Source organism: Acidimicrobiia bacterium (assembly GCA_041676705.1).
In the GTDB taxonomy this organism is placed as follows: Bacteria; Actinomycetota; Acidimicrobiia; order Acidimicrobiales; family SKKL01; genus Actinomarinicola.
This window is the reverse complement of the sequence record JBAYRL010000001.1, coordinates 288,358-346,028: the sequence shown is the minus strand read 5'-3', so window position 1 is coordinate 346,028 and position 57,671 is coordinate 288,358. Positions and strand designations below refer to the sequence as shown.

Here is a 57,671-nt window from a genome sequence, read left to right as displayed (position 1 = left end):
CGTTGCGGCGTCCATCGAATTTCAACCTCGGTCGGAACTGAGTTCGGCTCGATCCACCAGCCCATTCCCCACAGATCATGCTGTTGTGGTTCACCGAGGCTCTCGCCGTTCACGCTGGCGTGCCAACCCTTGTTCCAGCTTTCATCAATTACCAGCCAAACCGGCTCCTCCCATGCTCCCACCGAAACATCGAACGATGAAGACGAGCTCCGGTTCCACTTAACTTCCGGCACAGCTTGGTGCTCTGTTATTGGGGAAACCTCGTTAGCTAAAACCAACTGGTCAATATTGAATCCGCTTTCACGACCTGGGGCAGACCGAATTATGTCTTCAACACCCGTCGTGGAAAACGTTTCTTCACAAAGGTTTACCTGAAATGGCTGCCCAGCCAACGCCTGGGTAGTTTCACCTTGAACCTTTACGCCAATAGGCTGCCCATTTAACGAAACTAAATCGTATCGACAACTCTCGTCTAACTGGGCAGGGTATGTAATTCCATCATGACCCGGTATCTCTATTTCCACCACGCCCACCGGTAATGCAATTTGTTGGCCAGAGTACCAATCGGTGGTGGTACGTTGGCTGACTTCGCTAAAGACAAATTTGAAATCATGCCCAACCAGGGGTCTGTCTAGTTCCAGATCAAAGTTGCTGGTGGCACCGACTGTGCCGGGATCAGCTGGATCCGGTAATTCGATCTCATCTTGATATTGACCGTCCACTTCAATAGCTACCTTGGTAGGAACGCTGTGGTGACCGTCGTTTACAAGAGTGATATTAAAGGTTTCTAGAGTAATTTCATCAGTAGAAACCACTTGTAGCCAGCTATTGGTCGGCTGGCCGAACACTGAGGTCCAAGCAGTGTCGGTATGGCCGTCGAAGGCCGCGGCAGCCCGGCTTTCCAAGCTGCTTGCTAAATGTGCGCTCGAGCGGAACACGAAGCCACCAGCTTCCAAGGTTGGAATTCCAACCAAACGGTCAATTAGTTCTTCAGGGGCCTGTGGCGATAATCGTGCCTCACCAGCCAAGGTCAAATCTATGGGTTCGGTGAACCCTAAGACCCGGCTAATTCGTTCTTCCGGATCGGCTCGAACAACATCCGAAGGATCAACCCACAAGCGATTAAGCACCACCCGAAGGGGATGCGAATATAGTTCAGTATCAAGTGCTGCTATTAGGTCGGTCGGTAGGTGAACTAGTTCTTCAACCACGACACCAGGAATTGTTATTTCGCTGAACCCAACCCGACCCGAACCTGGTTCTGCGGAAAGTACCTGCAGTTCAAATGTTGTGAAATCCTGGCCGTCTAATTCTATCAATTGGCCCTGGCCGCTTAACGATGTTTCATCTAAATCAACCCGTAGTGTGCGAGAGTTATCGAAAGTGAGTTCAACTTGATGGATACGGCGCCAGCCCGGGTTGTTGGTCTCTTGACGTAACCAAATTTGCGACGGAGCTAAAGGCTTATCAAGCTCTATTCCAATAATCGATGGGTCGTTGGTAACGCCGTGCGACATCATCCAAGCGGTATTAAAATCGCCGTCGAAGGCGTTAACGGCACGATACTCGGGGGTCAGCGTTATGGGGTTTCCATAGCCGGTAGCCCAAACATTCTTGGCGCCCCGAAATTCTCCAATTGATAAGGAGCGCTCGGAAGTCGGCTCAACCGGTAACAAGCGGGCATCACTCTCATCGTTCGGAATAGCCGGATTACCTGGTATTTCAATGGCTCCAACGTTGTCTTTGAGTGAGAACCAGTGCTGGCCACGCAGACGGTTCGAGTCGGTAATGATCAGCGTGGTGGTGTTATCCCGAATAGCCTCGTTCAATGTACGTTCACTTGAAGTGACCTCGGCGGCGTAACGGATTGGGCCCTTCATGTCGTCCAGTAATCCCGCGGCGGCGGCTGCCACTACACCGTCGCCCGAACCTGCAATTACAGTTCCACCAAAGCTAGATACGGCGCGAACAGGTTGGGGAGTGTTAACGACCGGGAAAACCGCCACAGCAGGCGGACTTGAAGCCTGCGGATCGAGTGCCAGCTCTAGCTCGTCGATCATCGGCAAGCGTTCGGGGGCACGGTTTGAGTAGCCTTCACCAAAAGTTGAAGGGTTGGCCAGGCCTTTCGGAACGTCACGAAACCATTCCCACACCCGTTGCGGACGCATGGTCCGGTAACGTTCGTATTCCAAATCGCTTCGCAGCACAACCTCGCTAACCCCAAGTAGCCTTGCCACCGGGGCCAAGGCAGCGGGTTGAAATGTGCCGTCTTGGATCGTGCGATCCAAAGCACCCACCAAATCCGCCGCGGCTGGTGATCCAGAAGGAATCAACTCACGCCAAAGACCTGGTCTGTTGGTCAGTCCGGCGAGCACCGGGTCGAGCGTGTGCCCCCAGCGGTAAGAAGCAAAATCGATACCCGGAAGTTCCCAGTAGCGCCCGCTACCAGCATCGAGAGCGGCTGCTGTTTCGTGCCAATATCTGGGTACTTCATTGCCCCGATGAAATCGCTCACCTACTAAACCAGTGATCCAAAAAGAGGGGAACGACACCGCCAGCGCCGCCACCATGGCCCCCGCCACGACACGTTGTACGTTGACGTTATAGGAACGAACCACCACCTTTGACAATGCGTGCAACGCCGCGGTCAATATTCCTGCCAGTCCCAGCAGCAACAGGGGAGTGGCCCGCTGCGTATTTCGCAAGCTCATTACCAACGGCGACAAATCAGCCAGGTTGTAGAAAGCAGCACCATAAGGTGAACGACCACTAGCGTTATAAGCACCTACCGACACCGTTAGGCCCACCACCGTTAACAACACAAAAAAGAGGCGCTCTTTAAACCGCACAAAGGGTGCCACCAAGATGGTCGCTATCGGAGCGAGAAAACTTACCGCCAGGAAGATCAGGTTGGTGGTGTGAAGGGGAGCAATATTATTTAGCCAAGGTCCGTCACGATCGGAGCCGTAGAAAAACCAATAGCCAAGACCCCTCAGGATTTCTGGTGCGGTGGTGGTGGCTGAAGTGACCTCAATAGTTTCGGTCATGGCCAAAATTGGGAGCCCGTAAGCTCCGCCTACCTGATACGCCACCAACCACCACAACTGGGTTACCAACGTCAGCACCCCAGCGCGAGCTACGGCACCAACAGCGTTCCGCCACGATATTTCCGGGGTGGAGGCAACCAACATCGGGGCCCAAAGAACGGCACCCAGAACCACAAAAAAAACTGAGCTGCCATTCAAGGAACCAGCGGTCGTGACCACCAATGCAAATGCTGCGGGCCAACGCCAACCGCCTCGCCGAACCGCTAAGCCCATAAAGGCCACCAGATAGGGGAATGCGCTAAAAGGTAAGAGCAACGCCGATTGACCGGTGACGTGCCCCAACACGTAGGGACTGAAACCATAAAGAACTGCCCCGACCACATTCACCCAACGTTTGGGAAATACCTGGTCAAGCAAATACAAGGCACCGGCGGCGGCCGTGAAGATAATCGATCCGATCCAAAAGCGCTGCGCCACCCAATCGGGGATACCAAGACGTTCGAAGAACCAAAAGAACGGGCCCATGGGCCACAGGTAGCCAATGGTCTGATGGGTAACGCTTCCACCGCCCACACTTTGATCCCACAGCGAAAGAGCGCGCTGCATGAGATCGGCAGGGTTGAGGTAAAGAAACTGCTTAGTGTCGGCCCCAACTTTGTTAGGGGCGGCCACCAGCAACGGTAAGTATGAGAACACCGCCAGTAGCAAATAGCGCTGGGCAGATTCCCACCTAGTTTGAAAGCCGGTCACGATCGTTTGAGCCGGGACACTAAGTTGGCCCGAATTCGCGCCATTGGAGTGTTCTTTTTGGCCAGTGCATCAACACAAAGGGCATCCAATATTGAGGCGGCACAACTGGCCCAGCTGAACTCACTGGCCCAGGCCAAAGCGCCTTCGCCCATCTCTTGGCGCAGTTCATCATCGCTCAGTAGCGCCACAAGATGATCGGTGAATTCTTGATCATCCTCAGCAAGCAAGCCGCTTTGGCCCTCACTTACGGCGTCGGTGTGACCCGATATTCGCGTGGCGACTACAGGGGTACCGCAAGCGGCAGCTTCCGTTAAGGTGAGACCGAACCCTTCACGATGTGACGCCGAAGCCACCACCCAAGCTTGTTGATAATACCGAACCAACTCGGCTGCACTGACTCGACCAGCGAAATGCAACCAATCATCAGCCCCGAGGCGTGAGCGCAGCGCTTCCAGCTCGCCACGTTGTGGGCCGTCTCCCACCACCACCGCGGTAAGCGTTGGCACCAACTTTTTAACCGATGCCAGAATCTTTAATAGATCGGCCACCCCTTTTTGGGGCATCAATCGCGCAACCCCCACTACCAGAGGCGTCTCTGACTTAGTGGCACCAGGAACAAAGTGACCTTCAATGCCAGGTCGAGCCACGGTAATTTGCGAGGCCGGAATTTTATAGCTGCGCGTGATTTCTTCTTGGGTGGACGGTGCCAAGGTGGCTACTTGAGCTCTTCGGTACAACAACGGAACCAGGTAACGTTCGATTAAGTCACCTAGGCGGTCGAGGGGAGGGGTAATGAGGTGGTGCCAAGTCCCAAGGTGAACGTGATGAATTACCGCCACCCGGGGACCACGTGACCAGAGCGGTGCGAAAAGAGGTAACCCATGAAAAACTTCGATCAAGCCGTCTCGTTTACCCATCTTTCCGCGCAAAGAATCAATAGCGGTAGCGAAAAACACACCGAAGCGGCCACCGCGTCGCACAACACGTACGCCATTACGTTCACTCTCGTGCGGAGCACCAGGCACGGCCCCAGTGTGATGAACGACTTTTAGGCCAGCCGCCACCAAATGTGCCGAAATTTGGGCAGCATGTTCTTCCGAACCACCAGCCTCCGGGTCATCCAAGTCGCGCCAGGTGACCAGATGAACGTGCTTAATGCCAGCACTTTCAGCACGTTTCGCCATGGCACTATGCAAAATATGGGAACTATCGCTCAAAGGTGAAGACCTATTTTCTAAGAACACGATTTCCGAAGCACATGTTTTGGCCTTTGCGGCCGAAGTGGTATTCCCGTACTATACGCGGCTATGACACGGGGCTTTAGCCACCGAGGTGAAAGGATACCGGAGGCTGAATGACACCGTTAGATCAACCAACCCGACAGTACGAACGCTCCCTTGTAATACCCATGTACAACGAGGTTCAACGAATTGGTTCTTCGTTGAAAACAATCGCCGCTTCGAACCTGGCTGCCCCCAACTGTGAAATAATTCTGGTCGATGACGGCAGCCAAGACGGTTCAGCCGATTTAGCAGAAAAGATTGCTGCCAATCTGGGGCTAGTCCATCTGCGTGTTCTTCGTCTCGCTATAAATCGAGGTAAAGGGGCCGCCACCAAAGCTGGCATGCTGGCCGCCACCGGGCTTTATCGGGCCTTTGCCGACGCTGACCTTTCGGTAGGCGTCGACGACATTGAAGAATGTTTCCGCCGATTAGAAACCGGTGAAGCTGACGTTGTTTATGCTAGCCGTGCCCACGTTGACAGCGAGATTGGTAATTCACAACCAGGTTTCCGGGTGCTAAGTGGTCGCACCTTTAATTTCATTTTGCGACGTTTGGCTTTAACCGATGAGCTCGACACCCAATGTGGGCTCAAAGGATTTAGTGCGGAAGCCGCTGACTTGCTGTTCTCCACCTTGACCACGCATGGTTTTGCCTTTGATGTTGAACTTCTCGCGCTGGCCGGGCGCGCCAATTTGCGGGTGAAGGCCATGCCGATCCATTGGTCTCACGTTGAAGCCAGTCGAGTCCGAGCAATACGAGACGGGGCAAACATGTTTCGCGACGTTCTCGCCCTGCGTCGAGCCTTAGGGGCCAAACCGGCAGAACCGGTTGCTTCGGCGGGCCAGATGGGTATTGAGAAGTTCGAAATAATGGAACGCCTCGAAGACCAACATTGGTGGTTCCGTGCCAAACGTGTGTTAGTGAGCGAGCAAATAAGGCGTTTTTACCACGGCCAGGGCCACGGTCTAGACGTTGGCTGTGGAACTGGGGGAGTGCTGAAAGTTCTTGAACAACAACTCACCTCGGTGACCGGTGCCGAATATGACCCGTTCGCGGCCGTGGTCGCTAACAACCGCACTCGGGTCACAACAGCCATTGTGCAATCACGAGCCGAAGCCCTGCCCTTTAGCGACGGTTCATACCAAGTATTGACCAGCCTCGATGTGATTGAACACCTGGATGATGACATAGAAGCCTTAACAGAATATCGTCGGGTTCTGGCTAATGAAGGCGTGCTAATTATTGCGGTTCCGGCATATCAATGGGCTTGGAGCCGTCACGATGAGGCTTTAGGACATCGACGGCGTTATACCCAAAAAAGTCTTCGCAAAGCAGTAGAGGCAGCCGGTTTCGAGGTACGCCGAGTCACCTATTTTCACAGTTGGTTAGCTCCGATAGCAGCCGTGCTGCGTTTAACACCGTTGCGATTTGTGCTTCGGGGAAATGAAGAAGAAGTTAGCTATGTGAACCCAGCGATAAATAAGCTTCTTTACTTTGTCGCTTCGATAGAGCGCCAGCTCATGCGATACACAAATTTGCCCTTTGGCTTATCGGTGCTCTTAATTGCTAGCAAACCAACCGAGCAGCAATAGCGATTAAATCTAATTCTTACTTAATAGTTCTTCTATTTCTGGCAATATAGTATCGACTATCCACCGCGCTCCTTGCGGTGAAAAATGCACCCCATCTGGCCGAGGGTCGGCAACATCGCCAAATTCGTCTAAGTAGACACCCCCGGGGCAGACCAACGCATCCAGATCATACAAAGTCAGGCTCGGGAATTGGGTGGCCAATTCTGTTAACACCAGTCGCTGCGGAGCGCGGCGCTCTGGTTGGAAGACAGCTTGTTCGGCTACCTCGCGCGGATGGACGCATGGCATGTTGAACCAGAGAATCGGCGCGCCACCAGCCGTCAAAACTTCCACGGCTTCGGCATAGTCACGTCGCATCAGGTCGAGGTAATAGGGGTCGTCGGGCGTCACGTAGTCGTTCCGCCCTGCAAATCGTCGACGCTTGGAATCCCATGGACCCGCGTGCACCACCACCAAATCCGGAGCAAAGTCACGCACATAAGCGGCGAAATCGGTGGCCCATCGCACACAGCCCTCAGGCATTTCACCACGATCGCGCAGTTCACCCTCTCGGATTAAGGCACATCCGGGACGGGCAACATTCCAAACAGCGGCCCGCGAGCTTTCTTCAGCCCATTCTGTAAAACCCCACCCCAATGACTGAGCAATAGAATCACCCACAATCATAATTCGCCAGGTGCCAACCTGGGTTCGGATACCAGTGGAGAGCTGTTTGGCCACTGCGTCCAAGCCTTCAATCAAGGCAGCGTCGTGCAGAGGATAAGCCTTCATCACCCGTTCAGGGGGATAACCCTCGGGTGGAGGTTCCAACTGGCGGGCAAGGTCGACTATTTGGTCGTCGAAATGTTGTGCCAAGGCAGCTATCTGGGCCCGATGATAATCGAGTTCGAGCATCGAAGTAGGGGGCACCAACACCGCTTCTGTAGCTTCTGGGGACTCTAGCGTCGGCGGATGGGTGACCCAGGTAACTTTCACCGAGGGTGGCAACCAAGCGCGCATTGCACCCAGGTATTCAATGTCTTGTCCAAAGGGATCATTGGGACCGATCAATATCACCAGGTTTTCCGCCCCACGGCTGCCTTGCAACCAACGCCATGCCACCCCTAAGCAAGATGACCGTGCATTAGCAGAACATGATCTATCCGACAGGTTGCGAATCTCCAGGGTTTTATCGCTGTCAGGTTGTTCCGACAGCTGAGTGCTTAACTGCGCTGCTAACTCGCCACCCCATATCGCCATCGTCGGCGGACCAGCGGTCGCTACAGGGACCACTGGTGTTGACTCATCGAAACGAAGTAGTGGTGCCGGTGCAGCTTGGGTGACCAGCACGGCACCCACACCTAACAAGGCCATGGGCATTGGAATTATGCTTCGCTGCCACCAGGTTGTGAATGGCACTTGCCGTAGAGGGCGCTCCACGAAACGGAACGAGAGGTCGGCCAGTAATACGCTAAGCGACAAGCGCAGCATAAATAGTGGCCAGCCCTCGAGGCCCACTCGCAGGGGGCTTAACCACAGAAACACTGGCCAGTGATAGAGATACAAGCCATAGGATCGAAGACCCAACCAGCGCAACGGCCACCAAGCCATGGCACGAGCCAGCATTCCGGTGCCCAAGAGTGACCACACCAACACCGCCGAGGTGGCGCCAACCGCTACCAATCCACCCCGATATAGCCAGCGAGACTCTAATGCCGTAGCCATAACCAAGTAGGTCAGAAAACCAGCCGCAACAACGCCTGCGACCCGGGAAACTTGTGCTAGGACACCTTTAATGGCTGGCGACAGCGAACGTTGAAGATAAAAATGCCGATACAAGAGCGCTAGAATTGACCCGCTTAATAACTCGGTGGCTCGAGTATCAGTACCAAAATAAATGCGATCATCGGTAGCACCGGCTAAGCCCAATGTCGCCGCCATCGAAATCAGCCATAACGATACAACTAGAATTGTAATCGACGCGATCCGCCGCGTGGTCAGTTTAGTGACAGCCCAAATCAACGCTGGGAATATCACATAAAATTGGCCTTCAATAGCCAAAGACCAAAAATGAATTAGCGGCGAAGGTGCTCCAAAGATGTCGCCATAGCCAATATCTTGGATTATGTAGCGCCAGTTCGACATATAGGTGAGAGCCGCCCAAACATCACCCGCAAGATGTCGTTGCTGGCTATCGGTGGCCACGCTCAGGCCAAACACCACCGCCAGGGCCACGCCCACGAAAGCTGCGGGCAACAGCCTGCGAGCCCTCCGCGCCGCGAAGGCTCCATAACGCACAGTTCCGCTCTGGCTAATTTCAACTAGTAGCAGCGAAGTGATCAGATATCCCGAGAGCGTGAAAAAAACCGAAACGCCTAGATATCCGCCCTTTGCCCAGCCAAATTCTTGGTGATAGGCCAACACGGCAAAGGTGGCCACGCCACGCAGACCATCGAGAGCTGGAAAGTGTTGGCTTAACTGGGGCTTGGTCATGTTGTTCGGTACGGTGAGGGCCCCATTAACTTGGCCATGTTAGCTTGGGGTCTCTGTACGTTAGCCGTCGAACCAGAAGATTGATGATTCCAAAAGAACTTCGAAAAATCACGGCTGTGAGCGTAGCAATTTCGGTGCTCGTGTTCGCTTGGATTTTAACGGCTGGCCGTTTTGATGTCTTCGCCTGGCAGTTCCGAGCCGCCGATTTTTATGACGCGCAAGCCCACAGCTGGCTACGAGGCTCCTGGGCCATTGAACCAGGTGTTTTAGGCATTGAAGCCTTCGAGGTAAACGGTGCTGAATACACCTACTTTGGGGTTTTCCCGGTGCTATTGCGCCTGCCAGTGGCATTTTTCACCAATCGCCTCGACGGGCGGTTAACACAAATATCAATGTTGACGGCTTACATAATAATTTTAGTCACGCTCGCTCAGGCGAGCTGGTTAATTAGATGTTCATTACAACCGCGTACCGAACCTGAACGAGCCAAGCGCCTTAACAGCAGATACCTAGAAGAATCTATATCTTCGAGAGACAGAATTATCGCATTTTTGGTGCCTCTAGTTGGGGGTTTGAGTAGCACTTTATTGTATCTATCGAGTCGAGCTTGGGTGTATCACGAAGCAATTCTATGGGGGGTGGCATTGGCCCTCATATCACTCGTCGCCCTATTTCACTACTTGGGGAACAGCCGCTCGTCTTGGCTGGTGCTGGCCGGTGTTGCCGCCATTGGCTCGTTACACTCACGACCATCGGTAGGTCTCGGACCTCTCGTGGCGCTCGCACTTTTGGGTGGCTTGTCGTTGTGGCAAATAACGGCCACAAAAACTAATCGGAAATGGTGGTTAATAAGTATCCCGGCACCTAGACGCACCGCCGGCATCACCGCAGCCACTGGGGCCGCAGCGCTTATTAGCTATGCCTTCGTAAACGTTATGCGCTTCGGGGAGCTGTTTCGGTTACCTCTTGAGCTTCAGACCTACGCTTTGCAAAGCAGCGAACGCCAGGCGGTCCTCGCCGCCAACGGAGGAAGTTTCTTCGGTCTCCAGTTCCTGCCCACCACCTTGTTTGCCTATCTTCGACCCGACGGACTGAGCCTTTCACGGGTTTTTCCCTTTATCGGTTTCGCGCCTGATATTCGTGTCTTTGGGCAGGTCAGCTTCGACACCCTCGACCCGGTTGCCAGTCTGAGTGCGGCTATGCCCCTGTTATTGGTTGGTGCGGCGGCAGGCACGTTCTGGGTCTTACAGGCCTTCTGGAAACGCCAGGAGTTAGGCCGCTTCACAATTCCACTTCTCGGAGCCGCCGCAGGGGCTGGCACCACGTTGGTTTTTGGCTATATTGCAGCGCGTTACCAAGGCGATACTATGCCATTCCTGTTGTTGGCATCACTGGTGGCCGTACACCAATTTAGCCAGGTCACCGACACGATAACCTCGGTGGGTCTGCAACGAGCCATCTTGAGTGTGGCGGCCATGCTGGCTCTGTGGGGAGTCGCCACCAACGCCGCGCTAGCCATTGGCTATCAACAACAGGTGGCACCCGATGTTCGGCCTGAACTGCGTGGCAGATTGTTGGCATCACAACTGAATGTGGCCCGCTGGCTTCCCGGGGCCAGAAAACCTCATGTAGAACGCGGCGAAACATTACCCGCCCAACCGTCTTCCTCACCCACGGTCTTTGTGCTCGGTCAATGCCAAGCTGTCTATTTCGGGCCCGACGCTAATGGTCGTTGGAGCGGTGTTGAACGAACTCGCAGTGCCGGTTTCTACCAGCTTGAAGTCGTTTGGAACGACATTGCGCCTGGCGTAATACAACCAATTCTGGCTAACCATCAAAGTGACACCGGCCTCAACGCGCTGGTGGTTCGCGACGAAACAAATGGTCAAGTTCGTGTGGGCTACCTATGGAGTGATGAGACCGGCACTCACCACGAAGACTGGGGAAAGCCCTTCAGCCTAAATCGCCATCAAACCATTGATATGAAGCTGGTTTTTGACCCGAACAACGTCGAAATCAGCGTGGAGATCGATGGACGGTTACGCTTCGAAGGATTTCGCTTCTACCCAACACCGGGCGAAGAAATCGGTATCAGTTTCGCTGGCGGTCAAATCACGCCCGAGTTCTTAGGTTCCATCACGCTTCAAGCTCAACCTGAACTGAAGCTTTGCCCACGACTTTAGGGCTAAAACACAATTCAGCTCGACCCGAGCACCATGTCAGCCAAGCTTCTAGGGAACAAACCGTTGATTCAGCGGGGCGAATAGAAAGTTGTTGATGTAATCAGCGTGAAGCACCTCTTCGCCAAAGGCCAACTGGTCGCGCTCCACTCGAAAGGTGTTGAGTGGCTGCCACCGACCTTGTTTCAAATACCAACCCTCATAACCAAGACCAGCCAACGTTTCAAAGAGCTCAGTCACCGGATGATCTAAATGGCGTTGTTCAGCCTCCAGCATCAACCTCGGCTGGCCCTGTTCAATCACGCCGGTGGCACCGTCAATAACTTCGGCTTCGTGCCCTTCCACATCGATCTTCATAAAGGCCACCGGACCTAGATCGAAAGAGTCGAGTCGCAACACCTCGACTTCGTGGTGTACGAAATTCGAAACATCAACTCCCTTAGGATTAAGCGACGCCAAGGCATTCGAACCGTGTCTTGTGGAAGGTAGATAGAGCGGCAACACGCCTGGCGCATTCGACAATGCACACTCGTGCACCTGAACATTGCTTGGCACAACTCGCCGCAGGTAAGCAGCTAAATTAGGTTGTGGTTCGAACGTGTGGACCTGTTTCGACCAGCGAGCCAATTCACGGGTCCATGGGCCCAGCCAACCACCGATATCAACCACGGTGCGCCCGGCAGGGACGAATGTGCGTAATTTGGCTAACTCGGGCTCTTGGCGTCGATACAACCAAGGCGAAATTCGAAACACCACCGGATCAGGCAGCGCGTTGACCAAGGCTGCTTTGATCGAAGCGGCGTTAACCATCAGCCCTTTCTCCGCGGGATGATAGGAGCGTCACGGCCTGTACCTAAGTTTTTGCGGCCTTCCACCACTGGAGACTTGGCCACCTCGTGATAATCCTCCTCGACATTCACTTCCCACACGTCATGGTTAGTGCCATCGATAATGTTGGCCACGGTAAACATAGCAGTCAGCATCGAGTGGTCTTGGTTGTTGTAGCGATGCATACCGTTTCGACCAACCGGATGCACCTGAGGTGTGTTGGCATCAAGCCACTTGCGAAGCACGTTTACGTTGTTTTCATAAAACTCGTCGTAAACCGGATAGGCCTTTGGCATACGAACCACGTAACCCATCTCAACTTTGCCTTCATCCACCAGACCCAGCTTGGCCAGCTCACGCTTACCTAGCTCAATTAGATCGTCATCAGCGCTGGCCCAAAGTTCGTCATCTTCAAACACGAAATATTCGAGACCAAGACAAGTCCGTCCGTCTTTGACCATGTAAGGCGACCAGGAACCAAAGTTCTGAATACGACCAACTTTGACCTCGGGGGAGTGGATATAAATCCAGTTATCAGGAAAGGCGTATTCCTCAGGAACGACTAGAGCCACCGTTAGGAAATCGCGGAAATGCAGGTCGTTGGCAGCTTCCAAGACATCGGTTGGAATGGGCGGATCCATGGCTCGCAACAGCGAAGGCATCGGCATGGTGGAAATTACATGATCGGCCGGATAGGTATGTTCTTTACCATCGGCATCAACGGCCACAACCGCTTTTACCTGGCCGTCTTCATGAATCACCTTGCGGGCCTTGGTGTTCATGACCACTTCCGACCCGGCCGCCTCGACCTTGTCGCGACAGACCTCCCACATCATGCCCGGGCCAAATTTAGGATATTGGAACTCTTCGATTAGCGAAGTAATGTCAGTCTGGTTTCGGCTTGGCAGAATTGCGTTAATAACGGCATTGAAAAGCGACAGATTCTTGATTCGCTGCGCCGCCCAATCAGCCGAGATTTCGGTAGCGGGAACTCCCCAAACTTTTTCGTTGTAAGTCTTGAAAAAATGCTCGTAGAGACGACGACCAAACCGTGCGGAAATCCAACCTTCTAGATTGGATTGATCTTTCGGAGGCTTAACCCGTGCCACGCCGTAGGAAAGTACGCATCGGATAGCCTCAATAATGCCTAGATTACCTAAGGCATTAAGTGGTTTTAACGGATAATCATAATATTTGCCTTCATAAAATATCCGACTCATGCGAGGCCTCAACAAGAAATCCTCATCGGGCAAAATCTCATGCCAAAGGTCTTCGACTGGCTGGACCTTGGTAAAAAATCGGTGGCCACCAATATCAAATCGCCAGCCGTTGCGTTCAACAGTTCGGCTTATGCCACCAACCTGGTCGGTTCCTTCCAAAACCGTGCAGGTGACACCGCGGCGAGCAAGCTCGAAAGCAGCCGTCAGGCCAGCAGGCCCGGCACCAATTACCACAATCTGCGGCGCGTTATCAGGCGTCGTAGTTTCCGGTTCGGTCATTTACAGTTTCTCCACGGGGGTATTAAAGGCGCTAGCGTATCCGCTTCGTAGCACCATTTTTAATAGCAGCGAGGCAGTCAGCACCAAACGCGTATCTTCGTGAAGCCTGCACACTTTTATCAAACAATAGACGACGATGGACCCCACTAGCACGCAGCCTCAAAACACACCGCCCGTCAAGGCCTTAAGCCGAACCGAAAGCACCCTGATTGCACTAGCAATCGTGGTGGGTATTGGGCTCCGCTTTTATACCCGTTCCGCACTATGGCTTGATGAAGCCTTAAGCGTGAACATTGCGGCCGTGCCCATGGGTGATATTCCCGCGGCCTTGCGCCACGACGGCCATCCTCCCCTCTACTACTTTTTGCTGCACATCTGGATGAGCATCTTTGGAGAAGGCGACAATGTGGTACGGGCCCTCTCAGGGTTCATCTCCTTGGCCACATTGCCAGTGGTTTTCTTTATTACTAAAGCTAAACGCGGCCTTGCCACGGCCACTTTGGCCACCATGGCGTTGGCCCTTTTGCCTTATATGCTTCGATACTCAACCGAAGCCCGCATGTATTCATTAATAGTTTTCTTGGTGGCTCTTGGCTGGCTGTTCATTCTGCGCTTGATCGACCGGGCCAACCTGGCCAATGCCATTGGCTTGTCGCTAATTACAGCGGCGTTGCTTTATACCCATTATTGGTCCATCTGGCTATTAGCTACCGTTGGTTTGGGTGCCTTGTGGTTGGCGTGGAAGTCGATCGATCCGCAGCTGCGCCGAAGTGCTCGTTATGCCATAGCAGCATTGGTGGCAGGTGGTGTGCTGTTTTTACCGTGGTTACCATCTTTGGTGGATCAGCTGGCCCACACCGGAACGCCCTGGGGGACTAGACAGCGTCCCACGGCCACGTTAGCCATCACCCTGACCGATTTAGTAGGCGGGAATCTAGTGACCGAGGGCCTGTTCTCGGCGTTGGTGGTAGTGATCTTGCTACTGCTGTCGTTGACCGCTCACCCCGATGGCTCCAGTGGAATTGTCGTCCGTCTCGCCACGGTGGCAGGTATTCGCATCGAATTTGTGGTCGCTGCCGCTGCATTGGCGCTAGGGATGCTTATTACTTTCGCTACCGGAGGTGCCTACGCCAGCCGATATGCGGCCTTTATAGTGCCTGTTGTGGCGGTCGCATTGGCTTATGGACTCGTTGCATTTCCTGGCGGTTTACCTCGAACGCTGGCACTGTTCGTAACGGTGGTCGCCCTTGGCACTACCAGTGTGTTAGGAGTCGACGATCAGCGTACCCAGGCCCGCCAAGCAGCCAGCATCATCAATGATCAGGCCACTCCAAATGATGTTGTTCTGGTCTGCCCCGACCAGCTTGGTCCCGCTCTCACGCGCCAACTAAACCCTGGCCCCACGGTCTTGGCTTATCCAACTTTGGATTCACCAGAACGAATTGACTGGCGTGACTATGCCACTCGTAACCAAGCTGCCAACCCCGTCACTATCGTTGAAGAGCTGCAACAACAGGCCGGAGACCATGCAATTTGGTTAGTTTGGATGGGTGGCTACACCACTTTCGATGAGCAATGTGAAACTGTAAGGGCCCAGCTCATGGCCACTAGAGCCATCCAACCGTTGCTGGTACCAGCCCCGGAAGAGTTCTTCGAACCGATGGCACTAGATCGGTTCTTAGCTCCCTAAGGCTGTCTCTTTGGCCCAACGGTAATCGGCTTTACCTGCCGGTGAGCGAGGAATCTCACTATGACGAATGATGGCCTTGGGCAGTTTGTAGCGAGCGATGTAGCGAGCAGCAGTATCACGCAAATCATCATCGCTAACCGAGGCCTCTGGCCTTAGCGACACAATGGCTACTACCTCTTGGCCCCAGCGCGGTGACGACCGACCAACCACGATGGCATCAGTAACTTGAGGGTGTCGTTTGAGAGCATCTTCGACCTCTTCGGCGAAGATTTTTTCGCCACCTGAGTTAATAGTGGCCGAATCTCGACCATGCAGCTCGATGCTGCCGTCGGCCAAGTGGCGTGCTCGATCGCCAGGTACGGAATAACGCACACCTTCGATCACTGGAAAAGTAGCTGCCGTTTTGTCGGGGTCGCCCAAGTAGCCACGTGGAATACGTCCGCTTTGCGCCAACCATCCAATCTCATCGCCACCGGCCTCAAGCACTCGGGTTAAGTCGTCACTTAACACCACTGAGGTTTCTGAGGGCACAAACTTCCCAGTCGCAATAGCATCACCGGCCTTGGAGGAACGCGTTCCCATGCGTCCACTTTCAGATGATCCGAGTACGTCGACGATCGTGACGTCTGGTAAGTGGTCGACAAAGCGCTGTGCCAAATCAGGCCCTAACGCCGCGCCGCCAGTTAAAATGAACCGTAGAGAGCCAAGGTTGTAGTTGTTACGGTCGAGCTCATCGACGAGGGGACGGGCAAACGCGTCACCCACAATCAGCAATGACGACACATTTTCGTTTTCTATGGTTTGCCAAATATCAGTGGCATCTAAACGTGTCGTTTCGCTTTGGATAACCACGGTTCCACCCGCCACCCAGGCACTAATGGCGTTCCAGTGCGCCGCGCCGTGCATGAAAGGTGCTGAGGGAAGCGCACGTAGGCTTTGTCGTCGAGCGCGTTCCACAATGGGCTCTAACGATTCGTACTCGGTGCCGTTCTTGTGCCGAATACCAAGCGCCGCCACCAGGAAGTCGGCTTGGCGCCAACAAACACCTTTAGGCATTCCAGTGGTGCCACCCGTGTACAACAGATACAGATCGTCACCGCTCCAAGATTCAACCAACTGGGGCGACAATTCGTCGGACACTGCAGCTAAGAATGCTTCGTAGTCTATGGAGCCTGGCAGGGGAGCGTGGCCTGTTCCGTCGGCCACCCGCACTAGAAGCGAAACGCCTTCAAGCTCGGGCAGAACCTCGGCCAAGGTTGGAGTAAACGCCTCGTGATAAACAATGGCCCGGGCTTGGGCATCGTTTAGGAGATATTTAAGCTCTTCGGCCACATACTTATAGTTCAAGTTGATGGCCGCAGCCCCAGCCTTCATGGTGCCGAGCATCGCTTCTAGATACTCAACTCCATTGTGCAGATACAACGCCACGTGATCGTGGGGCGATTCCCAACCTTCCAGACTTGCCAGCGACCCCTGTCGACGGCCAAGGCCCGCCTGGTTTAGAGCATTTGCGAATCGGCGGGTACGGCTGGTGACCTCGGCCCAGCTCAAGTGTCGCCCAGCATGCACAATGCAGTCACGCTCGGGAATCACCTGGGCGATTGCCTCATGAATCTGGGCGAGGTTGAGTTCCAAAGAACTAATCTTTCGCAATCTCTTCAATGGTCAGCGAGTTCATTTTGTCGCCGATCTCAATGGACAGCGCAACGTCCATCCCTTCCACAACTTTGCCGAAGTAGTTGTAGGCCTTGTCGAGACGACCTTTAAGGTTATCGATGCAAATGAAGAACTGGGAACCATTGGTATTCGGACCAGCATTAGCCATGGCGACGGCACCCAGGTGGTAGTCACCTTTCACGGGTTCGTCTTCAAATTTGTAGCCGGGTCCACCGCGACCCGAACCCTCTGGACAGCCACCTTGGATAACAAAGCCTGGGACCACCCGATGGAAGGTGAGGCCATCGTAATAGCCATCTCGGGCCAGAGAGATAAAGTTGTTAACAGTTTTTGGGGCCAACTCTGGGTCAAGGTCGAGAAGCATGTCGCCGCGATCGGTAGCAATGGTTACGCGGTACAAGGTGTTGGTGTCAATAGTCATGGGAGGATAAGAAGCCATCCTCTCATGGTCGCGCACCACGGCCACGAAGGCACAACATTGCCTCAGATTAGGAAGCGGCTAGGGGTTCTTGAAGTCGTCAAACGATGGCACTGGTCGGTCTTGATAAGCAGCAATGCCCTCGGGCAGCAGGTGTGACATGCCTTTCCACGCCAAAAGCCCGACTAGATCAACCAGATCCTCGAATTCCAGTTGCTCATCCTCGTTTTCAAGGTGAGCCATCACTGCCGAATGCAACAAGCCCGACAGAGCACCTACTACCACCCGAACTTCCGGGGTGCCGCCCCAACGGGCCACAATCATCTCAATCCGTTCGGAACGAGCCTGCAAAACACTGGGGTGCTGATTGGCAGTAGCGGCCCCGATAATCGACCACGCTTCGGGGTAGTCGAAGGCAAATTGCAAATAACGCCTAATCCACGAACGTGCCTGTTGGCCTGGGGTTTGACCGCTGTCAAAAGCCGGAGCAATGGCGTTATCCAGCAATGAATAGCACTCAAGACAAACTGCCCCGACCAGACCGCTGCGATCACCAAAATAGTTGTACACCAGTGCCCGTGAAACCCCAGCCGCCTCGGCAATCTCCTCAAAGGTCACCGCCGATGGATCACGACCAGCAAACACCTTGACCGCCGCAGCAGTGATCTGTGCTCGACGGTCTTCAGGTGCTAAACGAGTTCTGGTGCGTGAGGGTGGATTCGACACGTCCATTTGGCTCAACCTTGCGAGTCAACTAGTTACTGGCTGGTCCTCGAGCACAGGAATTAATGGGAAATGGCATGCCACCCAATGGTCTTCACCAACCGCACGCATAACGGGCTCGGTTTGGGCACAGACATCTTGCGCTCTTGGGCAGCGAGTGCGGAAGCGACAGCCCGAAGGAGGATTAATCGGCGACGGAAGCTCGCCAGCTAAGGTGCCCCGCTCCTCAGGTTTAACCGTTGGGTCAGGAATCGGAATCGCTTCTAAGAGGAACTGAGTGTAGGGGTGCGCTGGTGCGGCGTAGAGATCGTCGGGGTTCGCAACCTCACAAAGCTTGCCCAGATACATAACTGCAACGCGATCGCTGATGTTCTTGACAACTGCCAAGTCGTGAGCGATGAAGATCAGGGTCAGCTGGTATTCAGCCTTCATGTCTTCGAGAAGGTTCAGAATTTGGGCCTGAACCGAAACATCAAGGGCCGATACGGGTTCGTCACAAATAATTACTTTGGGGTCAAGAACCAGCGAGCGAGCAATTGAAATACGTTGGCATTGTCCACCCGAGAACTCATGGGCCCTCTTCGTACGAGCCACAGCGGGGTCTAAACCCACCGATGCCAGCACTCGGTCAACGTGCGCATCGCGTTCTTCTTTGTTACCCCTGCCCCAAATAGCCAGAGGTTCGGCAACCAAGTCACCAATTTTGCGCCTCGGATTCAGCGATGAAATTGGGTCCTGGAAAATCATTTGCATTTCAGGACGCAGCCGCCGTAGCGCTTCACCGCTGAGTTTGGTGATATCGGTTCCTTTGAACACGATCGAGCCTGACGTCGGCTTTGGTAGCTGCATAATGGCGCGGCCAGTGGTGGATTTGCCACAACCAGATTCGCCCACCAGGCCAAGGGTTTCGCCTTCTAGGAGGTCGAGGCTAATGCCGCTTACAGCATGAACCTTGGCATCTTTACCAACAGGGAATTCCACCGTGAGATGTTCAACGGTGAGCAGCGGGTCTTTTTCTGGACGTAGATGAGCAGTCCCAGATCCGGCCATGTTCAGCTCTCCATTACGGCGCCCGCACCAGCGCCTTCAAGGGTGATCAAAGTTTGTGGGAGACCAGCTTCGAGGTTGCGTTCATAAGCGGCCTTGTTTTCGGGGGTGCCAACTGGATACCAGCAGGCAAACTGATGCCCTGGGGTTTCGGCGTCTTGCAGAGGTGGTTCCTCAACATGACATTTCTCTTGCGCATAGGGGCAGCGCGGCGAGAAGTTGCAACCCTTGGGCGGGTTGATCAGATCTGGTGGACGACCGCCGATCACTTTAAGTCGAGTGTGGCTCGGATCGTCGATCTTTGGAATCGATCGCAACAAGGCTTCGGTGTAGGGCATCTTCACGTTGCTAAATAGCACCGAAGTTGGGGCCTTTTCGACCACTTTGCCGCCGTACATAACCACGATCTCATCGGTTCGACCAGCAACTACGCCAAGGTCGTGGGTAACCAAGACCATGCCCATGTCACGTTCACGTTGTTGTTCTGCCAGCAGATTAAGAATCTGGGCCTGTACGGTCACATCAAGAGCCGTGGTGGGCTCATCAGCCATTAACAATTTAGGCCCGCAAGCCAAGGCAATTGCGATGGTGACCCGTTGGCGCATTCCGCCGGAAAGCTGGTGCGGATACTCTTTGAGACGCTTTTCAGGCTCGGGAATATTCACCGAACGTAACAAGGAAACCGCTGTTTTATTGGCGTCAGCAGCACTCAGATCGAGGTGGAATCGTAATGATTCAGTGATTTGACGACCAATACGCACCACTGGGTTAAGCGACGTCATGGGATCTTGGAACACCATGGCAATATCGATGCCCCAAATGTCGCGCATTTCTTTGTTCGACAGACCCGTTATGTCTTTTCCTTCGAACAAGACGGTTCCGTCACGCACCACGTTGTTACGGGGCAAAAGGTTCATAACCGAACGTGACAGAACGGTTTTACCAGAACCCGACTCGCCGACAATGCCAATGGTTTTCCCACGGTCCAGAGAAAAACTTACGCCGTCAACCGCACGAACCCGGCCTCTTGCGGTGATGAAGTGGGTCTTTAGATTGTGCACCTCAAGAAGGTGGCCTGAATCAGCCGCCTTGGGGGCTTCAAGCTTACTTACCGAGCGGCCACGGCTCATAAATACTGCTCCTGGACATGTGCTTAGCAGCGCTTTTTAGGGCGATACGGTTACGGATAACAAAAACGTGCGGGTGAAAACCAAATCTGGTGATTTGTGATGTGAGTCACAATATTGGGAAGAACCTATGCAATTGGTGGTCACACTGTCAATTACCCTAACCAATGTTTAAACGACGGTATGAGTTGTGGTAACCAAGGACAGCGTTTACGTAGACATCTGACTGGTTATACGACAGAATCGCCGAACGCAGTACGACCGCATTGTCGAGCCTCGAACTGTTCTTACAGAGGTATGCCGCCGCCGCAGCTGTGGCGTCATAAAGGTTGTGCGGATCACGAATCCCGTCGCCGTTGCCGTCACGACTCCATGCCCGCCAGGTACTGGGTATGAACTGCATTGGCCCAACGGCGCGGTCGTAAGTGGCATCGCCATCGTAGCGACCGCCGTCAGTGTCGTTTATCAGTGCTACGCCTTCGCTGCCATCCAAGGCAATCCCAATGATTCGAGGACTCACCACACCGTTAGGGCGCGGTTGTGATCGGCCAAAAGTGCCATGGAAGCTCTCCACGCGACCGATACCAGCCAACACGGTCCAGCTGATTCGGCAGTGGGGCACGGTCTCGACTGCCCCCAAATAGGCGTCTAGCGCAACGACAGAAAAATTGGCCCCCACCACGTTCGCTACTAGATACGCGTCACGATATTGCTCTTGTATTCGAGGCACTGTGGGCTCAACGCGGGCGAGTTCAGCCTCGGCTGCTGCGCGCTGATGCTCAGTGTCGCTGATTTCTTCTAACGTCGTTAACAGGTCGGCTTCATAGCGGTTCACATCCGTGGTAGCGCTTGCGAAGTCGGCCTGAGCTAGACCGAGGTTTCGGCGGAGGGTCGATTCCACTTGGCCCACAATTACTGCCTCGCTACCGGCGACATTGGCACCAGCGGCACCATATATTAGTGACTCGCTCGAGCGTCCTCCGCCCATGTAGGCCTGGATGGCCAGCGAACGCAGTTCTCCACGATGACGTTCCATTCGAAAACTGGCTTCAAGCTGGCTATTACGGGCCGCCGATAAATCCGCTCGAAGGGTGTCACGTTGGTTTTGCAATTGGGCTAACTTCACCACGGCCGCTTCGTGAATCATCCGATTTGTAACGATTGTTTCTTCGAGATGTTCAAGCTCAGCGCGCAGCTGGGTCAGGTTCCGACTCGACGCTTCAACTTCTCGAACGCGTTGCGGTATTAGCGCTTCTGCTCCCGCTACCACCTCAGCGGAAATCGCAGGCTCAGGTTCCTCGGCGTCAAGATTGTCGGCCTCCAAAGTGTCATCACTGTTTTCAGCATTGCCCACCGACGCGCTCGCAGAAATAGGCAGCAACAACGCCGTGATGGCTAACGCCGCGGTCGCCATTAAGGCAGCAGATTTTGCGACGAGCTTCAAAGGCTCCGACGAGTTCGACAAAGTAGTAATTAACCACCCGCGGTGAAGGTCAAAGAACTAAGGTAGGGCACAACGTAGCCCGTACGAGGGGGAATATGTAGTGTCCGAAGTGAACATCAAAGACCGGATCCGAGTCACCATTGACGAAGGCGTTGCCGACGTAACCCTAATCAGGGCCGACAAGATGAATGCCGTGGACGGTGCCATGTTCGAGGCACTGCTCGAAGCCGGTGAAATGATTGAAAACGACTCGTCGGTGCGGGTCGTGGTGTTGTCAGGCGAAGGGCGAAGCTTCTGCGCCGGTCTCGACTTTTCGAGCTTTGAGCAGATGGAAAAAGGTCCGAGCAATGCGATCAATAGCGAGCTTTCCAGAACGGATCGACAACCTGAAGCCCGCATAGGGTCGCGTGGTCAGCAAGCAGTGTACGTTTGGACTGATATGGCGGTACCAGTCATCGCTGCGGTTCATGGGCACGCTTTAGGCGCTGGTTTTCAATTAGCACTTGGTGCCGACATTCGTTTTATCGCACCCGATGCGCAAATGAGTGTCTTAGAAATTCGTTGGGGGTTAGTGCCCGACATGACAGGTACCCAAATGTTGCCCCGCTTGGTAGGTCTCGACGTCGCCAAAGAGCTCACCTTCACTGGGCGTATGGTGCCGGGCACCGAATGTGTCGAGCTCGGCTTGGCTACTCATGTATCTGACAGTCCAAAGCAAGATGCTATGGCTTTGGCCCGCGAAATTGCAGCTAAAAGCCCTCAAGCTATTCGTGGCGGTAAGAGGCTCCTGAACATGGCCGGCCAGGTCAGCCTTGAAGAAGGTTTCACCCAAGAGGCCACCATCATGCGGTCACTGATTGGGTCACCAAACCAGGTGGAATCTATTCGCGCCTATTTCGAAAAACGGCCAGCGGTCTATCAAGACTAACGACACAGCCGTCACGTAATGAACCTGGTTTCTCAACTGCAAAAGCTAGTGGGAGAGGCCTATGTTCTTGATCAGCCTGACGATCTGAGGCCGTATCAAACTGACTGGACCGGGCGATGGCATGGTCACGCCCGGGCGGTCGTGTTCCCCAAGAACATCCACGAAGTTCGCCGTCTGGTACAGCTATGTGCCAGTACCAACACTCCGTTAGTGCCACAGGGTGGCAACACAGGCCTGGTTGGTGGTGCGGTACCAAGCAACCTAAGTGTGGTGCTATCAACCCGGCGTCTAAACACGATTGAACCTGCTGACCCTAACGAAGCACGTATTACGGTCGGTGCTGGTGTAACAGTGGCTGCGGTCCACCAGGCGGCCAAGAGCATTGGTCTTCGATACGGAGTTGATTTTGCTGCCCGTGAATCAGCAACGGTGGGCGGCAGCATTGCAACGAACGCTGGTGGTCACCATGTGGTCCGGTACGGCATGACTCGGCAGCAGCTCTTAGGCGTTGAAGCGGTACTTGGCAACGGCGAAATTATTAGCCATCTTCGAGGGCTAACCAAGGACAACACCGGCTATGACCTAGCGGGCTTATTGTGCGGAAGCGAAGGGACCTTAGGTGTTGTCACTAAAGCAGTTTTGCGACTGTGGCCCGCCACCGCGCAGGTTTCAACTGCTCTATTAGGTTTTGAACGTTTGGGCGATGCCATCGAGGCCTCGATAACACTGCGTCAGCGCCTGGCCGAGGTTGAGGCGGTTGAATTGATGTTTCAGCCGGGGATAGAAGCGGTGGCGAACCGTTTCGATCTAGCATGGCCTCTCACCACCAATAAAGTGGTGTTATTGGTTGAAACCGCAGGTAGCGAACCTAGTGCCGACCAGCTTGCAGAAGAACTGAGTCGGCTACATGGGATCGTGGATTCGGCGCTAGCCACTGAAAGCGCCCGCCGCGCTCAGCTGTGGCGATGGCGAGATCTACACACTGAAGCAATTTTACACGCAGCTGAAACACCGCCCCATAAGCTTGATATCACCCTTACTACCACAGCGATGGAGGCCTTCTTCACCAGCTTGGAACAGTTGGTGTCAAGCCATAGCGATCACACCAAGTTGTGGCTTTTTGGCCATCTTGGTGATGGTAACATTCATGTGAACATCACGGGGCTAGAACCCGATGATGAAGCTCTTGATGAAGCAGTGTTGAGGTTAGTAGCCGAATATGGCGGTGCTATCAGTGCTGAACACGGCATTGGTCGTGCTAAAGCCCAATATCTACACCTCAACCGTAGTGCTAGCGAGATCGCTGCCTTTGGTGCCATCAAGTCGGCACTAGACCCTTCCGGCATCTTAAATCCGGGTGTGTTGCTGCCGCAGCGAGCTAGCACCGACCGGCAATAGAAGAGAAGTTAGCGGTAAGTGATTGAAAAACAGGTTTGCCGCCCTTACTAGGCGGCAAACCATCAACCAGAATCGCTTATATCTAGTTCGAGTGGGGCACTAAACCAGCTTCGAGTCGTGGCCTTTCCAATACTCGTCCCTCAGAAGGCGCTTGTAGAGCTTGCCGGTGGGATGGCGAGGCAGTTCTTCGCGGAAATCAACCGAACGTGGCGACTTAACGTCGGCCAAATGCTCACGCACGTATTTAATGAGCTGTTGTTCCAGCTCAGGCGTAGCTTCATACCCTTCCGCCAGCTGCACAACCGCTTTGACTTCCTCACCAAAATCAGCGTTAGGCACGCCGATCACGGCCACATCTAAGACCGCGGGATGCATGGTGAGCACATTTTCGGCTTCCTGAGGGTAAACATTAACTCCTCCGGTGATGATCATGTACGAGCGTCGGTCGGTGAGATACAAGAAGCCGTCTTCGTCAAGACGGCCAATGTCGCCCAAGGTGCTCCAGCCGCGACCCTTTGGATCACGAGAATCAGCGGTCTTTTCAGGATCGTTGTGATATTCAAAAGCGCCTTCGCTTTCAAAATACACAATTCCTTCTTGTCCTATTGGTAGTTCATTGCCGTCTTCATCAAGGATGTGCACCACTCCGGTCAGCGCTTTACCGACCGTGCCTTTGTGCTCCAACCAGTCTTGCGAGTTGACATAGAGGAATCCGTTGCCTTCCGTTCCGGCGTAATACTCATGCAAGACCGGACCCCACCACTCGATCATTTGCTCTTTAACGGGGATGGGACACGGCGCGGCAGCGTGCACCGCCACCTGCAAACTTGAGACATCATATTTATTGCGCACCTCTTCGGGCAGCTTGAGCATACGCACGAACATGGTGGGTACCCATTGGCTAGTGGTGGCCTTATATTTTTCAATAAGTGCCAACGCCTCTTCTGGGTCGAAGCGACTCATAACGATTACGGTGCCGCCAACCCGATGTACGCCCATGGTGAAACGCAAAGGGGCAGCATGATACAGAGGAGCCGGGGACAGATACACGGCGTCTTCACTAAAGCCAAAGAGCATCTGCGCCAAGCCGGTAACAGCGTTATCGCTACCCAATTCGCTCGTGGGCAACGGTAGTTTCACACCTTTTGGTCGACCAGTAGTGCCCGAAGAATAGAGCATGTCTTGGCCCTCATACCGAGGTGCCGGTAGCGGCTCGGCTACCTGGGCGGCGAGCGCATCTTCCAGGCGCTCATAGCCCTCGAGATCAGCATCCAAAATAAAGCGGTGCTTGACCCCAGGGTTACGTCCTACCAGGGCTTTAGCAACATCAGCCATCGCGGCACTGGTAATGAAAACCTTGGCACCGCAGTCGTCCAAAATATACTCAAGTTCTTCAACCGTGAGGCGCGAACTAATAGCCGTCCAGTAGGTACCAGCGTAATTAGCACCCCAAGCAATCTTGAAATAATCAGGATGGTTCTCTAAACAAAACGCCACATTGTCGCCGTGTTCAACTCCACAGGCTCGCAGTAGCTGCGAAAGTCTATTAGCAGCATCGTCTAATTCCTTATATGAAATTGCGCGACCAGTGTCGGCCATTATGTACGCAGGATGGTCGGGTTTAGTTTGGGCCCAGGTCCCCGGAAAATTCGCCATGACCAAAAGCTACACGGATGTGACCGGCGACATCACAAAAGCCACCACGACTAGTCATCGTATTCAACATCTGTGCCAGTATTAAGCACATTCTTTACGCTTATTCGCGCATTACTTTGAGGGGATTACATGTCTGAGGACGAAACCACGGTGTCGCCTGATGAGGCTCGAGTTCAGGCCTTAATCGATCAGCTGCTAGCCGAGAACGACGTCTCCGATCCGGTGGCTTTTCTAGGGGCACAATTTGACCTTGGCCTGGCTTGGGTCCATTTCCCAGAAGGTAATGGGGGACTAGGTCTTTCACCAAGGCTTCAAACGACCATCAATGCCCAGCTAGCCGAGGCCGGGGCCCCAAACGCAACTTCGCGGAACCCTATTGGGTATGGCATGAGTGCCCCAACAATTGTTACCCATGGCTCAGAAGAGCAAAAGCAACGTTACCTACGGCCTCTGTTCACCGGGGAAGAGATCTGGTGCCAACTCTTTAGCGAACCGGGAGCCGGTTCCGACGTGGCCGGGCTTTCCACCCGGGCCGAAAAAGACGGTGAAGAATGGGTGGTAAATGGTCAAAAGGTTTGGACCACGCTCGCTCACATTTCAAGCTTTGGCACCTTGGTGGCTCGCACGGACCCCGATCAGCCCAAGCACAAAGGTCTCACCCACTTCGTAGTCGATATGCGTGCACCAGGTGTCGAGGTACGGCCACTTCGCCAAATTACCGGCGATGCCGAGTTTAACGAGGTCTATTTCACCGATGCTCGGATTCCTGATTCTGAGCGCCTGGGTGATGTAGGCCAAGGTTGGGCGGTGGCAGTGACCACGCTGATGAACGAGCGAGTATCGATTGGGGGCAATGTTGCGCCTCGTGGTTCGGGTTATATCAGCGGTGCCGTTAAGGCCTACCACGAATACGCGGCTTCCATGCCACAGAGCCAACGCCAGGCACTGCGTGACGACCTTATGAAACTGTGGGTGCGTGCCGAGGTCTTGCGCCTTACCAACATGCGTGCTTCAGCTAATCGTAAGCTGGGCAACCCTGGTCCCGAAGGTTCGGTTGGAAAGCTGGCCTCCGCCGATCTCAACAAAGATATAACCGCCTTCACAATGAATCTCATGGGTCCCCACGCCCTGCTCTTTGACGACTATTCAATGCGTGCACCCGATCGAGCTATGGACACCAGCACCGCCCAGCGTGGCTTCCTGCGCATGAGAGCCAACTCCATTGAAGGTGGCACCACCGAGATCATGAAAAACATCTTGGGTGAGCGAGTGCTAGGTCTGCCCGGTGATGTTCGAGTCGACAAAGACCTGCCGTGGTCACAGGTGCCTCGATAGGCCCATATTGGCCATATGTTGTGGGTATGGCGAGGTATCTAGCTAATTTGGGTAGATGCCCCGCCGTACGAAAATTATCGCCACCATCGGACCGTCTTCTGATTCGCCTCGCGACCTAGAAGCGTTAATAGAAGCCGGGATGGATGTAGCGCGCATCGGGTTGGCCCACGGCACTATTGAAGAACAGCTTGAGCGCTACTACCGAATTCGCGCCGCGGCCCGCGCCGTTGGGCGAAACGTGGGCATTTTGGTCGACCTTCCAGGACCAAAAGTACGTGCCGGATCCTTCGGGGAAAACGGCGGCGTTGAATTAGCACCAGGAAACCGGGTCATTTTGCGCCCGGGGAACGGCGTTAGTACCGCCACTGAAATTGAGGTCGACTACGAATACCTCTTGGCCGACATTCATGCTGGTGATCGCCTTATGTTTGGTGATGGCACCGTAGTGGTGGAAATTGAAGAACACTGTGGTGATTATCTGGCTGGGGTAGTTGCCCACGGCGGAATTGTTCAAGGCCGCCCCGGAGTTCATATTCCGAGTGATCGGCTTAGAACTTCAGCGCCTACCGAGCGCGACTTGCGTCTTCTCGACGTATTTGTTGACGCTGGCGTTGACATGGTGGCTTTGTCTTTCGTGCGTTCAGCCCACGATGTGCGCCGCATTGGCACCGAACCACATCCACGCGGACCACTAATCGTGGCCAAAATTGAGACCCGGGCGGCGGTACAAAACCTGGAAGGAATTATTGCGGCCTCAGGTGCCATCATGGTGGCCCGGGGCGATTTGGGTGAAGAATTCGAAATCGAAGAACTTCCGCATCTTCAAAAAGAAATCATCGCCAAGTGCATAGCCATGGGGCGACCGGTGATTACTGCAACGCAGATGCTTGAATCAATGATCACCGCGCCTAGTCCAACCAGGGCTGAAGCTACCGATGTTGCCAACGCCGTTTTTGATGGCACCTCGGCGGTGATGCTCTCGGCAGAAACCGCCATCGGGCATGATCCGATTGAGGCCGTGGCAACCATGGCACGTATTGCTGGCCATGCTGACCAACGCTTTCCCTACGATTCGTGGACGGCCCGGCTCACTGACCGGCATGTGTTGGGGGAAGCTGCCAGCCTCGATTCGAAGATGACCGACACCATTACTATGGCCGCCTGGCGGGCCGCCGCAGAAGTGAAGGCCAACGCCATTATCTGTATTACGCGCTCGGGTTTCACGGCCCGTTCGATTGCTCGTTTCCGCCCCCAAGCCCGTGTTTTGGCCTATTCACCCGATCCGCGTGCCGTACTGCAGCTCTCGATGAGCTGGGGCACCACCGCCCTGGGCTCGCAAGCCCACGGCGCATTCACCGACATGGCTGATTGGGCAGTCAACGACGCCAAACGTCAAGGTTTGCTTCGCTCGGGCGATGTGGCGGTTGTGGTGGCAGGCTCTCGTGAAAGCTCGGAAGCCACCGACACCCTTCGCTTGGTGCGTGTGCCATAGCTTTATGGGGCCCGACTATTATCTCGATCCGCCGCACCTGGCGGTTTATGAACGTCTGCCAGACACCGGGCAAAATGCAGCACAGCTAGTGGTGCTGGTTCATGGCACCATGGATCGCGCTACCAGTTTTGCCAAGGTCACACGTCGTCTCGCCGAGTTCCATACGCTGCGCTATGACCGGCGTGGCTACGGCGATTCAGCCATCAACGTCGATGGAATGCCAGTGTTGCCTGCCACCGATCTGCAAAGCGCTGCTAACGATCTCTTGGCGGTGGTGGACGGTCGGCGCAGTGTTCTCGTGGGACATTCCATGGGTGGCACCATTGCTTTAGCAGCCGCTATAACCCAGCCTGAGATGGTCGAAGCCGTAATCGCTTATGAGTCACCGCTGCCCTTTGCCACCACGGCTGACCAGCGGCCAAGAAATCCTGAGTCCGATCCGGCCGAGGCTGCCGAGAAGTTCATGCGTCAAATGATTGGCGATGCCCAATGGGAACGACTGCCAGCTTCGAGCCGTAAGAAGCGCCGAGCTGAAGGACCGGCACTGATTGCCGATCGTGAGCTTTGGAACGGTGCAAGCAGTTATCAGCCAAGCGGGTTAGTGGTGCCGGTAGTAGCCGCTTATGGTGGCATCTCGAGCGAGCACCATCGCCAAAGCGCGTTTCGGTTAGCCGAGCTAGTACCCCAGGCCACCTTGGCCGAGATAGAGGGCGCATCCCACGGTGCTCATCTCACTCACCCCGATGCTTTTGCGGAACTGATTCGCGCAACGGCAGCACAGTTTCGCTAAATATGCTCGAACTACTAGCCCCATTCTTTCTTGCTCTGAACTTAGCTTTGTAATATGGGGAAAGCTTTGAGATGCGATACAGTTTTACTTATATTGCTTTATGGTAAATGCCCTCCCTTAAGGAGTACCCGTCTTGGAAATACCCTTCATTAACATTGAAGAACTAGCTGAACGGCTAGAAACCGAGACCCCGGTTGTTATCGATGTTAGGGAAGAATTCGAATGGGATGAGGCAAGGATCGCTGGTACCAAACTGGTGCCATTGGGAGAGCTAACTCGTCGAGTAGACGAGTTGCCAACCGATCAAGCACTTCTTATTTTGTGTCGTAGCGGAAACCGAAGCGGCCAGGCCACCGCCTGGCTACGTGAACAGGGCTACGACGCCTTTAATGTGGATGGTGGCGTTTTGGCATGGGCTTCAAGTGGCCGCCACCTTGAATCTGGCCCCAACCCCGCCTAGGCAGTGACCTCTCCGAAACCCATAACGAACAACAACGCCTTCGGCGAGCTTCTTGAGCAACTTCGGGATGAACCAGTAGTAGCCCTTGATACCGAGTTTCATCGCGAGCGCACCTACTTCCCCAAAGTGGCGCTGCTGCAATTAGCCTGGCGAGATCAAGTTGCCATTGTCGATCCACTAGCGGTAGATCTCGAACCTTTCGCCGATATTCTCGACAGTGATGCCACGATCGTCATCCACGCCTCTTCGCAAGACTTAGAAGTGTTGGCACGCTCGTGCGGTACGACTCCAAGAAACCTATTCGACACCCAAGTAGCTGCCGGATTTTTGGGCATGTCGAATCCATCGCTCGCTTCGCTCGTGGAAGCCCATTTTGGCGTTCATTTACCTAAAGCCAGCCGCCTAACTGATTGGCTGCAAAGACCGCTCTCCAACGCCCAACTTACCTACGCCGCATCCGACGTTCTGTATTTGATTGAGCTGCGAGAACGTGAAATTGCCGAGCTTGATTCCCGTGGTCGCCTGCCTTGGGCGGAAGACGAGTTCCAGTCGTTGCTCAACAAGGTACAGGTTTCACGCACTCCTGAAACAGCGTGGCGGAAAATCAAAGAGGCAAAACACCTCCGCGGTAAGGCTCGCGACATCGCCCGCTCGGTTGCGGCCTGGCGCGAACGACGCGCCATCGAAAGTGACCAACCAGCTCGTTTCGTACTACCAGACTTGGCAGTGGTTGCCATCGCCCAAAAAGCACCAACCACGCCTAGCGAACTAGCCAACATACGCGGTTTGGACGAGCGGCACCGGCGGGGTGACTACGCCATAGAAATCACCGCCGCGGTGCGTGAAGGCCAAGAAACTCCTATCGAAGTTACGCGCAGACCGGTGTCAAACGGCGAAATCTCAAAAGAGCTTCGCCCCGCCGTAGCATTGGTTTCTTCTTGGATCAGCCAACTAGCACATGATGAAGGAATCGATACTGCCATTTTGGCCACTCGTTCAGACCTTGAAGCCCTCTTACGTGGCGATGAAGACGCCCGTTTAGCATTCGGGTGGCGCGCTGAGATGGTGGGCGAACCGATTCGCCGTTTGATTTCAGGCCAAGCATCGCTGGCGTTTGGTCAAAACGGTCGGTTAGCGCTTGAAGAGCGTTCCGGACGACCGGTATTGCATTAACGCTACCAAGGCTTCAACGCACCAGCGTTTAGGCATCGGCTAAGAGGCTCGCTGTCTCGGGCGATCGTGGATCACGGCCCAGAGTCGTCCCAAGCGCGCAGGTTAGCTCTTAAACAGCCCATCGACGGCTTAAATAATGGCCGCTAAGGCACCAATTACAATCACAGTGAGCAAACCCGCCGCTACCATGGCGAAGAGCCGGTCGCCTCGACGCACCCAACGTAAAAAAAGCCAAAGAACTCTAATGATTGGCACCGCGATTAGCGTCGTCACCATGGCATAGCTTGCTATCTCATTAGCGGGGGCTGGCAAAAGAACCCCGCCAATGGCAAGAACAAAGGCTAAAACGGCGCCAAATTGTAAGAAGGAAACCAGGTAACGTTGACGGCCGATCAGCGGATGACGATTGACCTCTGGATCTGGCTCGCTAGAACCCAGCGGCGGCGCGAATTCACTCAAAGCTGAACCACCAAGACCGTTGCAATAACTATCAACATTACTGACAAAAAGCGTCGTAATATTACCGGTGGTAAGGCGTCTTGTACCGCTGAGCCTAAAACGCCGCCAATCAAACCCCCTAGAGCTACCGCCGAGCTTTCGAGCGGGTCGATTCTACCTTGTAAGGCAAAGACCAACAGTGCCGTGGACGATGTAATAGCCACGCTAAAAGTTGAGGTAGCGGCGGCCACTTTCAACGGTATGTACATGAGCTCACGCATAGTTGGCGTTTTGATAAAGCCAGCTCCCACCCCTGAGAGTCCAGTCACCACACCAGCGAAGGTCATGACCACCAATCCGGTACCCATGTTGCGAGCACGATAGGGGACCACACCCTCGGCGGTGGCAATTGCGCCATCGAGCGAACCGGGCCATTCGGCCGACGGTTCACCCGCTAAGGCTGCTACCGGACCATAGCCACTGGCGGGCCTCAAGAAGCCTGCTAAACCAGCGACGAAAGCGGTTGCCGCCAAAACACCTTGCAGGGCCGTGCCGCTAACGGCGCCTGAGACCCAAGCGGCAATCACTGCTGCCGAGGTAGCCGTTAGTTCCAAGGTAATGCCCAGTCGGTGATGCACTAACCCGCTAGCCAGTTGTTTCGGTGCTGCCGAGAGCGAGCCGGCGGCTACTGAAATTAAACCAAGTGGAGCCGCAAGCACGGGATCGACACCAAGTAGTACCAAAGTAGGCACTAATAGTACTGCTCCACCAAAACCGCCTAAGGTTCCTATTGTGGCCGTTGCGAGCGCTAAAGCAAGCAAAGCTGGAATAGTCATATAGACCTCATATCCCTAAAGTCTAACTAACGGAGCACTGTACGCAGATTCCGATGTTTTCAAGACACTTAGAGCAAGCATGACGAGCTTTCGACTCATTAACGGCTATGATGTATCGAGCTTTCATCTTTTGCAGACAGGAGCTGGCCCGTGGTGAAAAAGGGTCGCCATCGGCGGTTTGAAGAGGCACGAGCACTCAAACGCACGACAGACATAGATTTTGAAGACTTGTTCGAGTCGCTACAAGCGGATCGTCCTGCACGCGACGATGACGCGTCCGATTCTGAATGGACTGATTACGAAGACAGCGACGACGACCCACCTGACTACGACTAGTCAGGCCGGTTGGCAAGTTCTATCTAAATACCGCTTCGTGTTGTGGAGAGAACACCTTCTGGCAGTAACCTTTCAAATTCGTGTCATATAGCGAACTGCGCAACGTAGCCATTATTGCCCACGTCGACCACGGTAAAACCACCTTGGTAGACGCCCTGCTTCGTGCTACCGGTACTTTCCAAGCCCACGAAGCCGTAATCGATCGAGTCATGGACTCGGGCGATCAGGAACGGGAACGGGGTATCACGATTTTGGCTAAGGCCGCCTCGATTACCTGGAACGGGGTTCGGATCAACCTGGTCGACACTCCGGGACACGCTGATTTTGGTGGCGAAGTTGAGCGCGCCCTGACCATGGTTGATGGGGTATTACTGCTGGTAGACGCGGCTGAAGGTCCACTACCGCAAACCCGATATGTGCTTTCAAAAGCTTTGGCTGATGATCTACCGGTGGTGGTGGTCATTAACAAGGTCGATCGAGCCGATGCTCGCGCTGATGAAGTCTTAGATGAGCTCTTCGCTCTTTTCATTGACCTTGGCGCCGAAGATCACCAAATCGATTTTCCAGTAATTTCCACCATTGCTAAAGAGGCGAAAGCCACCGAAGGTGTAGGTGTCCCGGCACCCGATGCCGATTTGGTTCCGCTTTTGAAGGCGCTTGTAGACACAGTGCCTAAACCAAGTGGTGACCCCGACGCCCCGTTACAGGCCATGGTGACTAATCTCGACGCTTCCGACTATCTCGGTCGGCTTGCGGTTGGACGGGTCATGAACGGCTCGCTCCGCCGCGGCGAGACAGTGGCTTTGTGCCGCGCTGACGGTTCTGTAATTAAAAGGCGTTTAGGCCAGCTATTTGGCATCAGCGGTGTCGGTCGCAGCGAAGTGGAGCAATGTGGTGCTGGCGATCTGTTCTACGTAGCGGGGTTTCCCGAGGTCGAAATCGGCGACACCATCGCCGACGCCGCCGAACCAACCCCATTGCCGCGTTTGGTGGTAGACGAACCGGTGATGCGAATGACTTTCGCGGTTAACACTTCACCGCTGGCAGGCAAAGAAGGCAAGTATCTAACCTCGCGTCATTTAAGAGAACGATTAAACCGAGAAGTGTTGGGCAACGTTTCAATTCGACTCGCCGACACTGATTCGCCCGATGTGATAGAAGTGGCCGCTCGTGGAGAGCTGCAATTAGCAGTACTAATCGAGGCGATGCGCCGGGAAGGCTACGAGCTACAAGTGAGCCGACCCGAGGTGCTAATCCGCGAAATCGACGGTATAAAACACGAACCGCTTGAAGAAGCAGTGGTAGACGTGCCCGATGACTATGTGGGCACGGTGACCCAGGCCATAGCACCCCGCAAAGGCCGAGTTGAAGACATGCGTCCTGGTGATATCGGCCGCACAATTATTACTCTCAAAGCACCTTCGCGAGGATTGCTCGGCTTTCGTTCAGGGCTCTTAACAGCGACTCGGGGCACCGCCCTTATTCATCAACGTCACGAAGGCTGGACGCCTTGGGTCGGTGAGCTGCCCACACGGAGTGGGGGAGCAATGCTTGCCGATCGCTCCGGCAAGAGCACCTCATACGCTCTAGACAACCTACAACTGCGTGGTGAAATGTTTGTTGGTCCAGGGACTGAAGTTTATGAAGGCATGATCGTTGGTGAATCGGCACGTGGTGAAGACATGACAGTGAATATCACCCGTGAAAAACAAAAAACTAACATCCGCACTCACGCCGCCGACGACGCCATCAAATTGACCCCGCCGAAGATATTTACGCTAGAAACGGCCATCGAGTGGATTGGCGACGACGAGCTAGTTGAAGTTACTCCCGAAAACCTTCGTCTTCGTAAGCGGACTTTGAAGGAACAGGACCGTAAACGTCTGCGTCGATAACAGTGCCTTGGTAGCGGATGCCGTACCAATCGCTGTCCTGCCAAAGTGCCGGATGACGAAATTCAATGGCACCGCTCGTTAGCTCACCATCTCGCGCTCGAAACGGCCGCACCACACCACCTTGTGTTTCCAGCTGACCGACAAATTTCATGATTTTTTCATGAAACTCAATCGACTCGTCGCCTACGAGTGAAATAGCACTCTCAAGTGAAGGACCTTGCGCACCTAGCTCGTACATCAGCCGAGCTGGTTCGTATACGCGCCCAAGGGGACCGAATCGAATTCGCTGAATCTCCCGTAAACCTAAACGCCGCCTACGCAGTTTAATTAGTCGTGAGTCTTCTAAAACGTGGCGGGCAGCTGCCCCGTTTTCTAGGGCAGTGTCAACCACACTTGATTGAAGTTCGCTCGCCAAATTAGTTCGATTCACGACCTCGGGTGTGAGTTTGGCGATCAAGCTGAGCGAGGTGATCAATAGCTGATTCTCGTCACAATCATGTGAACGTGCAGGCACCGCACAGACCATGACATCTTGATGACCACCGCTGGCACCCTGGGCAGCAACCGTTTCGCCCCACAAGATCGGACCTCGAATTTCGCCGTGGCAGTGCACGGCATGGTGTTCAAAAATCGAAGCCAGAGAACGACTGATGGTGGGCATGGCGGCTAGCAAGACCTGCGCTTCGATGCTGGACGCCAAAATCAAGGCTTCAATCGAAGTTGCTTGTTCCCGGCCCAACCCAAATAGGGTGCCAATCGCTTCAGCGAAATCCATGGGTCGACGAAGCTTCGCCCAAAGCTCGTGGGTCGCCGTAACGGAGGTATCGCTGCTCATGGCTTCAATTTCTAAATGACCAAGTCGAGGCCGAGCACTTCGCCGATAGTTCGTTGTGCCTCAAGTTGTTCTGATGGATCAAATAGGGGTTCAACGGCGCGATATAGTTCCGTGGCCCGACGTTCGTCCATACCCTCAAATTGAGGCAGGAAATACGCATAGAAAACCTCGAACAAGACCCGTGATCTGGGCACCACATCGCTTTCACGGCGTGCCGCGTAACGTGCAGCATCGAGGTAGACAGCCGGTCCAAGGTCTTTGAATTTCCGCAGTATCAACAAGTCAGCCACCATGTCGCCAGGTCCTTCTAGGACTTGTCGGAAATCAGCTTCGGCCGGTGTGCCGACCTCAATGAACGCAAACCGTCTCATCAGCGCGTATGACATTTCAAAGAGCAGGTTCTTGTCGAAGACATTCATGGTGGCGATGATCCGCCAAGAAGCCGGCAAACGAATCACGTCGGTATCATCGGGTGGCTCTACACCAGCGGGTACCAACGATAAGGGTTTAGATTGCCCAGCCCGTTTATAAGGTAAGACCACTGGCGAACCGGACAGTACAGTGAAGAGCTGACCGAATGCTCGGTCAAAGTTGGAGCGGTTCATCTCGTCAATCACTAGCCAACGTCCGCTCATAATTGCTTCTACGAAGAGGCCGGGTCGAAAGATTAGGCCTTCCGCAGTCGGTTGTAGTCCACCAATAGTTTCGAAGGTGGTCCATTCGCTGGTGGCTGTGGTTGGCAGATAACCAGTGCACATTAAAGAGTGGGCCGCCACTTCAGCCGCTACATAAGCCAGTGTCGTTTTGCCGGTGCCAGGAGGTCCGGTAAGCACCACATGTTTACCAGCGTCAATTGCCGCCACAACCTGGTCAATCACATAGGGTGGAAAGATTATTCCATGCTCATCGATGGCCCGTTGCAACGATTCCCGATCAAATCTTGCCATTGTCAGCTCCTACGCTGTTCAGGTCGGTAGATTGCCGTTTCAATACGCTAGCGTCTTCTCGAGCTGACGCGCCTAGAGTAGGTAGCTAATGGCTGGTGAGTTCGAAGACATACGCAGTCGCCTAGAAGCTATCAGTGAAGAGCTAGCTGACTTGGCTATTGTTCGGTTGCGCGAATCCATCGACGCTGGTGGCCACGAGCTACCAGTAGACGAGAAGCGCCTGACGCGGGCCAGGCGTGCAGTAGAAAAGGCAGTGAACATCCTGCGTGATCCCAATGACGAATATACATTCTGATTTTGTCACACCTAAAACTAAACCAATTTTGCCAGGCTTCTACATCGTTGTTTCGGGTGGACCTGGCTCAGGCAAGACTCTTTTAGCGCGCCCGGTAGCGGAAGCACTACGCCTTCCGCTGCTGTCCAAAGACACCATCAAAGAAGCGCTTTTCGATGAACTAGGCATCGGTGATCGGCTCTGGTCACGCCGGCTTGGTCGTGCCAGTGTGGCCGTGCTCTATCGAATAGCAGCCAACACTCCGGCGGCAGTGTTGGAATCAGTGTTCCACCACGATCTGGCCGTGGCCGACCTGCAGGCCCTCGAAAAACCGTTGATTGAGCTGCATTGTCAGTGCGATAAAGAAGTCGCACTGCAGCGATTTGAAGAACGAGCCACCGATGAACGCCACCCCGGCCACCTCGATAGCCAACAACCCCGAAACCGACTGGTGGAGTTAGTTGAGGAGGGCTTAGAACCGCTCCGACTGGGCGGACCGTTGTTGGAAGTGAACACCAACAATCGTGTCGATGTAGCTCAGGTAGTGGACTGGATTAAGGCTCAGCCTGAATACCAAAAAACCTTAGACTTATAGTGCTCTATACCGAAAGCCGCAGCTGCTTCAACTCACCGTTCGCTCGGAAGCGTGAGAGCTAAAACAAGCTATTCGCTTTCGTTCTTAGAAGTACCGAGCTCGTTTAGACGATCAATAAAGATCCGCAGACGAGAAAAACTCATCTGGTTGAACTTGAACGACAACCGCTCTAAATCTAAAGCGTCGTTATCACGCACCTCACCCGGCGACGGCTTCGGTCGGCTGATGCCATTTTCGCTCATAATGTCAGAGAACTCATCCTGCAAGGCTTGCAGTTCTGCGTCGCTCAATCGTCGAGAATGACGTATTACTAAATTCTTGCCAACCATTCGCATCGAGTGATAATTAGCATAAAACGCTTCAATATGAGCGGCCGCTTCTTCAACGTCGTTAGTCACAAAAAGCAACCGATAATCGTCTTCGCTTATCAGCCGTCGTTCGCCCAGTTCGTCTTTGACAAATTTTAACCATCCGGGCCAATAGCTCGAACCCGGCGGGTCAAGAAGTACCACGGGGATCGGGTATGACTTACCGGTTTGCAAGAGGGTTAAAACTTCGAACGCTTCATCGAGGGTTCCAAACCCACCGGGCAGCATACAGAAACCATCTGACTCTTTTACAAAGGTCAGCTTACGGGTAAAGAAGTAACGAAAATTAATAAGTTTTGGATCGCCAGCGATGGCATTATTAGCGACTTGTTCAAACGGTAAGTTGATATTGATACCAAAGGATTTGTCCCGTCCGGCCCCTTCGATGCCTGCCTGCATTATTCCGGGCCCGGCACCGGTCATAACCATCCAGTCAGCCTTGGCCATCCGGGCAGAAAATGCTTTGGCGCATTGATACGCAGGGTCATCCGCAGCAATTCGAGCTGAGCCAAATACGCTTACCTTGCGCACACCACGGTAAGGCGCAAAGACGTTGTAAACATAACGCAGCTCTTTTAGCGTATAGTTCGCCATTTTCACTTCGCCACGCGCCACGTTTTCTAATTCCATACGAAGCGACGACGCTATAATTTCGAAAATTAGTGCCGCTTTAGAACGGGCATTGGTACTTTCAACCAACTCGGCGATTCGACGATCGAGCTTAGCAATACCAGTGCGATATCGTGGTAACCCCTTTATAAATGGGCTTTCACCTTGGTCTTTAGGGGTGGCTTGTTCATCTTCATCATCGCCGAAACTGGTTTCACCGTGGGGGATCTGACCCGGGCGCGCTCTGTATTTAGTCATTTAATGTAAATCATATCAAGATTTAAGTTAAGATATTTATATTAAAGCCAGGCCTAAAGGAACGATTGCCTAACACCTTGTAGGGTATCGAGCACATCGCTGAATGACTTCTTAAACGAATCGACACCGTCGATCTCTAACTTGTTCGCCACGTCCGCAAACGAGATGCCCAAAGCTTCAAGTTTCTCAAAAGTGTTTTCCGCCGCCGCAAGGTCAGTATCAATAGTTCGAGCAATAGTGCCGTGGTCTAAGAAGGCGGCGATCGTCGACTCGGGCAAAGTGTTCACACTCTCAGGCCCGATCAATGCGTCAACATACAACGTGTCTGCATAGGCAGGGTTCTTGGTGGAGGTTGAAGCCCACAATGGCCGCTGTTTGTTGGCCCCGAGTGCGGCCAAGGCCTGCCAGCGGGAGGTGTCGAAAGCTTGTTGAAACAGACCATAGGCAAGCTTGGCCTGGGCCACGGCGGCTTGGCCGTAGAGCTCGGTGTCTGGCGGGGCGATTTGGGCCAACCGTGCATCAACCTCGGTATCGACGCGGCTTACAAAGAACGATGCCACACTACGAATTTTGGAAAGATCACCAGTGGCGGCCTCAAGACCATTCAAATAAGCAGCCATCACTTCGCCATATCGCGCCAAACTGAAGATCAGCGTGATATTCACGTTGATTCCCTCGGCAGTTAGCGTTTCGATTGCCGGAATACCCTCGGCAGTTGCAGGCACCTTAATCATGACGTTTGGTTGGTTGATCTGGGCGTGCAGCTTTCGAGCGGCGTCGATAGTGGCTTGTGTGTCGTTGGCCAGCTCAGGTGATACTTCAACCGAGACATAACCGTCTTCGCCGTTCGAATTTTCATAAACCGGCGCCAAGACCGAAGCAGCGTCGACAATGTCGCTTATAACCAACCGCCAATATGAATCTTCAAGATCCACACCGTCGGCTACCAGAGTTCTTAGTTGTTCATGGTAGGCGTCGCTTGAGGTCATAGCCCGTTGAAAAATTGTTGGATTCGAGGTCACACCGCGGATGCCGTCGTGCACCCATCGCGCTAACTCACCGCTTTTGATCCAATCACGTCGCAGGTTATCAAGCCAAGGGCTTTGCCCCCCGAGCTCATGAAGTTCAGATAATGTCGCCATAATCACTCCTCTGGCAGTTTTATCGGCCCGCTACTCAGCCCAAATCGAGCGACTCAAGCAATGCCTGCGCTTGGGTCACTACGTTGGCGGCTGTCATGCCGTAATTGGCGAGCACCACCTCACCGGGGGCACTGGCACCAAATTGGTCAATACCAATTGAAGCGTCGCTCCAGCGTTCCCAACCAAAGGTAGAACCGGCCTCAACCGACAATGTTGGAATGTCCGAAGGTAAAAGTTCTTCGCGATATTCTTCAGATTGTAGGGCGAAAAGTTCCCACGAGGGCATAGACACCACTCGCACATCGATATCGTGTTTGGCGAGTTCTTGAGCTGCCTCCACGCAGACCGACACCTCGCTGCCGGTCCCGATTAGAATGAGATCAGGCTCATCTTCGCTCTCAACCACCGAATAAGCGCCGAATTCAACCTCAGCAGCATCAGTTCCGGCGAGAACGGGCAAGCCTTGGCGTGACAATACAAGACCAACTGGTCCTTCGGCGTGCAATGCTTGTTGCCAAGCACCTACGGTTTCAGTGGCATCAGCAGGCCGAATCACGGTCAGGCCGGGCATAGCCCTAACACTGGCCAGTTGTTCTACTGGTTGATGTGTCGGTCCGTCTTCACCAACGCCCACCGAGTCATGAGTCCATACAAAGATGACCTTGGCTTCACTCAGTGCCGCTAGGCGCACTGCAGGACGCATGTAATCGGTAAATACAAAGAACGTTCCACCGACCGGTAGTACGCCGCCGTGTAAGGCCATACCGTTCATAATGGCCGCCATGGCGTGTTCACGGACGCCGAAGTAGAACTGACGACCAGCGGGATTGTTGAAGCTTTGGGCACCGCTTATACCAAGAGTGGTACCAGTGTTCGAAGTCAGGTCGGCGCCACCCGCGATTATCGAAGGCACGGCTTCGGCTACCGCCGCCAGGCATTTGCCGCTGGCGGCTCTAGTAGCCACCATTTCGCCAACTTCCCAGCTGGGCATATCTAATTCAACACCGGGAACTGCCGTGCCGCCTTGGCTGGCGACCCAGGCCAAGAGTGAAGCTTCGTCTAGTTGATCCAGCCGCTCTTGCCACGCTGCCGAATCGGCAGCACCACGTTCACCAGCAGCTAAATAGAATTCGCTCACATCGTCGGGAACATAGAAGGTCTTCTCGGGGGGGAGCCCCATTGCGGCCTTGGTAGCTGCAATCTCATCGTCTTTTAGGACGTAGCCGTGTGCCTCGGGGTCATCCATAAACCGCTCCGATGGATACGCAATATGGCTCCGCAAGACCACCAAAGTCGGAGCATCATTATTGGCCATGGCCGATCGCAAACCAGTCTCAATGGCATCTAGGTCGTTGGCAACTTCGCCCAGTTCAATGACGTTCCAGCCGTAGCCACGAAAACGCAGCACAACATCATCACCTAAGGAAATGTCGGTTGGGCCATCGATGGTGATGTGGTTATCGTCATAAATCCACACCAGACGATCGAGTTTAAGATGACCAGCCAGCGACGCAGCCTCGTGGCTCACGCCTTCTGATAGGTCGCCATCGCCACAGATTGCCCAAATACGGTGATCACAAATTTCACTGCCATAGGTTGCTCGCACAAAACGTTCAGCCACGGCCATTCCCACGCTGTTCGCAATACCCTGGCCGAGGGGACCGGTGGTCACTTCTATACCTGGAGTTCCAAAACCAACCTCTGGGTGCCCAGGAGTCTTGCTGCCCCACTGACGAAATTGACGCAGATCTTCAATAGTCAGGTCGTAGCCGGTCAGGTGCAACATGGAATACAACAAGATTGATGCGTGACCAGCTGAAAGTATCACTCGATCGCGGTCGGGCCAGTTGGGGTCATTAGCGTCGTAGCGGAGAATACGGGTCCACAGCACATGTGCCAGGGGGGCCAAAGCCATGGCGGTACCTTGGTGGCCTGAACGTGCGGCGTTCGGTGCATCCATCGCAAGACCGCGGATCACATTTACTGCCTTGGCTTCGATGTCGTTGGTCATCTGTCCTCCAATAGACATATTCCCCGTATGTGCTCGATCATAAAGAGTTTCGGATTGATTGACTCAATCACCAAAGACCACCACCGAAGTAGTGCCACGGTGAAGTAGGGTCGTATTGCCATTTCGACCGAATTCGTCAACAGTAAAGACACCACCCACGGCGTTGCTTTCAATGGCGCTGGCAACTACCGCCGCATCATGATCGGGATACCCAAAGAGGCCCGAGCCCCGAGCGGCGCTGTTGAACAGAAGGGCACCTTTACCGGTTATTCCATCTAATGCATTGCGCAGATTCGCGTCGGCGCTGTGAGCATCGGGCACATGAAACTGCACAATTTGACCAACGTCAAGCGATTCGCGCAGTGCCAAGATACCTTCGGTTGGATCAGCGCCCATTACTCGTTGCGTCACAAAATTGTTGCTGTCGTACTCGAGCTGGTTTTCGTCCAAGACACGCCCCAAATACAAATTTGATGCCACCTTGGCGCGTTCTCTCGGTTCCAAAGCTTCTAACAACTCTCGCATGCGCTGAACCGCTGGTTTTCCGGCCAGTTCAATTAAACGCGCGTCTTGTGACTTCGTGACGACTAGGGGCTCGCCCAGGGCCTTCGTGCCTTGGGCGACACGAGTCTTTATGGGTATCTCGGCGGGAAAGAGCACGCCAACAGCACCGTCAGAATACAAAGATCCATTCAGCGAAAACCGAGCCTGGCCAAAGCCATGTCGGGGAGCTATTCGGCCGCCAACCACACGCAGTTGCGGGCATATTCGTCGAATTGATTCGCCAAACTGTGAGGCCGGAAAGGTTTGAGGATCAGCAAATAGAGCCAGTAGGCGAGGGGAGTGGCACACCGCTTTTGGGATGCCACTCACCAACCAACCAGCACCGCGCCGCTGGGTTTCGATGCGAACCAGCTCAACGGATGCACCAGAAAGCGCCCACACTGCCACCGCTGGGCGATCTTCAATCTCATGGGCACCGCCCACAATCGAGCTTCCCACTACACCAACCACTACTTTGGCAGTGGTAATGGCAGCCACCGTGTCGCACATGTCGCCCAAGGCCCCGCCAAAACCCAAGGTAACGGTTACCAGAGCTAAATCGATGCGGCCTTTGATGTTTTCAAGCACGCTGCCCAAAGCCTCACCGATGGCATGGGTGGGAATGGGGTGTTCCGAAACTCCACTGGCGATTGATAGCTGGCTTTGGCGAAATCTCAACTGAGCGGAGGCAAAAGCGTGTAGGGCACCACCGTGACCTCGCCTTGGTCGATCCGGCAGTGCGCTTCGATGGTTTGGTAATCCAAGAACTCAAGCTCAGCGCGAATCAGCCGGTAGTTGAACTTGCCAGGCTCCACCTCTAGGGGCTGAACATTGCGAGCGATTTGTTCGCCGTCGCGATAGAACACCGCTTCAAGCGCTCCTACGCCAGTGCTATTAGATGGGGCATGCACTATTACACAAAGGTGCGGCATCAGCGTGATGGGCGGGGGGCTCTGCGCAGCCACCGAGAATTGAATTCCGGTCAAATCTATTCGGGTTGAAGGGCCTGGAACCGCTCGAAGCTCAATGTCGTCAATGAAGAGCGCGGCGAGTATCTGCATACCAAGACCGTACTAGGTTGAGCTGGCCAACTACTAGAGGCCTCAGGGTTATACAGCCCATGGTTAACACGGGTTAGCCACCTCACTATGAATTTCAGGTAGCCTCATGGCGGTGAGTGAGCTGCAGGATAAGAAGGATCAAAGAATCGACACTCCTGCTACTTCTGTCGAAGTTGAACCGCCCCTGACTACCCGCCAGCAAATTCTAATTGAAGCTAAACGGTGTTTCTCGGAACACGGTTTTGACGGCACTTCACTAAATGACATTGCGGCTGGTGTTGGTATTCGCCGCCCAAGTTTACTGCATCATTTTCCATCGAAAGATGCCATCTATCGAGAAGTCTTCGAGCTAGCACTGGCCGAATGGTATGAGCGTCTTGAAGTGGCCCTAACCAACGAAACCCATCGTGAAGGCTGGGTTCTGGTCGATCATGTCTTAAGCGCCGGTTTCCGCTTCTTTATGGAAAATCCTGATTTCGTACGTTTAGTGCGACGTGAAGCGCTTGAGGGTGGCACACATCTGGGAGTCGACTTGGGGCAGGCACTTAAGCCTGGGTTCGACCAAGCGTGTGCTTTCTTCGAACGCGAAATGGCGGCTGGCCGTTTCCGTCGTCAAGACCCAGCGCAACTATTGATAACTGGTTACGGTGCCCTGCTCAGCTACTTCAGCGACGTGCCTTTCATCGACGGCCTCATAGGTGAAGACCCCTTGAGTCCGGGAGCGTTAGAAACACGGCTCAATCATGTTCGCGAGTTTTTCCGCGCCGCTCTTGAACCCTCGGGCGTCTTTCCTTAATCACTTCTTCCGGGAATCACTTCTATCGGGGCTAACCCAGCCAATGACCTCGGGGTATCAACACCTGTGGTTGTTTGCATCAGGGCAAGGTGGCCAAATGACCGCTTGCGGTACCCACCGGACACATGGTTGTAGAGCCCACTAAGCTCGAGGCGTGTCTAATGCCGAAACAACAACCACGCTTTCAGAAGCAGCGTCAAAGCAGCTGCTCGGCCGCTATGGAGTGCCCTTTGCTGCTGAACGAATTACTCCCAATGCTTCCGAGGCCGTAAAGGCCGCTAACGAACTTGGGTTTCCGGTCGTAGTTAAGTTGAATGGCGACAAAATCGCCCATAAAACGGAACGCGGTTTGGTTCGTTTAGGATTATCGAACGCTGAGGCTGTTTTGGCAGCTGGTAACGAACTCTTAGCCAAGTCGACTCCTGAAGACGGCGACGTCGATCTGCTGGTAGCACCCATGATTTCGGGAAACCGTGAACTAATTGCGGGCTTGGCCACCGATCCACAGTTTGGAACCACCATCATGGTCGGCATCGGCGGAATCTTCGCTGAAGCAGTGGCCGATGTCAGCTTACGGTTGGTCCCAATTTCGCCGATCGATGCCGAAGAGATGATTGACGATCTAAAAACCCAAGCCTTGTTGGGCGAGTTTCGCGGTGAAGCAGCCATCGATCGGGAGGCCCTCGCACAGGTGCTTCTGGCACTTTCTGAGGCCGCCGTGGCTAACCCTGAAATCGTGTCAGCCGACTTGAACCCGTTGATTGTGAGTAACGGACGACCAATAGCCGTTGACGCCTTAGTGGAAATGAGAAGTTAAGTGCCCAGCATCGAACAGTTCCAAGCACTTTTTTCACCCCGTGGTGTGGTGGTGGCCGGGGCTTCCAGCCATCCCGGAAAATTTGGTTTTGTATCGCTACACAACATTTTGGCTAGCGGCTACCAGGGTAAAGTTTATGCCACCAACCTGAATGGCGAAGAGATTCTAGGCATCCAAACTCTGCCTTCAATTTTGGATCTACCATCCGGCGAGGTCGACCTAGTTTTTGTCTGCACTCCAGCTTCCACCAACATCCAGCTGCTACATGAATGTGCCGAACGCGGTATTAAAGCTGCCTTCATCACCTCTGCCGGCTACGGCGAAGCTGGCCCAAAAGGCCAGGCCGCTGAAGACGAACTAGTGGCCGTGGCTAAGAGCTTAGGTATTTTGATTGCTGGTCCCAACGGCCAGGGCGTGGTGTCCACTCCGATAAATCTTTGTGCTCAAATCGTGGCGCCCTACCCACCAGCAGGATCAATTGGAGTGGCCAGCCAATCAGGCAACTTTGTGTCATCGTTTATGAACCTAGGCGTACAAACCGGAATTGGTTTTAGCCGCGGGGTTAGTGCCGGGAACGCCGCTATGACCAATGTCGCTGACTATCTCGAGTTTTACGCTAGCGATGAGGCAACCTCGGTTGGTTTGGCATATGTAGAAGGGCTGAATGACGGCCGCGATTTTATTTCTCGCCTCGAAAGCGTCACCCGTCAGAAACCAGTGGTTTTGCTAAAGGGTGGTACCACTTCAAGTGGCCAGCAAGCCGCCGCCAGCCACACTGGATCACTCGCTACGAACGACAAGGTTTTCGACGGTGCTTGCCGCCAAGCTGGCGTTACGCGGGCAGCCAATGTGGAAGAAGCCTTCGAAGCCGCCGCCACCTTCGCCACCCAACCACTGCCAAAGGGTAATCGCGTAGCAGTCTTAACCACCGCTGGTGGTTGGGGAGTCGTGACCGCCGATGCCCTCGCCCACACCTCGCTAAAGCTGATTGACCTACCCGAAGACCTACGGGCCGAAATTGACACCAAGTTGCCACCACGATGGAGCCGCAGCAATCCAATCGACCTAGCCGGTGGAGAAACTCGTGACACAATTCCAGAGATAATGCAGCTAATTGCCGACCACCCTGAAGTCGACGCCATTGTCTATCTGGGTTTAGGCATTCAATCGAACCAAGCCAAACTCATGCGCGATGGAAGCTATTACCCTGACCACGGTCTTGAACGCATTGTGGCCTATCACGAACGTCAAGACGAACGTTTCGCGCAAGCTGCGCACGATATTTCCATGGCGAGTGGCAAACCGATATTGACAGCCACCGAGCTAGCGATTTCAGACCCTAACAATGCCGGGCCTCGCACGGTGCGTGCCACTGGGCGGCTTTGCTATGCCTCAGCCAACCGAGCGGTAACGGCTCTCGATCACCTGTGGCGCTATGCACAATACCGACAACGTCGGGGGCTATAGCCGGTGCGTTTCGTTTTAGTGCTTTTAGTAGTGGCAGTGCTTGGTGTTACAAGCGCTGCCGGGGCACTTCAGAGCGGTTACATTACGCCCTCTGATCGACCAGCCACAGGCCAAGCAAGCGTTATAACACCAGTTCTTTCACCCAAGAGAACACCACGCGTGATGCTTGGCACTATCCGAGATGCCAACGCAAACGCCGCGGTGGCGTCAATGGTGCCCTCAATCCCGGGTCACGCTTGTGTGGTAGTCAGCAACGGTGAAAAAAATGTCTACGAGCTGCGGCTAGACGAAGGTTTCACCCCGGCTTCAACCCAAAAACTATTGGTGGCTCACACCATATTGTCGTTGATGGATGCCGATGATCGTTTCGTCACCACCGCCTTCGCTGAAGCGGCCCCCAACAATGGCACTATTGAAGGCAATCTTTATCTCTTGGGTGGTGGCGACCCGATTTTAGAGACCACGAAATATGCTGCCCGTCGTCAAGACGATGATCGTCCGTATACCAACTTCGATGAGCTAGCCGATCAACTGGTGGCTCAAGGAGTCACCTCGATCACCGGGGCCATAATTGGCGATGGCAGTCGCTACGATGCCGAGCGTTCAATTCCAACTTGGGAGGCCCGATATCTTGACCAGGTGTCCGCTGGGCCGCTGTCAGGGTTAGGTGTGAACGACGGCTTAGCCACTTTTACGGAAACCGAAGTGCCTTCGTATCCGGGCACACCGGCCTCCGATCCACCTGCTAATACGGCCAAGGTTCTGACCGAGTTGTTGCAGGAGCGTGGTGTGAGCGTGGCTGGTGGACCCTCCTCGGGTGTTGTTCCGCCAGAACGGGTTGAAATCGCACAAATTGTGTCACCACCGCTGCGCGAAGTTGTCGCTCAAATGCTTGAATATAGCGATAACACCACCGCTGAGCTGCTAACAAAAGAAATCGCTGTGCGCACAGGGGCTTTGGGCACCAGCGCTAACGGAACCCAAGCCATTTTGGCCAATCTGGCGAGCCTCGGAGTGGATACCACCAACCTGGTGTTAAACGACGGCTCTGGTCTCGATCTTGGTAACCGTGTGACGTGTAGTGCGTTGGTACAGGTGTTAAACGCAGCCGGTGCTAATTCGCCGCTTGCTTCAGCCCTACCTGTTGCCGGTGAGTCAGGCACCCTGGCGCAACGGATGGTTGACACGCCCGCTGCGGGGAATTTACGGGCCAAAACCGGTTCCCTGCGCAACGTTTCGGCGTTAGCCGGATACGTACGTGGCAATGACGGACGAACCTATACATTTGCCTACATCGACAACGCTCCCGGCGGTTCAGCGATTCCTGCGGGCGATGCCGAAGCACAAAGCGCTCTTGGTTCGGGCTTAGCTTCGCTGCACGAAGTAGAACCACCAACCGCTATCTTGCCGGTTCCAATTGGTTAGTTCGCCAAAGGCCTAGGCCAACACGTTTCAATATCGGGCGCTTGTCATACCTCGCAGCTTCCGAATTGGGTGTCTAATAGGTGCGCCTAAGCCTTAATCGACAATCGACGTCATGGGATACCGACGTTCAATTCGAGGCCGTATAAAGAAATACAGCACCATCACCGAGCTGGTGAAACTTCCCATAATCGCGAAGGTAGCTCGCAGGCCAATGGCATCGGCCACCACACCAATCGGCAGTGCCATCAGGCCGAAACCAGAAAACGTTAGCGACATTAGCGACTGCATTCGACCGTGATAAGCCATTTCGCTTCCCATCAACACCATGGTGTTGTTTAGCGACTGGAACGCGGACGTAGAACCACCGACCACCGTGAGAATCACCAAAGTCAACCCGAAGGTCGGTGCCACCGCTAACACGATTAGCCCGACGCCAAACATAAGCCCCGCGAAGGCCTGAATTCGCCAAGCATTTGGCCCACCCGAACGACTAGCAATAAAGAGAGATGCCAAAACGGCACCGATAGCGGTAGCACCGCTCATAAAGCCGTAGCCAGTATCACCGCGTTCATAAATGTCTTTGGCGAGCGTTGGCAGGAACGAAATATATGGGAACGCACCGACGATCACTGCCAATGAAACCAGCAAAAGCAACATGAGGTTGGGGTTGGCGCGAACATATCGTAGGCCGTCAGCAAAATCTTGCATTGGCTTGCGCGCTTCTTTGTTGGGAGGCGGGTTTCCTGGTGGCAGGGAATAGGTGAAGGCCGATGCGATAAGGGTCAGCGCGGCGGTCGAAAAGTAGACACCGGCGTAGCCAAACCAGGTAACGCCAATCAACATGCCAGCGGCTGCTGGTCCAAAGACCCTGGTGCCGTTCATGCTCATCTGTTGCAGGACCACAGCATTCGACAACAGTTTTCTACCCACCAGTTCGCCGGTGAAAGCCATTCTGGAAGGGCCCAAAAACGCGAAAGACGCCGCCTGTGCTACCGATGAGGCGACGAGCATCCAAAAAGCCATGACATCGAATACCAACGCCAAAGCCACCAAAAAGGCCGAGACCGCCAATAGCCACTGTGACAAGATAATGACGGTGCGCTTTGGTAAGCGGTCGGCAGCCACCCCGGCCATTGGTGTTAGCAATAGCATTGGCAAACCAAAGCCAAACATTACAAACCCAAGCGCCGAGTTGCTGTGCGTTAAATCCCACGCCAGAGCCCCCCGGGCAATTACCTGCATTTGGACCGCTAAGAACGAAAATAGCCCGCCGTACCAAAGATGTCGGTAACGCCGGACTGATAACGCAGCAAAGGTAGAGGTTCGCCCCGCTGGAGGCGGCGAGGGTTCTGGTGGGGTGACGTCAAGCTCGGGTGGTAGTGGGGCCCGGTGTGAGCTGTCTAGAGGCGTGCTTCGACCAACTACAGGGGGAGCGTCTAGGGAATCGGTTGAACTAAAGAATTCCCGCTCGCGGTCGTTAAGTTGGCTCACTAGGCATTCTCACAGTCGATAAACATTCACCAAGATCATTAGAGACTCTAATTGTTAGTGTAGGGGTAGGCAACCATTTTGAAATTGTTGCGAAAATGCTACCTACTCGCATACCTGGGTAAATGTTCAAGTAGGCTTTGTTTTCATCCAGGCCGCAATTTGGCGTCAATCGCAGAGAGAACCAGTGGTTAACTTCAAGCGAAATTCCAGCCCGACCGAATCAATTAGCTCCCTCAAAGATCTGCTCATCGCATACGCGAAGCAAGAAACCATCGATCCGCTTCGAAGCCTGGGCCGCTACCTTGGTTTTGGGCTTGGTGGGGCAGTGTTGGTAGCAATTGGCATCATCATGTTGTCCTTGGCCGGGTTGCGTGCATTACAAAGCGAAACAGGCAGTACCTTTACCGGCAGCCTCACCTGGGTGCCCTATCTCATCGTAATCGCTGCATTAGGGCTCACTATCTGGGTTCTGCTCCGCTTGATAACCAAGGACCGATCGTGATGACGAACACCGCACCTATTACCCGTGACGATCTTCTCCAAGGCTTTCGCGAACTTGAAGGAGAAGTTGAAGATCGCAAAGAAGAAGCGTTGGGCATGGCACTTTCTGTGGGTGTAGCCCTAGGTCTAGCGGTAGTAGTTTCAGCCTTCGTTTTTGGTCGACGGCTGGGTCGACGTCGCAGCACCGTGGTAGAAATTCGACGGGTATAATGCTGGCCTCTCTGCAACGTCTGGCCTTTGCGCGAGGCCTCACCAACAAGAGAAATCAACCTTGGCTAATCGCCGCTGCGGCGCTGTGGCTGGTACGCAAAGCATTGACATTGCGCAAACGCCAAAGCGAGGTTGTATACCGATCGGTATTGAAGCCAGGCGAAAGCCTACATATTGACCATTCGCTGTTAGACCAACGAGGTAAACCAAGTCGTGGACGCACCCGAGGCTGAATTATCCCTAGGCAAGCCTCTTTGTGCTGGCGAACAAGTTCTTCTAATCGACAAAAAGAGTCGGCGCTATTTGATAACGCTTGACGATCAAGGCACGTTTCATACTCATGCTGGCATAATTGCCCACACCGAAATGATTGGCAGAGCCGAGGGTGTGAAGGTGGCCACCAACCGAGGCAATAAGTTCCTTGTGTTGCGACCAACCTTAAGCGACTACGTCCTGAAGATGCCCCGGGGTGCACAGGTAATATATCCCAAGGATTTAGGGCCAATCTTGATGCACGCCGACATTAGGCCAGGCGTGCGGGTCCTTGAATCGGGTGTCGGTTCCGGTGCGCTTTCAATGGCACTTCTGCGCAGTGGAGCTCAGGTAACTGGTTACGAGATCCGTGAGGACTTCGCCAATCGTGCCCTCAACAATATTAAGAGTTATTTGGGCGATGAGGCCCTTAGCCGGTACCAAATCGAGCACCGTGATTGCTACCTCGGTATTGACGAACGCGGCTTTGATCGCGTTCTGCTTGATTTGCCTGAACCATGGCAGATTGTGGGGCATGCCGAAGCAGCTCTGGTTCCAGGCGGAATCTTCTTGGCCTACACGCCTTCTGTGGTACAAGCCATGCAGCTTCGGGAACGGCTTACCAAAAGTTCGTTCGCGTTGGCTTCAACAATTGAAGTGTTAGAACGCGGTTGGCACATCAAAGGCGAAGCTGTTCGCCCCGACCATCGTATGGTTGGTCATACTGGCTTTTTAACGACAGCTCGTCTGGTGGAATCACCGTTTCGTGACGGCTGATAGCTCGCATTAAAGGTGTCCCAAAAACGAGAGCGATTACCATGGGAACTATGGCGGCCACCAGGGCACCTGCAGCTAGTGGTGCCTGAGTTTCACCGTAGATACCAACGTGTCGGGCTAGCTCCAGCGGTAACGGCCAATGTTGGCTACCTTTGTTACCCAAAGCCGTTAAGGCCACCGTGTAATCATTCCAAACGGCAATAAACACCACGAGCGCGGGAGCGACGAAACCAATTAGCCGCTCACCACTATTCCGGGCGAATAAGTAGCTGGCCGCAATAGCCAACGGGGCGAACACCACCACTTCACTCATCCAAGCTGCCGGATAGGTGCCAAGCAAGCTTAAAGTTCGCAGAATCGCCTCAACCGGGAAGAGCACAGCGCTAGTTGGTATGAACACCGCCGCCACCAATAGGGCCACAATGAAACGGCGCAACCTGGTCGACAAGGAAATTAGCCAGGGTGCAACGTAGCGGCCAAGAGCAACCAACGCCACCACAACCGGCACCGTAATTACCAATGAGCTAACAAACGCTGGCCATAAACCTCGGCTTTGGTCTAGGCCTGCAAGCGAATCTTGGAGGTTATGTAGGGTAAATGAACCACGGTTAGTCCACCAACTGCCATCACGAATGACATCAGCGGGCGTGAATGCGGTTACCAACATACCGATGATGGGCAGCAAGGTTATAAGCACAAAAGCCACCAGGACTATGACTTCCACGATTGAAAGCAGCCGCCACGAAAACTGGTTGTCGGGCAGGTCGGCTGAGGCGGGCGGTGCACTACGGCGGCCACCTCGGCGTAGGTTCGAAAGCTTGGGAGCTACAGGCACGCTTTTCTGCCACAGAATCCAACCAACGGCCCCAACCACTCCGCTCGCCAGCAAGGCAACCAACGCAATGGCCAAGCCTCGCCCACTTTGTTGATCGGCAAAGAGCCGACCCCAAGCATTAACCTCTATGAGGGACGTCCCAAAAGAACCGCTGGTAGCCACCTGAACCAGGGTGTGCGCGTTGAGCGAAACCAGCACCGCCAGGGTAACCGCGGTTATTAGCGGACGTTTTATCCATGGCCACGCCACAAATCGGAACCTTTGCGGCTTGCTGGCACCATAACGTCGCGCCGTGGTCAACCATTCCGCCGGTAAGTGCGATATAACGCTGCATAGCCACCAACCGGCCAAACCAGCACCCAGCCAAACCATGGCTGAACCTAATACCACGGTGTTGACGAGCGGCTCTTGGGTAATCCACGAAACCGAGGGTAAGCCGAGGGAGGTGAAAACATAGTTGACCACTCCTATTTGGGGTCGATAGCTGGGGTGGAAAGCAAACGCCAATCTCCACACCACTGCTACGGCGGAAGCACCCATCGCCACTGGAAGAACAGTCACGGTCAATAATCGTTGAAGCCGTGGCCGCTCAAAGGTTAAATACGCCACGGCCAAGCTACCCACACCAACGCCGCCAAAGGTGCCAATGGCCCAGATCAGGTTGTTGAGTATGGCGGAACGCTGGGTTCGAAACACCCAGGGGAGCGAAGGCAACCCCAGAGCCAGAAGGCTAATGAGAGGCACCAACAACGAAATAGCCAGAAAAAAGACAACCAAGCCAGCTCTTAGGTGGCTTGGTTGTTTAGAAGATGTCACAGTTGTAGCAGCTTAGCGGGCGACCACCGCCCACCAGCTACACTTAGATGTTATTCAACCTCGATGAAGATGCACTCACCAGGGCATTCTTCAGCCGACTCGATGACGTCATCGAGCAGATTCTCTGGAATGTTTGCCATACCAGCGGCACCGCCTGGGTCGGAGAAGATTTTGTCGCCTTCTTTGACGTATGCCAATCCATCATCAAGAAGGGTAAACACATCGGGGCAGATCTCTTCACAGAGACCATCACCTGTGCATAGATCCTGATCAATCCAGACCTTCATGGCCACCTCGCTCGGGGTTGTTAGCTAAGTGAGCGGCCGCAGCGGCGACTCGCCTACACACAGCATAGACACGTCGATGAATAAACACGGCATTTCATACATAAATTATTTTGCCGACAATAACGTACCTGGATAACGATGATCCGTATTCCCGTGTAGGGTCAAAAATGTGGAAGAACACAATGCGTCGCAGCAGGTGCGAGATCTAGAAGAACAGCTGCTCGAAGTCAAGGGAAAGCTGGCCCGTTCCCTGTCGCAGAACGAAAAACTTACCTACACGCTACAACAGGCCCGTGAGCACATTGAAGACTTGCGCTCAGAGGTGGACAAGCTCGTTCAACCGCCCTCAGGTTATGGCACCTTCCTCGCTCACAACGAAGACGGCTCGGTGGACATCAACTCAGGTGGTCGAAAATTACGGGTTGAGCTTCACCCGGGAATAGACCCCCATCTACTGCAGCGCGGCCAGGAAGTCGCCTTAAATGAATCCTTCAACGTGGTCTTAGCCCGCAACCCGGGCCAAACCGGCGAAATTGCGGTATTGAAGGAAGTGATCGATACGACTCGAGCAATCATCGTTAGTCGTGCCGATGAAGAACGCATCGTTGACCTGGCAGAACATGTAGATGCCGAGCGTTTACGCTCCGGTGATCGATTATTGCTTGATGCCAGCGCCAATCTGGCCGTTGAAGTGCTGCCCAGAAGCGATGCCAACGACTTGGTATTAGAAGAGGTACCCGACGTTACCTACGATGACGTTGGCGGATTAGATTCCCAGATCGAGACCATTACCGACGCCGTTGAGTTGCCTTTTCTTTACCAAGATCTTTTCTCGGAATACCGACTACCGGCGCCCAAAGGAATCTTACTTTACGGCCCACCGGGCTGTGGAAAGACGCTAATTGCTAAAGCCGTGGCTAACTCATTAGCAAAACGGGTTGCCGAACTTTCAGGAAACAGCGGTGCGCGCAGCTATTTCTTGAACATCAAAGGCCCTGAGCTATTGAACAAGTACGTCGGCGAAACTGAACGTCAAATTCGTTCAATTTTCCAACGAGCCCGCGAGAAATCCGCCGAAGGTTGGCCTGTAATCGTGTTCTTCGACGAAATGGAATCGCTATTTCGCACTCGAGGAACTGGCATCAGCTCTGACATGGAATCAACCGTCGTGCCACAGTTGCTGGCCGAAATTGATGGTGTGGAGACCCTCAAGAATGTGATCGTGATTGGGGCGTCCAACCGCGAAGATCTGATTGATCCTGCCATTCTGCGACCGGGACGCCTTGATGTGAAGATCAAGATCGAACGCCCCAGCGAGGCCAGTGCTTACGCCATCTTCTCGCGCTACTTAACTCCTGATTTGCCGCTCAACAATGATGAAATCGAATCGCTCGGCGGGGGAGACCGCGCCAAGGCTGCCCAAGCCATGATTGAGGCCACCATTGAAGAAATGTACCGTGCCGATGAGGCCAACGAGTTCCTTGAAGTCACCTACCAAAACGGTGACAAAGAAACGATGTACTTCAAAGATTTCTCGTCGGGTGCCATGATCGAAAACATTGTGCGTCGAGCCAAGAAACTCGCTATAAAACGGTTGATCGCCAACGGCGAGGAAGGCATTACGACTAACGACCTGATCCAGGCGGTACGGCAGGAATTCAAAGAACACGAAGACCTTCCCAACACCACCAACCCCGATGATTGGGCCAAGATCTCGGGCAAGAAGGGCGAACACATCATCTACGTGAGGACCCTCATTCGTGAAGAAGATGAAGAAACCACTGGTGGTCGCAGTATTGAAAGGGTAGTGACCGGTCAATACCTTTAACCGCTAAGGTGCGCACTGTGGCGGTAGCAAAGATTCTTGGCTTAGAAACTGAATACGGAATCACTGTTCGAGGCACTCCGGAAATTAATCCGATTGCCGCCTCATCGACCCTGATTTCCTCATATCTCACTTCGATTGGTCAGCGCAACAACACCTCGCCTGGCCCCGTGCTGTGGGACTATCAAAGTGAATCACCAGGGCGTGACGCACGAGATACAAATATCGACTACAGCGCCCTCATACCTCAAGCTGATTCACATCTGGTTAACACCGTCTTAACCAATGGGGCACGCTTCTATGTAGATCACGCCCATCCCGAAATATCGCTTCCCGAGTGTCGTGATGCACTCTCAGCAACCCTTTATGACCGTGGTGCCGAGATGATAATGGCGCACGCCATGGAGGCCGCCAACGAGGTCGTGGGCGAAGGCCGCGAGATCGTGACCTACAAAAACAACAGCGACGGCAAAGGCAACTCGTACGGTTGCCATGAGAACTATCTACTAGACCGCCGCTTCGCTTTTCGAGACATTGCTTGGGCTGTGATTCCCCACCTGGTCAGCCGCCAAATTTACACCGGGGCAGGCAAGGTTGGTGCGGAACACCTGGGCTTAAACCATGGGGAAATCACGTTTCAGCTTACGCAACGCGCCGACTTCTTTGAAGAGGTAATGGGGCTTGAAACCACCCTTAAACGGCCCTTGGTAAACACTCGTGATGAACCTCACGCCGACCCGACAAAATATCGTCGACTACACCTCATAACTGGCGATGCCAATATGGCCCAGCTGGCAACCTTCCTTAAACTTGGTACTACTGCGCTGGTGTTGGCCATGTTTGAAGATGGTTACTTAGCAGAGCCCCTAACATTTCAAGATCCGGTTACGGCGTTACGCACGGTGTCGTATGATCTAACGCTCAAGTCACCCCTCCGGCTTGATAATGGCACGGAACTGAGCGCTCTTGAGATCCAATGGCTGCTCTTCGAAAAGGCTGTCCAATATGTTCAAGACTTTGGCAGTGAAGCGACTGGATCTCACTCTACGGCACTGCTGCTCAAACACTGGGAACGCGTCTTATCGGGATTAGAACACGATCCAGATTCACTAGTTGGTCAACTTGATTGGCCAACTAAATTATCGCTCCTGAAGCGTTATCGTGATCGCGATAATTTGAGCTGGGATTCAGCTCAGTTGGCCGCCATTGGCCTTCAATACCACGACCTGCGACCAGAAAAATCGTTGGCGGCACGATTAGGGCTCTACCAGCTGGTCGACGACGAAGCGGCGGCAGCCTCGATGACGAATCCGCCTGAAGATACGCGTGCCTACTTTCGAGGCGAATGTTTGCGCAAGTTTCCAGATGCGGTAGTCGCTGCCAACTGGGATTCCGTCGTAATCGACCTCGGAGCGCATACACTTCGCAAAATACCCATGCTAGAACCTTCACGGGGAACGAAAGATCATGTTGAAGACCTGCTGCGCGCCAGTACCAGCCCCCAAGACCTAGTTAACCGCCTGGCAAAACGGGCCTAACCCCAACCGCAAAGCAAGCTTCGAGACAAGAAAGGACGTTCATATGGCTGAGCAACAAAAAGGCCAAAAGGCAGCCCCCTCTAAAAATGTCACGGCCGAAGAAGTGTCCACCTCATCGGCTGCTGAGACCGGTGAAAAAATTAAAGCTGAGTTAGACGATCTGCTTGATGAAATCGACGACGTACTCGAAACCAACGCCGAAGAATTCGTTAAGTCATACATCCAAAAAGGTGGCCAGTAAGCGCTAGAGTTCAATGTCGTGACCTTCTTACGATTCTCTCCGAGCGATGACCCAGGCCCCAGTTTCGTTGGTTTGTTACACCGGGCTGGCTATCAAAATCCCGAATTCCAAATCGATGCCGCCGATCGGGCCGCCTTTACACACGCCACTACGGTGATCGCAGTTAAATACGCTGATGGCGTAGTGCTCGCTGGCGATCGTCGCGCCACATCGGGAAACTTCATCTCGCATCGCACCATTGAGAAGGTCTTCATGGCCGACCGACACTCAGGCGTGGCTATTGCTGGAGTTGCTGGACCAGCCGTTGAAATGGTGAAACTCTTTCAGCTACAACTAGAGCATTACGAAAAAGTTGAAGGTTCATCGCTGAGTCTTGAAGGCAAAGCCAACCAGCTTGCCCAAATGGTCCGAAATCATTTTCCGGCCGCCATGCAAGGTTTAGCAGTCGTCCCAATCTTTGCTGGCTACGACGTGCGCCGAGGCCTAGGCCGACTGTTTCAATTCGATGTTACCGGTGGCCGTTACGAGGAAAGCGCCTACGCCACTTCAGGCTCGGGCAGCCTGCACGCCGGTACTGTGGTGAAGCTTGGTTACCGCGAAGGTTTAAGCAGAGAAGAAACTCTTGACCTGGTAATTTCAGCGCTCTTCCAAGCTGCTGATGAAGACTCGGCTACCGGCGGCCCCGATCTCGTGCGAGGCATTTACCCAAGCATTGCTACTATCACCGCCGAAGGTTTCGTTTCGGTTGAAGATGCCGAAATAGCGGAACGCTTTCGTGCTTTGATCAACACCTTGGCAAATCCGAATTCAATTGTGAACAACGGCGAAGGGGCGCAATCATGAGCATGCCTTTTTATGTAGCACCCGAACAGGTCATGAAGGACCGCGCTGACTACGCCCGTAAAGGTATAGCCAGAGGGCGAAGTTTGGTGGGGCTTTCTATTCGAGACGGCATTCTGCTGTGCGCCGAAAACAGCCAACGGCTACGCAAAATTTCTGAGATTTATGATCACATTGCTTTTGCGGGCGTAGGTAAGTACAACGAATTTGACCAGCTTCGCATCGCCGGGGTTCGCCACGCCGACCTCAAGGGCTATTCATACAGCCGTGAAGACGTCGATTCGCGCTCTCTCGCCAATCAATACGGTCAGTTGATCGGGCAGGTATTTACCCACGAGATGAAACCAATGGAAGTGGAACTGTTGGTTGCTGAAGTGGGTGACACCCCCGAAGCCG

General features: G+C 53.9%; 50 protein-coding genes and 1 pseudogene (2 of these 51 only partly in view). 27 read left to right on the top strand and 24 right to left on the bottom strand.

Features of this window, described 5'->3' with window-relative positions:
* Positions 1 to 3,797, bottom strand: the 5' portion of a protein-coding gene (locus WC184_01735) for an alpha-(1->3)-arabinofuranosyltransferase family protein (protein ID MFA7476599.1). Its footprint begins 556 nt before the window's first position; 3,797 of the gene's 4,353 nt are visible here — the first part of the coding sequence; its start codon is at positions 3,795 to 3,797; its stop codon lies off the left edge, out of view.
* Positions 3,794 to 5,014: a glycosyltransferase family 4 protein gene (locus tag WC184_01730; protein ID MFA7476598.1), complete on the bottom strand. Its 1,221-nt coding sequence runs from the start codon at positions 5,012 to 5,014 to the stop codon at positions 3,794 to 3,796. Before WC184_01730 ends, WC184_01735 begins: the two co-directional genes overlap by 4 nt.
* A gap of 137 nt (positions 5,015 to 5,151) precedes the next feature.
* Here WC184_01730 and WC184_01725 point away from each other — a divergent pair, with 137 nt between their 5' ends.
* Positions 5,152 to 6,672, top strand: coding sequence for a glycosyltransferase (locus WC184_01725; protein MFA7476597.1), 1,521 nt, complete (start codon positions 5,152 to 5,154; stop codon positions 6,670 to 6,672).
* Positions 6,673 to 6,681: 9 nt separating this feature from the next.
* On the opposite strand, the gene WC184_01720 is transcribed toward WC184_01725, so the two are convergent.
* Positions 6,682 to 9,144, bottom strand: a complete 2,463-nt coding sequence (locus tag WC184_01720) for an acyltransferase family protein (GenBank protein ID MFA7476596.1) — start codon at positions 9,142 to 9,144, stop codon at positions 6,682 to 6,684.
* A 116-nt stretch (positions 9,145 to 9,260) separates the two neighbouring features.
* On the opposite strand from WC184_01720, the gene WC184_01715 reads away from it, so the two are divergent.
* Positions 9,261 to 11,327 carry a hypothetical protein gene (locus tag WC184_01715; GenBank protein ID MFA7476595.1) on the top strand — a complete coding sequence of 689 codons (2,067 nt, stop codon included), beginning with the start codon at positions 9,261 to 9,263 and terminating at the stop codon, positions 11,325 to 11,327.
* A 48-nt stretch (positions 11,328 to 11,375) separates the two neighbouring features.
* On the opposite strand, the gene WC184_01710 is transcribed toward WC184_01715, so the two are convergent.
* Together WC184_01710 and WC184_01705 are read right to left on the bottom strand one after the other, a co-directional pair.
* Positions 11,376 to 12,134 (bottom strand): FkbM family methyltransferase, encoded by a 759-nt coding sequence (locus tag WC184_01710; protein MFA7476594.1) that lies wholly within the window; start codon positions 12,132 to 12,134, stop codon positions 11,376 to 11,378.
* Positions 12,134 to 13,651 carry an NAD(P)/FAD-dependent oxidoreductase gene (locus tag WC184_01705; GenBank protein MFA7476593.1) on the bottom strand — a complete coding sequence of 506 codons (1,518 nt, stop codon included), beginning with the start codon at positions 13,649 to 13,651 and terminating at the stop codon, positions 12,134 to 12,136. The genes WC184_01710 and WC184_01705 overlap by 1 nt, the downstream gene beginning before the upstream one ends.
* Before the next feature lie 136 nt (positions 13,652 to 13,787).
* Here WC184_01705 and WC184_01700 point away from each other — a divergent pair, with 136 nt between their 5' ends.
* On the top strand, positions 13,788 to 15,341 hold the full coding sequence (locus tag WC184_01700) for a glycosyltransferase family 39 protein (GenBank protein ID MFA7476592.1): 1,554 nt from the start codon (positions 13,788 to 13,790) through the stop codon (positions 15,339 to 15,341).
* Here the strand turns inward: WC184_01700 and WC184_01695 are convergent.
* From WC184_01695 to WC184_01670, 6 genes are all read right to left on the bottom strand, one after another.
* Positions 15,330 to 16,976 (bottom strand): acyl-CoA synthetase, encoded by a 1,647-nt coding sequence (locus WC184_01695; GenBank protein ID MFA7476591.1) that lies wholly within the window; start codon positions 16,974 to 16,976, stop codon positions 15,330 to 15,332. The two genes, WC184_01700 and WC184_01695, sit on opposite strands and share 12 nt — an antisense overlap.
* Positions 16,977 to 16,980: 4 nt before the next feature.
* A complete protein-coding gene (locus WC184_01690) occupies positions 16,981 to 17,457 on the bottom strand; it encodes a peptidylprolyl isomerase (GenBank protein MFA7476590.1) in 477 nt (158 codons plus the stop codon).
* Positions 17,458 to 17,517: 60 nt separating this feature from the next.
* Positions 17,518 to 18,168: a TetR/AcrR family transcriptional regulator gene (locus tag WC184_01685; GenBank protein ID MFA7476589.1), complete on the bottom strand. Its 651-nt coding sequence runs from the start codon at positions 18,166 to 18,168 to the stop codon at positions 17,518 to 17,520.
* Between the two features lie 18 nt (positions 18,169 to 18,186).
* On the bottom strand, positions 18,187 to 19,209 hold the full coding sequence (locus WC184_01680) for an oligopeptide/dipeptide ABC transporter ATP-binding protein (protein ID MFA7476588.1): 1,023 nt from the start codon (positions 19,207 to 19,209) through the stop codon (positions 18,187 to 18,189).
* Between the two features lie 2 nt (positions 19,210 to 19,211).
* A complete protein-coding gene (locus tag WC184_01675; GenBank protein ID MFA7476587.1) occupies positions 19,212 to 20,336 on the bottom strand; it encodes an ABC transporter ATP-binding protein in 1,125 nt (374 codons plus the stop codon).
* A 157-nt stretch (positions 20,337 to 20,493) separates the two neighbouring features.
* Entirely contained in the window at positions 20,494 to 21,798 is a 1,305-nt protein-coding gene (locus WC184_01670) for a lytic murein transglycosylase (protein MFA7476586.1), read from the bottom strand.
* A gap of 94 nt (positions 21,799 to 21,892) precedes the next feature.
* Between WC184_01670 and WC184_01665 the strand changes: the two genes are divergently transcribed.
* Together WC184_01665 and WC184_01660 are read left to right on the top strand one after the other, a co-directional pair.
* Entirely contained in the window at positions 21,893 to 22,705 is an 813-nt protein-coding gene (locus WC184_01665; protein MFA7476585.1) for a crotonase/enoyl-CoA hydratase family protein, read from the top strand.
* A gap of 18 nt (positions 22,706 to 22,723) precedes the next feature.
* Entirely contained in the window at positions 22,724 to 24,103 is a 1,380-nt protein-coding gene (locus tag WC184_01660) for an FAD-binding oxidoreductase (protein MFA7476584.1), read from the top strand.
* 99 nt (positions 24,104 to 24,202) lie between these two features.
* Here the strand turns inward: WC184_01660 and WC184_01655 are convergent, their stop codons facing one another.
* Positions 24,203 to 25,759 (bottom strand): AMP-binding protein, encoded by a 1,557-nt coding sequence (locus WC184_01655; protein MFA7476583.1) that lies wholly within the window; start codon positions 25,757 to 25,759, stop codon positions 24,203 to 24,205.
* Positions 25,760 to 25,888: 129 nt separating this feature from the next.
* Here WC184_01655 and WC184_01650 point away from each other — a divergent pair, with 129 nt between their 5' ends.
* From WC184_01650 to WC184_01630, 5 genes are all read left to right on the top strand, one after another.
* Positions 25,889 to 27,094: an acyl-CoA dehydrogenase family protein gene (locus WC184_01650; protein MFA7476582.1), complete on the top strand. Its 1,206-nt coding sequence runs from the start codon at positions 25,889 to 25,891 to the stop codon at positions 27,092 to 27,094.
* 55 nt (positions 27,095 to 27,149) lie between these two features.
* Positions 27,150 to 28,586, top strand: a complete 1,437-nt coding sequence (pyk, locus tag WC184_01645; protein MFA7476581.1) for a pyruvate kinase — start codon at positions 27,150 to 27,152, stop codon at positions 28,584 to 28,586.
* 4 nt (positions 28,587 to 28,590) lie between these two features.
* Positions 28,591 to 29,376 (top strand): alpha/beta hydrolase, encoded by a 786-nt coding sequence (locus WC184_01640; protein ID MFA7476580.1) that lies wholly within the window; start codon positions 28,591 to 28,593, stop codon positions 29,374 to 29,376.
* 133 nt (positions 29,377 to 29,509) lie between these two features.
* Positions 29,510 to 29,836 carry a rhodanese-like domain-containing protein gene (locus tag WC184_01635; GenBank protein ID MFA7476579.1) on the top strand — a complete coding sequence of 109 codons (327 nt, stop codon included), beginning with the start codon at positions 29,510 to 29,512 and terminating at the stop codon, positions 29,834 to 29,836.
* A 3-nt stretch (positions 29,837 to 29,839) separates the two neighbouring features.
* Positions 29,840 to 31,009 carry a ribonuclease D gene (locus tag WC184_01630; GenBank protein ID MFA7476578.1) on the top strand — a complete coding sequence of 390 codons (1,170 nt, stop codon included), beginning with the start codon at positions 29,840 to 29,842 and terminating at the stop codon, positions 31,007 to 31,009.
* Between the two features lie 129 nt (positions 31,010 to 31,138).
* Here WC184_01630 and WC184_01625 read toward each other — a convergent pair whose 3' ends face one another.
* Entirely contained in the window at positions 31,139 to 31,468 is a 330-nt protein-coding gene (locus WC184_01625; protein ID MFA7476577.1) for a hypothetical protein, read from the bottom strand.
* Complete coding sequence (locus WC184_01620; protein ID MFA7476576.1) at positions 31,465 to 32,283, bottom strand: sulfite exporter TauE/SafE family protein; 819 nt, start codon at positions 32,281 to 32,283, stop codon at positions 31,465 to 31,467. The genes WC184_01625 and WC184_01620 overlap by 4 nt, the downstream gene beginning before the upstream one ends.
* A gap of 153 nt (positions 32,284 to 32,436) precedes the next feature.
* On the opposite strand from WC184_01620, the gene WC184_01615 reads away from it, so the two are divergent.
* Positions 32,437 to 32,619: a hypothetical protein gene (locus WC184_01615; GenBank protein MFA7476575.1), complete on the top strand. Its 183-nt coding sequence runs from the start codon at positions 32,437 to 32,439 to the stop codon at positions 32,617 to 32,619.
* Between the two features lie 80 nt (positions 32,620 to 32,699).
* Positions 32,700 to 34,514, top strand: coding sequence for a translational GTPase TypA (typA, locus tag WC184_01610; GenBank protein MFA7476574.1), 1,815 nt, complete (start codon positions 32,700 to 32,702; stop codon positions 34,512 to 34,514).
* Here typA and WC184_01605 read toward each other — a convergent pair.
* Both WC184_01605 and WC184_01600 read right to left on the bottom strand, forming a co-directional pair.
* Entirely contained in the window at positions 34,444 to 35,349 is a 906-nt protein-coding gene (locus WC184_01605) for a hypothetical protein (GenBank protein MFA7476573.1), read from the bottom strand. The two genes, typA and WC184_01605, sit on opposite strands and share 71 nt — an antisense overlap.
* 11 nt (positions 35,350 to 35,360) lie before the next feature.
* Complete coding sequence (locus tag WC184_01600; GenBank protein MFA7476572.1) at positions 35,361 to 36,296, bottom strand: AAA family ATPase; 936 nt, start codon at positions 36,294 to 36,296, stop codon at positions 35,361 to 35,363.
* A gap of 88 nt (positions 36,297 to 36,384) precedes the next feature.
* Here WC184_01600 and WC184_01595 point away from each other — a divergent pair, with 88 nt between their 5' ends.
* Positions 36,385 to 36,591 (top strand): hypothetical protein, encoded by a 207-nt coding sequence (locus tag WC184_01595; GenBank protein MFA7476571.1) that lies wholly within the window; start codon positions 36,385 to 36,387, stop codon positions 36,589 to 36,591.
* Complete coding sequence (locus WC184_01590) at positions 36,572 to 37,165, top strand: AAA family ATPase (GenBank protein ID MFA7476570.1); 594 nt, start codon at positions 36,572 to 36,574, stop codon at positions 37,163 to 37,165. Before WC184_01595 ends, WC184_01590 begins: the two co-directional genes overlap by 20 nt.
* A gap of 68 nt (positions 37,166 to 37,233) precedes the next feature.
* Here the strand turns inward: WC184_01590 and WC184_01585 are convergent, their stop codons facing one another.
* From WC184_01585 to WC184_01565, 5 genes are read right to left on the bottom strand one after another with little or no spacing between them, the layout of a single operon-like run.
* Positions 37,234 to 38,400: a TIGR00730 family Rossman fold protein gene (locus tag WC184_01585; GenBank protein ID MFA7476569.1), complete on the bottom strand. Its 1,167-nt coding sequence runs from the start codon at positions 38,398 to 38,400 to the stop codon at positions 37,234 to 37,236.
* 53 nt (positions 38,401 to 38,453) lie between these two features.
* Positions 38,454 to 39,542, bottom strand: a complete 1,089-nt coding sequence (tal, locus tag WC184_01580; GenBank protein MFA7476568.1) for a transaldolase — start codon at positions 39,540 to 39,542, stop codon at positions 38,454 to 38,456.
* 34 nt (positions 39,543 to 39,576) lie between these two features.
* Complete coding sequence (gene tkt, locus WC184_01575) at positions 39,577 to 41,571, bottom strand: transketolase (protein ID MFA7476567.1); 1,995 nt, start codon at positions 41,569 to 41,571, stop codon at positions 39,577 to 39,579.
* A gap of 45 nt (positions 41,572 to 41,616) precedes the next feature.
* A complete protein-coding gene (locus WC184_01570; protein ID MFA7476566.1) occupies positions 41,617 to 42,774 on the bottom strand; it encodes an FIST N-terminal domain-containing protein in 1,158 nt (385 codons plus the stop codon).
* Complete coding sequence (locus tag WC184_01565) at positions 42,771 to 43,157, bottom strand: hypothetical protein (GenBank protein ID MFA7476565.1); 387 nt, start codon at positions 43,155 to 43,157, stop codon at positions 42,771 to 42,773. Before WC184_01565 ends, WC184_01570 begins: the two co-directional genes overlap by 4 nt.
* Before the next feature lie 112 nt (positions 43,158 to 43,269).
* Here WC184_01565 and WC184_01560 point away from each other — a divergent pair, with 112 nt between their 5' ends.
* From WC184_01560 to dacB, 4 genes are all read left to right on the top strand, one after another.
* Entirely contained in the window at positions 43,270 to 43,953 is a 684-nt protein-coding gene (locus WC184_01560; GenBank protein MFA7476564.1) for a TetR/AcrR family transcriptional regulator, read from the top strand.
* A 154-nt stretch (positions 43,954 to 44,107) separates the two neighbouring features.
* A complete protein-coding gene (locus tag WC184_01555) occupies positions 44,108 to 44,770 on the top strand; it encodes an acetate--CoA ligase family protein (protein MFA7476563.1) in 663 nt (220 codons plus the stop codon).
* Complete coding sequence (locus tag WC184_01550) at positions 44,771 to 46,237, top strand: CoA-binding protein (GenBank protein ID MFA7476562.1); 1,467 nt, start codon at positions 44,771 to 44,773, stop codon at positions 46,235 to 46,237.
* A gap of 3 nt (positions 46,238 to 46,240) precedes the next feature.
* The gene (gene dacB / locus WC184_01545) at positions 46,241 to 47,662 is read left to right on the top strand and encodes a D-alanyl-D-alanine carboxypeptidase/D-alanyl-D-alanine-endopeptidase (GenBank protein ID MFA7476561.1); all 1,422 of its coding nucleotides are present in this window, start codon (positions 46,241 to 46,243) and stop codon (positions 47,660 to 47,662) included.
* A 93-nt stretch (positions 47,663 to 47,755) separates the two neighbouring features.
* Here dacB and WC184_01540 read toward each other — a convergent pair whose 3' ends face one another.
* Positions 47,756 to 49,153: an MFS transporter gene (locus WC184_01540; GenBank protein ID MFA7476560.1), complete on the bottom strand. Its 1,398-nt coding sequence runs from the start codon at positions 49,151 to 49,153 to the stop codon at positions 47,756 to 47,758.
* 184 nt (positions 49,154 to 49,337) lie between these two features.
* Here WC184_01540 and WC184_01535 point away from each other — a divergent pair, with 184 nt between their 5' ends.
* The 4 genes from WC184_01535 to WC184_01520 are packed head-to-tail and all read left to right on the top strand — an operon-like array spanning position 49,338 to position 50,893.
* Positions 49,338 to 49,655 carry a phage holin family protein gene (locus WC184_01535; GenBank protein ID MFA7476559.1) on the top strand — a complete coding sequence of 106 codons (318 nt, stop codon included), beginning with the start codon at positions 49,338 to 49,340 and terminating at the stop codon, positions 49,653 to 49,655.
* Positions 49,655 to 49,864, top strand: coding sequence for a hypothetical protein (locus WC184_01530; protein MFA7476558.1), 210 nt, complete (start codon positions 49,655 to 49,657; stop codon positions 49,862 to 49,864). The genes WC184_01535 and WC184_01530 overlap by 1 nt, the downstream gene beginning before the upstream one ends.
* Positions 49,864 to 50,097: a hypothetical protein gene (locus WC184_01525; GenBank protein MFA7476557.1), complete on the top strand. Its 234-nt coding sequence runs from the start codon at positions 49,864 to 49,866 to the stop codon at positions 50,095 to 50,097. The genes WC184_01530 and WC184_01525 overlap by 1 nt, the downstream gene beginning before the upstream one ends.
* Positions 50,078 to 50,893 (top strand): tRNA (adenine-N1)-methyltransferase, encoded by an 816-nt coding sequence (locus WC184_01520; protein ID MFA7476556.1) that lies wholly within the window; start codon positions 50,078 to 50,080, stop codon positions 50,891 to 50,893. The genes WC184_01525 and WC184_01520 overlap by 20 nt, the downstream gene beginning before the upstream one ends.
* On the opposite strand, the gene WC184_01515 is transcribed toward WC184_01520, so the two are convergent.
* Together WC184_01515 and WC184_01510 are read right to left on the bottom strand one after the other, a co-directional pair.
* Positions 50,796 to 52,544 (bottom strand): hypothetical protein, encoded by a 1,749-nt coding sequence (locus tag WC184_01515; GenBank protein MFA7476555.1) that lies wholly within the window; start codon positions 52,542 to 52,544, stop codon positions 50,796 to 50,798. The two genes, WC184_01520 and WC184_01515, sit on opposite strands and share 98 nt — an antisense overlap.
* Positions 52,545 to 52,594: 50 nt before the next feature.
* Positions 52,595 to 52,831, bottom strand: coding sequence for a ferredoxin (locus tag WC184_01510; protein MFA7476554.1), 237 nt, complete (start codon positions 52,829 to 52,831; stop codon positions 52,595 to 52,597).
* 181 nt (positions 52,832 to 53,012) lie between these two features.
* Between WC184_01510 and arc the strand changes: the two are divergent.
* The 5 genes and pseudogenes from arc to prcA form a co-directional block, all read left to right on the top strand.
* Positions 53,013 to 54,659 (top strand): annotated as a pseudogene (arc, locus tag WC184_01505) (proteasome ATPase).
* A 17-nt stretch (positions 54,660 to 54,676) separates the two neighbouring features.
* On the top strand, positions 54,677 to 56,194 hold the full coding sequence (dop, locus tag WC184_01500) for a depupylase/deamidase Dop (protein MFA7476553.1): 1,518 nt from the start codon (positions 54,677 to 54,679) through the stop codon (positions 56,192 to 56,194).
* A 43-nt stretch (positions 56,195 to 56,237) separates the two neighbouring features.
* Complete coding sequence (locus WC184_01495) at positions 56,238 to 56,435, top strand: ubiquitin-like protein Pup (protein MFA7476552.1); 198 nt, start codon at positions 56,238 to 56,240, stop codon at positions 56,433 to 56,435.
* 18 nt (positions 56,436 to 56,453) lie between these two features.
* Entirely contained in the window at positions 56,454 to 57,278 is an 825-nt protein-coding gene (gene prcB, locus WC184_01490) for a proteasome subunit beta (GenBank protein MFA7476551.1), read from the top strand.
* A protein-coding gene (gene prcA, locus WC184_01485) for a proteasome subunit alpha (GenBank protein MFA7476550.1) crosses the window boundary here: on the top strand, positions 57,275 to 57,671 show its 5' portion. 299 nt of this gene lie beyond the right edge of the window; the window shows 397 of its 696 coding nt (coding positions 1-397); the start codon lies at positions 57,275 to 57,277; its stop codon lies beyond the right edge, outside the window. Before prcB ends, prcA begins: the two co-directional genes overlap by 4 nt.

Coding starts and splice junctions, on each gene's coding strand:
- WC184_01675 (MFA7476587.1), bottom strand. CDS start 20,336: ATGAGCCGTGGCCGCTCGGTAAGTAAGCTTGAAGCCCCCAAGGCGGCT.
- WC184_01655 (MFA7476583.1), bottom strand. CDS start 25,759: ATGGCGAATTTTCCGGGGACCTGGGCCCAAACTAAACCCGACCATCCT.
- WC184_01565 (MFA7476565.1), bottom strand. CDS start 43,157: ATGCAGATACTCGCCGCGCTCTTCATTGACGACATTGAGCTTCGAGCG.
- WC184_01585 (MFA7476569.1), bottom strand. CDS start 38,400: ATGACTAAATACAGAGCGCGCCCGGGTCAGATCCCCCACGGTGAAACC.
- WC184_01600 (MFA7476572.1), bottom strand. CDS start 36,296: ATGGCAAGATTTGATCGGGAATCGTTGCAACGGGCCATCGATGAGCAT.
- WC184_01650 (MFA7476582.1), top strand. CDS start 25,889: ATGTCTGAGGACGAAACCACGGTGTCGCCTGATGAGGCTCGAGTTCAG.
- WC184_01685 (MFA7476589.1), bottom strand. CDS start 18,168: ATGGACGTGTCGAATCCACCCTCACGCACCAGAACTCGTTTAGCACCT.
- WC184_01590 (MFA7476570.1), top strand. CDS start 36,572: ATGACGAATATACATTCTGATTTTGTCACACCTAAAACTAAACCAATT.
- WC184_01710 (MFA7476594.1), bottom strand. CDS start 12,134: ATGGTTAACGCCGCTTCGATCAAAGCAGCCTTGGTCAACGCGCTGCCT.
- pyk (MFA7476581.1), top strand. CDS start 27,150: ATGCCCCGCCGTACGAAAATTATCGCCACCATCGGACCGTCTTCTGAT.
- WC184_01605 (MFA7476573.1), bottom strand. CDS start 35,349: ATGAGCAGCGATACCTCCGTTACGGCGACCCACGAGCTTTGGGCGAAG.
- tkt (MFA7476567.1), bottom strand. CDS start 41,571: ATGTCTATTGGAGGACAGATGACCAACGACATCGAAGCCAAGGCAGTA.
- WC184_01690 (MFA7476590.1), bottom strand. CDS start 17,457: ATGGCTTCTTATCCTCCCATGACTATTGACACCAACACCTTGTACCGC.
- WC184_01510 (MFA7476554.1), bottom strand. CDS start 52,831: ATGAAGGTCTGGATTGATCAGGATCTATGCACAGGTGATGGTCTCTGT.
- WC184_01720 (MFA7476596.1), bottom strand. CDS start 9,144: ATGACCAAGCCCCAGTTAAGCCAACACTTTCCAGCTCTCGATGGTCTG.
- WC184_01525 (MFA7476557.1), top strand. CDS start 49,864: ATGCTGGCCTCTCTGCAACGTCTGGCCTTTGCGCGAGGCCTCACCAAC.
- WC184_01620 (MFA7476576.1), bottom strand. CDS start 32,283: ATGACTATTCCAGCTTTGCTTGCTTTAGCGCTCGCAACGGCCACAATA.
- WC184_01530 (MFA7476558.1), top strand. CDS start 49,655: ATGACGAACACCGCACCTATTACCCGTGACGATCTTCTCCAAGGCTTT.
- tal (MFA7476568.1), bottom strand. CDS start 39,542: ATGGCGACATTATCTGAACTTCATGAGCTCGGGGGGCAAAGCCCTTGG.
- WC184_01595 (MFA7476571.1), top strand. CDS start 36,385: ATGGCTGGTGAGTTCGAAGACATACGCAGTCGCCTAGAAGCTATCAGT.
- WC184_01660 (MFA7476584.1), top strand. CDS start 22,724: ATGAACCTGGTTTCTCAACTGCAAAAGCTAGTGGGAGAGGCCTATGTT.
- WC184_01680 (MFA7476588.1), bottom strand. CDS start 19,209: ATGGCCGGATCTGGGACTGCTCATCTACGTCCAGAAAAAGACCCGCTG.
- WC184_01495 (MFA7476552.1), top strand. CDS start 56,238: ATGGCTGAGCAACAAAAAGGCCAAAAGGCAGCCCCCTCTAAAAATGTC.
- WC184_01640 (MFA7476580.1), top strand. CDS start 28,591: ATGGGGCCCGACTATTATCTCGATCCGCCGCACCTGGCGGTTTATGAA.
- WC184_01705 (MFA7476593.1), bottom strand. CDS start 13,651: ATGACCGAACCGGAAACTACGACGCCTGATAACGCGCCGCAGATTGTG.
- WC184_01700 (MFA7476592.1), top strand. CDS start 13,788: ATGGACCCCACTAGCACGCAGCCTCAAAACACACCGCCCGTCAAGGCC.
- WC184_01725 (MFA7476597.1), top strand. CDS start 5,152: ATGACACCGTTAGATCAACCAACCCGACAGTACGAACGCTCCCTTGTA.